This is a genomic window from Cytobacillus sp. GQ23, from assembly GCF_059758675.1.
The window spans coordinates 1-42,832 of sequence record NZ_JCAXER010000038.1 but is presented as its reverse complement, the minus strand read 5'-3'; the positions used below and the strand labels follow the sequence as shown (position 1 = coordinate 42,832).

Here is a 42,832-nt window from a genome sequence, read left to right as displayed (position 1 = left end):
GCGCCTTAAATGATAGGCGCTTTTTTCTATAGCTATCAGTTTCATATGGAACGCGCATAGATTTCGACACGCACTAAAGGAATGAAAGCGCTACAAACCCTAGAATCGCCGACCATGCCACGCCAAACCCAAAGTCCAGCATTCAAGTGTATCAGTACTTTTGGACACAGAAAATGAGCTGACTCATCACTGAGCCAGCTCTTTATTTCTATTTGATTATGTGCCAGATCCATTTCAGGAGCCGCTCGAGCCTTGAGTGCCGCTGCCAGTGCCGTTTCCGTCAGTGTCAGTGCCTCCAGCACCCGTTCCGGTTTCTTCTCCGGTATCGCCATCACCGGTACCGTCACCTTCACCGCCACCATCACCGTTTTCTTCACCATCTCCGGAACCATTTCCGGAGCCTTCACCATTTCCATTTTCATTTCCATTTTCATTTCCATTTCCAGAACCGTCGCCATCCTGGTTTCCGTCCTGGCCATCTTCACCATTTTGCCCTTCCTGGCCTTCCTGTTCTTCTTCGCCAGTTCCATCCTGCTCTTCACCTTCAGTTTCATCTTCTTCGATGATGCTTGAGTCAGGAACTTGTACTTTTACAGAAGCAGGGTCACTTTGCTGATCACCTTTAAATGCTGTTACTTTAAAGGTATACACAGCTCCTGGCTGAGGGTTGGCAATTTTTAAGCCTTTATCCGCAGTAACGCTAAGCTGCTGATCTCCGCCTTCATTTACGGATACAGTTACTTCAAATTGTGTGCCTTCTGCGTCTTCAGGGTAATTCCACGATAATGAGATCTCATTTGCCTCCTGGTCAAAGTTCGCTGACAGGCCAGAAGGGGAGTCCAGTTTATCAAATTTCTGTGACACTTGTGTAGGAGCATTGCCCTTTACAGCATACTCATAAATGATTTGTTCCTTAGGCGTGAACTGGCTTGCCAATTTGGCAGGATTGCTGCCTTTCTCAATGGCTACCTTCTCTACAGAGTTCGGTACCTTGAAATCTTCTGTTTCCTTTCCTTCTGATACATGCGCCATTAAGCTGCTGAAAAGCTTTTGCGCAATTTTTTGCTCATCGCCTGCCGGTATATAACTTTTTCTATCCTGATAGCCAGTCCAGACAGCTGCTGTATAGTTAGTTGTATAGCCAGCGAACCAGGCATCAGGCACGGAGCCTTGAGGTATACCATATGTTTGTTCTTCGTCAGCGGTGTAGTTTGTAGTTCCTGTTTTTCCTGCTACAGGCAAGCCTGGAACATCAGCCAGACGGCCAGTTCCGTAAGAGGATTTAACAGCACTTTTGAGCATGTCACTGATCATAAATGCTGTATAGTCCTTCATGACTACTTCAGATTCAGGTTTTAAATCAAGCTTCGTGCCGTCACGCATTTCAATTTGCTTGATGGCATGCGGTTCAGTGTAGAAGCCATTGTTTCCAAATGCACTGTATGCACCGGCTACCTGAAGAGAAGAAACCTCAAAAGCGCCGATAGAATAGGACTCATACATCTCTTCCATTGGTATTCCTAATTTTTTGGTGAATTCCAATGATTTATCTGTTCCAACTTCCTGAAGTGTTTTTAAAGCCGGAATGTTGCGTGAGCGGGCAAGGGCCTCGCGCATTGACATAGGGCCCATATGTTTTCCATCCCAGTTATTGATTTTTGTGCCTCCGGAATATGTGTGAGGCTCATCAACAATGGTCTGGTAAGTTCCCCATTTTAGATATTCGATTGCTGGTCCGTAATCGACAATTGGTTTAAAGGTCGAACCGGCATGTCTTTTTTGGTCCACGGCAAAGTTAAAGCCGCGTTTTACTTCCTGATTGCGTCCTCCGCCGATTGCTCTGATTTCCCCCGTTTTTGTATCAAGAAGGGTAATTCCCGCCTGAAACTTCTCATCAGGATAGGCTACTGCTGCATCCGTATTTAAAATGTTTTCAACATGCTTTTGTGCATCCGGATCCAGAGTCGTATAAATTTTCAGCCCATCGGAATATGGATTAAGATCCGGGTATTTTTTTTCAACTTCATCCAAAACAACATCGATGAAAGAATCATATTTAGATTCATTTGTTTCTCTATTTTCTTCAGCCACAAGGGTAGATTCCACAGGAACCTTTTTCGCTGCTTCCATTTCTTCTTTTGAAATGAAACCATGCTGATTCATCAAGGAAAGAACAATATTTCTCCGTTTCTCCGCTTTGTCAGGATGCTTAAACGGATTATAATTGTTAGGGCTTTGCGGCATGCCAGCTAAGAGGGCAGCTTCATGGAGCTCCAGCTCGCTAAGTTCCTTGCCAAAGAAGATTTTTGATGCCGTTAAAACACCATGCCCTTCAGACATATAAATCTTGTTCACATACATTTCGAAGATTTCCTGTTTTGTATACTTGCGTTCAAGCTGGAAGGCAAGCCAGGCTTCCTGGGCCTTTCTGCTAAGGGTTTTTTCATTATTCAGGAAGGAGTTTTTTACTACCTGCTGAGTAATCGTACTTGCCCCTTCAGAACCAAATCCTCGGGTAACGTTGGCAATTACTGCTCCGCCCAATCGAATTAAGTCCATTCCGTTATGTTTGTAAAAGCGGACATCCTCAGTTGCCAAAAAGGCTTCTTCCACAAGTTTTGGTATATCTTCATAAGCGACGTAATCACGGTTTTCCGAGCCTACATCAGTAATGAATTCGCCCTCCATATCGTAGATCTGAGAAGATATTGGATCTTTAAGCAATTTTTCATCAAGTTTAGGTGTATCTTTCACCATAAAAGCAAAAGCGCCTGCTCCTAAAATCATTCCAGCAATACCAAGGGCAATCAATATAAGGAAAATGCGTTTAAAAGTGCCTGAACCTTTTTTCTTACCCTTATTTTTAGGCTTCGATTGCTGTCTTCGGCGCTCCTCCCTTGTCTGATATTTTTCTGTCATATCTATGTTCATCCTTTCTAACAATGGAACTTTAAATTAATTATTTAAGGGTATAAAGATAATCTATTATCTTAATATAGTCAATTCTGGGCTGAAATCCAAGCGGAATGTAATGACCATTCTTTTCAATTTCATCCTTGGTGATTGACTTTCTTCCCCCACTCTTCATCCTCTCCCAGTATGTGAGTAAATGAAGGGCCTCTAACAGGTAAACCTCTTCGGTAGCCGAGAAGCGGAGGAGAACAAAGCAAATTCCTTGCTGGGCTAATACTTGCTCCATGTGTTTTACCTGGTGCTCATGAAAATTCTTTAAAGGGAAGGAGGTTGTATTCTGGGTTTCTTTTGCTTCAAAATCAATATATCTTCCTTTATAGACACCGTTATAATCAGTTGTTGATGCTTGTTTGAAATATGCTTCTTTAATGACTGCTGCACTTCTTTTTGGATAATCGACCTGTACAATTTGAACAGGAGTGGGCTTTTTATGAATAGTTGCTATTCCATGTTCCAAATAGAATTCATTGGTTTCATTTATATCTTCCTCCAGTGTCATTCCGCGATTGCTGTATGTCCATTTCTTCTCTGGAGTTAGTTTTTTGGCACTATTAGCAGGCGGGGTATATCTCCTGCCATTTGGATAGTGGAAATTCATGCATTCACCTCGTTTTCAGCTACTCCCTATGATAACAAAAGTAAGCGTGATTTGGTTGAATAAAAAGTTCTAAATAACAAAGTATATAGGAAACTCCAGTTAAGTATTATTCCGGTTTTACCTAAATGCCTGCAGGCCAAATTATAGAACATTCATTTTATGAGGTGAATTGCGGTGTTTCTTTCTGGGAAATTTCTGTACAGTCATGAAAAAAAGGAACAGGCAATAAAGGATCATATTATGAAAATGACAGCAAAATATAACCTGGACAATATCTCCAGAACGGAAGCTTATTTTCAGTTTTATCAAAAACATCCTGAAATACGCTGGGCATTCCTGGCCTCCATGGTGTCCCGAAATGCCGGCTGGAATATGTGCGATCTTGAAGGGAGCTGTTTTCCTAAATTAATAGGAAAGAAATTCAGGGATATGCTTTATATAACATATGAAAGGGCTAATTGGCTGATTTTTCAAGATGCATTTCCCCAGCTGCTTCTCTATCATTATTCGACGAAACTAAATAGGCCAATGTTTCACTTATTAAAAACTTTTCATGTATCGGCGTTTATGGGGCAGGAGTGGCTTCATTTCTGGAGAAACAGAAATAAAAAGAGATTAATGATTTCACTGATTATCAACGAACAAAATGTCATCCAAGAGCCTGTAATGGAGCATTCTATTTATAAAAATAAAGTTTTTCATACATTGCTCTTTTCCTTTCAGGATTATCTTCATTTTAGTTCTGTCATCTTCCCTACCTGTAAAGGGGAATTATACGGTGCGAGTGTTAATGGTTTCCGCTCGGTCTCTAAAAGAATTGACCTTGGAAAAAGGCTGGCAGAAATATTATTTGACACAAATTATTATGAGGACGTGTATGAATTTGCATCACGCACAATTCATACTGGGTCAAGGTATGATTATGAGAAATACTTTAAGGGAAAAAAACGGAGAACTACCCCTTTCTTACGCTGTACATACCCGATAATCACTCATCACATACATCAATTTCCTGATTGGTCTGTCAATAAACGCATAAAAAGGAAATGGGCATCAGAATCGGTTGTCATTAAACATCCCGTCCATATTACAAAATGGTATTTGCATAAACAGGACCAGCTTCAAACTGCTGCCAAGCTGGGAAAAATATTTCGCTCCATTTGTTAGGAGAAAATAAATGCAAAAAAAAGCAAGGGATCCCTTGCTTTTTCATGTTATGTTGAAGGGCGGTCAGGACCTTCAAGCTTCTTATTGCCATAGCCAGTTTTTGTTTCTTCCAGCTTTTTGGGCTGTACATTATTTTGTTTTTCTTGTTTTCTTGCCATAACATAACACCTCCGTTCATTAGTTTGTTCAATGATGTTATTTTCATTCTTCGGAGGCTGTCGAAACCTTGCCGCTGCCATGCAAATAAGTACTTTCTTTGGCGAATCCCTTCTAGTTTTGTCATGCATGAAGGATACCTTAGGGGAAAATAGAATTTATGTAGGCACAAAGCAAATTTTCACTGTATCCTTCATTATTCATGGCAGAAAGCAAGGAGAAAATGAAATCGGGAGGTTTTTTGAATGCAGGGAAAAACGGTAGAAAAAGAAGAATTGCTGGCCATGCTTTCAGACATATACGATCAGCTTGAAGAGCTTGAAAATGTACTGGAGTCTAATTTGTCTGGACTCCGCCAGGATTGGTATTATGAACAGTCAGAAAATATAGAGGCTTGTGAAAGCAGGCTGGAAGCAATCGAAGAAGATATGACGGTAATCATGTCTGAGGCAGAAAATATAGAAAGTGCAAAAAGATCAGCACGCATGAAGCTTGAACTCGGTTTCTAAGTGGATTAGAATAGCAGTATCCTTCAGCAGCTAAATTGATTGGCTGCTTTTATTTTAAGGCTGTTTTTCCAGAAGTTAGTTGCTTTTTCATAACCTAGTTTAATTTGCTGAGTTGATCTTCGCTGTGGGCACCTGATCCTCGAAGATGCTGACGCATTCCTCCCCGCGGGTTCGCTGCAATCAACGGGCAGAATTCATAAACAAAAAAACAATCGTTTAGAAAAAAGACTATTTTTAATAAAGTGTATAAACTGAAGGTAGATAACTATTTAGCTTCAGGCGCCTTCCGCTTATCTAAATGGAGTTGATTCCCGTGGTACAAGAAAATTCCCTGCTGCGTATGACAGAAATGCTGCTTGAATATGTGGAGATCTCAGACAGCAGGTATAAAAAGGTTAAGGAGACAGGCAAGAAGGGTGATTTTTATAATGAAGTCAAACCTTTTGCTGATGAGGTTAAATCCATAAATGACAGATGGAAAGAAGAAGCCCGGAAGTGGATTAGCATCCATAAACCGCGGAATCTATATTCTCAGCAAATCGATTCTGCTGCTGAACATATTGAAATGGTTTCCATTCAGTCGTTTTTTCCTGACGCAAGCAGAACCAGATTTATTAATTATGTTAATTCAGCCGTGTATGTATTAAAGCAGCTGATAATATTACTAAGAGAAGAAAAAAAGGGAACCTGAACGAGGTTCCCTTTTTTCATTGAATACTATGCATTTACTGAATCCTGGAGGGTGTTATCTTTGTAGCTTTCCGGAACGGCCGCTCCTTGAGCTTCAAGCTCACGAACGAGATTTCGATAATCTGTACTGGAAATTTCATTATGGATATAGGCTTTTTTTGCAAAATCCAATAATTCATTAACATTTTCAGGAGTATACTCCCGCAGCTGATGAAACTTCTTTTGTAGTTCGTGAACATTCATGATATTGCCTCCTCTAAAAATAGATTCGCGGAGAAATTTCTTCCCCGCATTCAGGTAAATGAAAATAGCGGACAAGAAACAATTTGTTTTTTATATCCTAACATATAATTTTATTTTTCATCGTTTTTAAAAAAATCAAACTTCCGACATTATTCTTCATAGTTAGACAAAAGTGGGAAGCGCTTCCTTTTTTGCCCCTATTTAACTTCTTTCACGTTCTGGGCATTTCATTCATATATTATATTGGTGATAATAAGGAGGGAATTGCCTGATATTATTGCTAATATACTTATCTTTTTGAATGGGGAGGATGTTTGCCCATGTTTGGCCGAGTAATGAATAAAACGAGTCATGTGCAGCCATACGGCCATTTAAACCCAAATGTATACGTTCATCCATTTTATATGGGGACCAATGACCAATATTATATGAGGCAGCAGCCAGTGCAGAATTATAACCATGCTGCCGGACAGTATAATTCTTATTATTCGCCATTTAATATGGAGTACCAGCACCCGCAGCAATTGGCAGGAATGCAGCAAAGTTATCCGCATCAGGCCTATCCGCAGCAACATTTTGATCCTGCATATTACTCACATACAGGTTCAAAGAATGCAGGAATATTTCAAAACCCGTTAGAATCTGAAGATTATTATGGACATCAGCCAAGCAAGCCGGCTGCTCCGCAAATGCCATATATGAATCCATACCCAAAGCAATCCTTCATCCAAAAACAGCCATCCGGCGTGCAAAGCATTATGAATTCATTTAAAGCCCAGGATGGCTCGCTTGATATCAACAAAATGGTGGACACAGCAGGACAGATGATGTCTGCGGTCACACAGGTATCATCTATGGTTAAAGGGATTGGCGGAATATTCAAATCTTAAGTGATCAAGGCCGGATTGGCCTTTTTTTTATGCTTTGAAAAAATCAGACTTGAAAAAAGATTAAATATATTTAAAAATAGAATAGCCGGTCTATTTTTAGACTCCAATAATATAGGCAATATTATCTATGATAATTTAATTGTATGATTGACAAAATTTAGATAAGAGTGAAAAAATAGAAAAATGACTTAAAGTCATAACAAGGGGGGGTACTATGTTTCGTGCTGTGCAGCAAATACTTATCATATTTGCATTAATTTTATTTCTTGCAGCTTTGCCAAAAATTATATCTGTTGATCCATCGAGCGGGAGTCTAAATTGGAGCTTTGACACTCTGCCGCAGATTTATGGAGATTTTATATCTGAAATAAGCGAGGGAAGCCTTGGTACCTATCAGCTTGGACTGCAGACCCGTCCTATAGCTGGGGACATTGCTGATAACTTTTTTACTAGTCTGCTGATTGTATTGATAGCAGTAAATGCTTCCTTAATTATAAGTATGATTTTTGGAGTGTTTATAAGCCGCTTCAGGCTCACTAAGCTTTTTGGGGCATTCTTGAATATGCTTGCAGCCATACCCGACTTTATCATTATTGTGGTTTCTATGATTCTTGCCGTAAAAATATATAAAATAACGGGAATCAGAGTAATTTCTCTCAGACCGGATGGAGGAGCTCTCAACACCTGGTTTCCCACAGTGCTGGCAGCGATAGCTCCGACGCTATATTTATTTAAGCTTGTCTCGGTTAAATATTATCAGACAAGCGGTGAGGATTATATTAAGACTGCTGTTGCTAAAGGGATGGGATTGAATTACATAAATTTTCAGCATGTCTTTAAAAATTTAGAACCATTTATCAAATCTGAGCTGGTAAAAGTAATTTCACTTGCCATTGGCAATCTTTTTATTATTGAGCATATTATGAATGTTTCCGGCATAACAAAATTTATTTTTCAGAGCAATGGGGTTCAGCCGATTGCAATCGGCTTGTTTGCAATGCTTTTGATTTCTTTAATTGTCTATATTTCTAACAGACTTATATTCTATCTGTTCAAACGGGGTTTTATCTATGAATAAGCTGCTAAAAATAAATTACTCGTTAATAATAGGAATTCTTTTGGTTTCCTGCTTGCTTTTTTTCAGCATATTCGGGCCTATCATTGCACCCCATTCATTAACTTCAGCCTTGGAAACACAATATACAGACGGAAAGGTTCTGGCACCGCCTCTGGAGCCGTTTGAATCATCCTCCTATCCGCTGGGCACCGATAAATGGGGATATGATATTTTATCCATGATGTTATATGGTTTAAGATACACTGTTTTTATTGCAGCTGCAGTAACAGCTATAAAAATGGTTTTTGGATCAATTATCGGTTTGTATGCGGGCACCTTGAAAAGAACGCCAGGCTGGCTGATTGCTTTCGAAAATGCATGGAGCTATGTTCCGCTTTTTCTGATCCTGTATTTTTTTCTTGCGCCAATAAGCTTCAACAGTCATCTTGAACAAAATGTGTTAATTATCTATTTTATTGTCATTGCATCAGTCATCAGCATTCCAAGCATTGTGTCTTCTGTAAGGCTTAAAACGTCTCAGTTATATAAGTCCGTTTATATAGAAGCTGCAAAAGCTCTGGGGGCCGGAAAACACCGACTACTCTGGAAGCATATTTTTCCCCAGTTAAAGGAAACGTTCCTTGTTATGTTCATACTTGAAATTGTGTACGTAATCGCCCTTATGGGACAGCTGGCACTTTTAAATATCTTTGTCGGCGGAACTATTGTGAGATATGACCCCATCATCTATCTATCGGCAACAAAGGAGCTGGCGGGGCTTGTTGGTCAGGCGAGATTAAATATTTATGGCAACACCCATATATTGATTGTGCCATTAGCGATCCTTTTACTTACAACTGTGTCCTTCAGTCTGCTGGCAAATGGACTGAAGAATCGATTTCAATCAAACTATCAGCGTACACCATGGATTAAGACTGGGCACGAGCCATTAGTTCAGCCTGCCAGAAAACAATTTGGCCGAAAAAAGAAATTCTGGTCATTTTCTGGCCCTAAGGCTGCTTTTACGGCATTGGTTATTGCTTTCGCAGGTGCAGGTGTCTATGTTGTGGCTGCGAAGGAATCTAATGTAGGTGTTAAAAGCGGCAGCAGGGCAGATTATCAAATTGATCTGGAAATGAATGGCGAAGGATATTTCAATGCTAGTGCAAATATCCAGATAAAAAATCAATCAGATAAAGAATGGAATGAGCTTGTTTTTTACTTCATTCCAAACGTTTTTAAAAAGGGACATACATTTGATTCCGTTGAAGGAACGTCTGAAGCAGAAATAAAAAAGGTAACAGTGAATGGGCAAAAAGCATCTTTTAAACTGAATGGAGATACACTAAAAATAAATTTAACACCTGATATGAAAGATAAAAGCAGACATAAGGTACAGATACAATATGGATTTACAGTCCCTGAGAGAGGCAGCCGCTTTTCAAAAGCAGGCACCAACTATTATCTTGCTCAGTGGTACCCAATGGCTGCAGTTTATCAAAAAGGCAAGTGGAACAAAGAGCCTTATATGGAGGGACTGGAAACATTCCATACAGGCTATTCTGATTTCAAAGTTTCCTATAAGCTGCCCAAAGGGTATTCTCTGGCTTCCACAGCAGAAAAAGATCCGGCAAAAGGAAAGAATGAAGGAACAGTTAAAGCCAAAAGGGTCAGGGATTTCTTCATTGCTGTTATGAAGGATATGAAAGTTTATGAAACGGAAGCGAAGGACGGTGTGAAGGTCAGACTCTTTTCAAGGAGCAATCATGATAAAAACCCGGAAGCATCGTTAACACTGGCCAAAAAGGCATTATCTTTTTATCAGGATAATATTGGAGATTATCCGCATAAGCAGCTTGACATTGTTTTGGATGAAGGGGAATTTATGGAGTATCCCGGTATTGTAACCATAAACCCCCATATTAATGATAAAAGGTTTTATGATATCTCAATTGTCCATGAAATCGCTCATCAATATTTTTATGGAGCAGTGGCCAATGACCCATACAACAGTGCATGGATTGATGAAGGAATCACAGAATTCGCCACCTCTATGTACTTTTATGCAGATCAAAATCAAAATGAAAGTCAGGCATTTGGGATCTCCCATAATCGGATGAAGGCAATCGAGGAAGCTGGTCTGGGAAGGCAATATTCAAATGTGCCGCTTAATGAGGTAAAACATACAGGATATATTTATGGCCAGCCTGCTCTGGAAATTTTAAAAATGATCCAGGAAAAGTATACTCTGAAAGGGGAATCCCCTAAGGAAGTGGGGATGCAGTTTCTGTCCGATTATTATCAAAAGTTCCGCTATAAAGAGGTCGATACAAAGGAGTTCATATCCTTCACAAAAGATTATTTCAGTGTTCCGACCGGCTATTTCAATAATTGGATTGATACGTCTAAGCTGAATAGTTAATAAGCCATCTTAAAACAAAAACAAGCAGGTAATAATACTGCTTGTTTTTGTTTATCCAGATTCTATAAAACTAGAAATGCAGGCATAATCAGTTCTCATCAATCAGGATTCTTTTTCCCTGCTGCTTAGGTACAGTAATCTGCAAAAGGCCATTTTGGTAAACAGCTTTTACCTTTTTTTCATTAACTGGCTGTGGAAGCGCTATGGTTCTGCTGGAACGCTGCATGCTTTGCTGTCTGCGAAAAATTTTATTTTTTTCATCTTCTTCCGTTATCATCTCAGCCGATTTAACTGAAATGGTTATATAATTGTCCAGGATATCAATCTGTATTTGCTCTTTATTTATTCCTGGAAGTTCAGCACTAATGATATGTTCCTTATCAGTTTCAGCAACATTAACATGGAAGGAAGAAGAAGTCGGGAATGGATTTTTAAAAAATTCATCCATTGTCTGCAGAAATCCTCTGCCGGGTTTTTCATGGAAAAACTGATTCATTGATTTTATCAAATCCCCAAATGGTTCATTCCGTTCCTTTTTCTTTGGATCCTCCATATTCCTTCATCCCCTTTCAAACAGGATTTTTCAACTTATTCTATGCCGCCCATTGGGTGGATGTTCCTGTGGCAGAATCAAGGAAAAAGAAAAAGCCGCAGAGTGCGGCCTTTAAAATATTGTCTCTAATAGCTGATCAGGGATTATGATTAAATGTCCATCCTGGTCTGTTTTGATTAACATTTCTTTTTTCATTTTGGTTAAAGTCCTGCTGACCGTTTCCCTTGTGGTGCCAATCATATTGGCAAGGTCTTTATTGGTAAAGTCCCCTTTTAATACAAAGCTGCCGTTTTCAAGCTTTTCTCCATGCATTTTGGCCAGCCGGATAAGCAATTTAATGATTTGCTCATAAGTATTGTTTAATATTTGCGATTCCAGCCTCTCCTGAAGGTCGACAATTTTCTCGCCCAGAACCTTAAATACTTTTATGCATAATTCAGGATTCTCAATAAGCACCTTTTCAAATTGCGAAATAGGCACAACCACAAGCTGAGCGTTTTCCAGCACTTCGGAAAAAGCCGGGTACCCGCCTTTTCTGAAGAATCCCACATGAGGGAACATCTCTCCTTTTGTTAAAATGGCAACAATCTGTTCCTTCCCATTAATATCACTTCTATAAATCTTAACTCTGCCGTTGTTAATGAAATATACATTATCAAGCGGTTCGTCCTGCAGAAAAACATGACTTCCTTTTTTCCATTCCCGTGATATGGATATCTCAACTACCTTATCCAGTTCTTCGCTGTTCAGCTCTTTAAAAAGAGAGAACTGGGAAAGAACATCCTTAATTTCTGCTGCTTTCATAATCCACCTCTTGCTTCTGTCCTATTAAGCTTATTGTAACAAAAAACATACATCACTTTATAATTAGAGTAGCTTGTTTTCCTAATCCAGGCTGAGATATTTAAATATATCGGACCTTCCTGGTGAAAAATGATTTTAATCCCTCGGCAAACATATTAAAGGTTAAAATGGCATAGGTCATTGCAAATGCTGAGAAAAATGGAATCCAAATAGGGCCTCTTATATCCTCAAAGGCTTTAATCATCATCATTGGCCAGGAAATGGAATTATTGACCAATTGCCAATCTCCCGTCATAGATTGAACAAAATCCTGCGAAATAAAAATGCCGACAAATCCTAATTGTCCCAGCAGAAACATGACTTTTCCAAGATCAGTAACCATATATACAAGTAGCTTACTATACAGAAAAGGCAGATAGTATATCCGAAAAAGCCTGTAAGGTGAAGCTCCGGCAGCAATCCCTCCATATATATACTCTTTAGAGGAGATCTGATCAAATTCCAGTTTTATCATTTCAGCAGCACGGGGCATTTCTGCCAAAGCAATAATCATGAGCAGGATTAAAGGGCGATTCTCACTCAGCAATAATGGCGGCAGCATGGCAAGAAGCATGACTATGATAATGGTTGGAATATATGACAGCAGTCCATTCAGCCATTTAAGAAAGAGGTGTGTACCCATCCATTTTTTGTGTGAAAGGAAGGAAATCGGAATGGCCAATACATATCGAAGGACAGTAATACAGGCAACCATCAATATGGTTTCTTTTGCCCCCAGGATAAGCAGACTGAGCAGATCCCTGCCGCTTTTGTCCGTTCCGAATAGATAATCCCCTGATGGCGGATAAGGCGGAATAACTGGCTTTTTTTCCTCATTTAGGATATATGTAATTGTTGTTAATTCCCGGTCAACAAAAGGAAGATATGGCCCTGCAAACATAATTAGCAGCAGTAGCAGCAGCAAAAAGGATCCCAAGCAAAATAAAGTATGTTTCCTAATCCATTTAATAAGCCACATTTCCATCACACCCTTTCCTTTTGTACGAGCCATAATCTAGCTGTCTGCGAAAAGATGATGGTAATGAACATGATAATGAGAAAGGGAAGCATCAGGGACAATGCCTTCATTTCATCATTAGCTGAAATGCTGAATAGCAGCTCCTTGCCTGCCCCATTATAGCCTGCCAGCTTTTCAATGATGGGCAGACTGGATAGGATATAAAGCATTACCAGCTGTGCCTGGTTCATAATGGGAGACAGGCAATTCCAGAGCATGTGAACAAGTGCTCTAAAGTCGCCAAGTCCTTTTGCATAAGCAGTGCGCACATACTCTTCTCCCATTTCATTTTCAAGAGCTGACACCGTAAAACGGGACATGTGCAGGAATGGAAACACTGATAAGGAAATCAGCGGCAGCAGGAAACTATACCAATTTTCATGTCCATAAAGTTTAAAGTGCGGCAGTCCATATTGCATCATCAGAATGAAAAGATACTGAATGGCAATGAACAGAAAAAAATCGGGTATGGAAGAAAACATCCAGGATAGGAAACTCTGCAGCTTACCGGTAAATTTACCTCTTCTGTAAAATTGGACAGCACCCATCAATGTTCCAAGCAGCATGCTGACCAGGAAAGCAGGCATAACAATTTTTAAGCTGCGGGCCACGAATATTCCTGCTTCTTCACTAACTGGAAGTCCGCTACGCGATTCACCGAATCCTTTATCAGTCAAAATGTGACTCGTGAAATTTTCTATACTTTCAAGGTATAATTCAAAGCTGAAAGGATAATCAGCTTCAATATGAAAGCTCGAAAAGACAGTTACTTCCTTTTCCCTTGGAAGTAGAAGAATCAGGATAAATCCAATAACGATTAACACTAATACACTTATTGACTTCAATAGACTGTGGAGCAATACTTCACCTCATCTGAGAAAAAATGGATATATAATATTCTCTTATAATTAGAACTTTCAGTCAATTAAACTGTAAATCTGGTACAGTAAAAACTAGCTTAGCAGAAATTCCTCCATAAAAAGTTAATAGAAATTAAGAGTTTGCTCTGTTAGAACGAACGTTTATTCGGTAGAATAGGAATATGAGGTGAAATAGATGAAAGTGCGAAAAAATTTGCCTGAAATCATGAAACAGCTTATATCTGAAAAGCAATATAAAGAAAACATTGTTCATTGGCATACAATAGAAGAAAAAGAGGCTAAGACTGCCAGCCTTCCGGAAAACATTCATCCATCTTTAAAGGATGCACTGCAAAAAAGGGGCATTTCAAGGCTCTATACACATCAAAAAACATCTTATCAGACAGCCATGAATGGGGACAGTCTGGTAGCTGTTACTCCAACGGCTTCTGGAAAAACGCTGTGCTACAACCTTCCTGTCCTGCAGACGATCGTGAATGATCCTGATGCAAGAGCACTATATATGTTTCCGACAAAAGCATTGGCTCAGGACCAAAAAAGTGAAATCAATGAAATCATCCAGGAATCCGGATTGAATATCAATTCCTATACATATGACGGCGATACACCGGCAAATATCCGGCAAAAGGTACGCAGGGCTGGGCATGTAGTCATTACAAATCCGGACATGCTTCACTCGGCCATATTGCCTCATCATACAAAGTGGGTATCTTTGTTTGAGAATTTAAAGTATGTGGTCATAGATGAACTTCATATTTACAGAGGGGTATTTGGAAGCCATGTAGCAAATGTCATTCGCCGTCTTAGACGAATTTGCCGTTTTTATGGCAGCGACCCCATTTTTATCTGTACATCTGCAACGATAGCCAATCCATTGGAGCTGGCAGAAAAGCTTACAGAAAAGCCGATGAAGCTCGTGGATAATAATGGAGCCCCGAGCGGGAAAAAACATTTTGTATTTTATAATCCCCCAATTGTCAATAAACCGCTGAATATCAGGAGAAGTGCAACTCTCGAAGCGAGAAAGCTCGCAGGTGAACTTCTGAAAAATAAAATCCAGACCATTGTATTTGCAAGAAGCAGGGTCAGAGTTGAAATCCTGCTGACTTACCTGCAGGAGCTTGTTAAACATAAACTGGGACCTAAAGCGATAAGGGGTTATAGAGGCGGTTATTTGCCAACCCAGAGACGGGAAATTGAAAAAGGCCTGCGTTCCGGGGACATTTATGGAGTTGTCAGCACAAATGCCCTTGAACTGGGTGTGGACATCGGACAGCTGCAGGTTTGTGTTATGACCGGATACCCAGGTACCATTGCCAGCTCATGGCAGCAGGCTGGACGTGCAGGCAGAAGGCATGGTGAATCGCTTGTTATTATGGTGGCAAGCTCCAGTCCGCTTGATCAATATGTTATACAAAATCCTGATTACTTTTTTAATAAAAGTCCTGAAACAGCCAGGATTAATCCGGATAACCTTATTATTCTGGTCGATCATATCAAGTGTGCAGCCTATGAACTCCCCTTTAATGCCGGGGAACGTTTTGGCACTTTTGAAACTGAAGAGGTATTGGAATACCTCGCCGAAGAAAGAGTGCTCCACCAGAACGGAGATAGATTTTATTGGATGAAAGATTCATTTCCTGCCCACAACATAAGTCTGCGTTCAGCATCTCAGGAAAATGTTATTATTATTGATCAATCAGATATTGCGAATGTAAAAGTAATTGGTGAAATGGACCGCTTTTCCGCTATGACCCTCCTGCATGATGAGGCAATTTATCTTCATCAGGGAACCCAGTTTCAGGTGGAATTGCTTGATTGGGAAGAGAAGAAAGCATTTGTCCGGGAAGTGGATGTAGACTATTTTACCGATGCTAATCTCGCAGTAGAGCTTAAGGTGCTTGAGCAGGATAAAATCAGAGCATCCGCCATTGGAGAGATTGGATATGGAGATGTCAGTGTTGTAGCGATGGCAACAATATTTAAAAAAATTAAGTTCGAAACACATGAAAATATCGGATCCGGTCCAATAACACTTCCTGAGGAAGAACTCCATACAAGCTCAACCTGGCTTTCATTTAACAAAGAATCATTAAATTATAAACAGGACCGGCTTGAACAGGGACTCATTGGCACAGCTCACGCACTTAAGCATATTGTACCCCTATTTGTTATGTGTGATCCTCAGGACGTCCATGTAGTTCCGCAAGTGAAAGCTGCCCATAATGAAAAGCCGACGATCTTTTTTTATGACAGATATCCTGGCGGTGTAGGGTTAAGTGAGAAAATTTTCGGGGGAATAGAACATATCATGCACGAAACGATGGAAATGGTCAGCAGATGTGCATGTGATCATGGCTGTCCTTCATGCATTGGAACAGATACCTCATCAGAAACGGCAAAAAAAGACGTACTCAGGATCCTCGGCTCTTTTAAAAATGGTGTTAATAGCGCAGGTGATAGTATTGTCCATTAAAAACAAGCTGAACAGGCTTAAGGGCCATCTTGGAACAGCTAACGATAAACAGTCTTCGGCCGGCCAAAAACCTGAGAATAAGGCTGATGTCCCTTTTAAAGAAGTGTGGGCTAATGAAGGTGTTTATCCGTTTTATTTTGAAGACTCATACTGTCTTGTAAGGGAAAAAGAATACTGCCTTGATCATAGACATGGAATCTATTCCTTCGGGGAATTTACAGAGGCTGTGGATGCCTGGAATTCTTCCAGCCTCAGGCATCCGCTGTCTGCTTCCGGTCACAGGCCGGAAAATCTTTTCTTTTTTGATACAGAGACAACAGGCTTGGGCGGAGGGACTGGAAATACAATATTCCTGCTTGGCCAAGCCAGTCTTCAGGGTACCAAAATAAAGCTGAAACAGCATATTCTTCCTCATCCTGGTGCTGAGATACCCTTATATAAAAGTTTTCTGGAAGGCATTGATTATACAACAATGGTCACTTACAACGGGAAAGCTTTCGACTGGCCGCAGGTTAAAACGAGACATATTCTGCTGAGGGAGCATGTTCCCAAATTGCCGCCATTTGGACATTTTGATTTATATCATGCTGCAAGGAGAATGTGGAAGCATAAACTTGAAAGAATAAAGCTTGCTGCAGTTGAAAAAGATGTTCTGGGGATTGAAAGAAAAGACGATATTCCAGGCTTTCTGGCACCCATGATTTATTTTGATTTTATTGAAAGAAAAGATCCGGAAGGCATGCTTGGAATCATAAAGCATAATGAAATGGATATACTGTCCCTGATCAGTCTGTATACACATCTATCTTTCCAGATATTGCAGATGGATGAAAGACAGACTTCCCGCGAGGTTTATGAAGTGGGGAGATGGTTTTCAACACTGGGTGACTCTTCACAGGCAGCAAATGCCTTTAGTAAAATATCTGCAGGAGAGTCTTCTGAAGCTCTTAATGCCAGATTTGCATTGGCTTTTGAGTATAAGAAACATAAAAATTGGGATGAGGCTGCGAAATTATGGAAGGATATTGCTGAAAAAGGCTTGCTTAAAATGAGGGTAATATCTTGTATTGAACTGGCCAAGATCTATGAGCATCGAATAAAGGATATTGGCCAGGCTTTAATATATTCGAAAAAAGCGTTAAACCTGCTTGATGAAGATGACGGATCGGAAAAGCTGAAACTAAAACAGGAAGATTTGCACCGGCGGATTGTACGGCTTGAACAGAAATTTAATCGAACTTAAATTTCCTTGTAACATAATTTTAATATACCAGACAAAAAAATCCACTATTTCCTAGTTGTATGTACTTCTTGTTACAGGTAAAATTATAACTTGTGTGGTACTTTTTTAGGAATTTTATATATAGTGGGGCTGGTAAAATGTATAAAGCAATCTTATTTTTATTCTTCCTTGTAATTTTCACTACTGCAATCGTTTTCTCCAATTTAAAAGACAGTTTCTACAGCATGCTCTAAGGCTAGTACCTATAAAATAGGTGTTTTAATTAGTACAAGATTGCTCTTTCCAACATAGGTTGTTAATGTAAAAACAATTTCGAAAGGGGATCTTTACATGTATTGCAGACCAAGACCTTCGCAGGTGATGCCTGCTGTTGTACATCCTACAAAATGCTGTGTAACTCATTCGTTCCAGAACATCGTGGTTCCACACGTTCATCCAACACACCATACTCATGTGAACCATATTAACTATGAGAATCAGCATTCATTCCCGCAAACGCAGTCAAATGTTAACCAGGTAACACAATCAAATGTGAATATGGGACCAAGACCAGGCGTAGCAGGTGCATATAGCCCAGGAATGGGTCCAGGAATGGGAATGGGTCCAGGATATGGCGGACCAGGCACTGGCGTAGCTGGCGCTTCAACTGGAAATGGTCCGAAACAGGGGCCAAGTTTTTCTGGCAGATAATAAAACAAGGGCTTAATGCCCTTGTTTTATTTATATATATGCAAGCTTTCCAGCCAAGATTTATATAAGGAGTTTTGCAATTGACAAAAGTAGCAGTTATTTCAGGGTACAAGCCTTTTGAGGTAGGAATATTTAAAAACGATGACCCTGCTGTCAGCTATATCAAAACCGCAATCAAAAAAAGCCTGCTTTCTTTGCTGGATGACGGTCTTGAGTGGGTAATCATCAGCGGGCAGCTCGGTGCGGAACTCTGGGCAGCAGAGGTTGTTTTTGATCTTCAGCTCGAAGGTTATGAGGACCTGAGGCTTGCAGTCATTACACCTTTTTTAGATCAGGAAGCTTCCTGGAAGGATGCCAATAAAGAATGGTATGAAACTATATTGGCTCAGGCAGATTATGTTGATTCAGTAACAAAAAAACCTTATGAAAGCCCGCAGCAATTCAGATTAAAAAATCATTTTTTAGTCAGTAAAAGTGATGTGCTTCTGTTATTTTATGATATGGAAAATGAGGGAAGACCTAAATATCTGTATGAAACCGCAAAAAAATATCAGGAAGAAAATGAATATGACATTAGACTAATCACCTTTTATGATTTACAATTGATTGTAGAAGAGGAACAGCTCTCTCAGAGAGACACATTTGAATAATGCTCAGATAAATTGACAAATGTACATATCTCTGGAAAAATAGTATTAATTATGATTGGCGATATACTGAGGTGAGTGTCGTGCTATCCGATAAAATCAAATTAACAGCAAAAGATATTTTGGAAAAAGAGTTTAAGACAGCTATGAGAGGCTACAAGCCTGAAGATGTTGATAAGTTTTTAGATCAGGTCATCAAAGATTACGAAGCATTCCATCAGGAAATTGAAGATCTTCAGCAGGAAAATATGAAGTTAAAAAAACAGGTTGAGGAAGCTTCACGCAGACCTGCTGCACAAACGGCAGGAACAACCAACTTTGACATCCTGAAAAGATTATCAAATCTGGAGAAACATGTTTTTGGCAGTAAATTGTATGATTGACAGAATTTATTAGACTTTCCAGTTTTAAACCATTGCTATTCCATCACAGATTACATATAATATTCTTTGTGATCATTAATAGCGTTCGGGTAATCGCTGCAATATATCTTATATTGTAGAGGAAAGTCCATGCTCGCACAGGCTGAGATGCCTGTAGTGTTCGTGCCTAGCGAATTCATAAGCTAGGGCAGTCGGAGCTTGCTCTGGCTGACGGCAGGGAAAATGCCTAAGTCCTTCGGGATATGGCGTGAATACCTTGAAAGTGCCACAGTGACGTAGCCTTTTCAGAAATGAAAAGGGTGGAACGAGGTAAACCCCGCGAGCGAGAAACCCAAATGATGGTAGGGGCACTTTCCCTGAGGAAATGAACAACGGGAAGGACAGGCAGATGCCTGTAGATAGATGATTACCACCTGAGTACGAGACATTTGTCGCTTGCAGTACTACGGTACAAAACATGGCTTACAGAACGTTATTAGTGAGACAGTATGAGCGTTATAAATTCAAGCTCTCCTTTTTAGGGGGAGCTTTTTTACTTTGCTCGAGGCTTGCAAATAATAATGAAAACTAAGGCATTCATTGCGGGCAATCATATAAACAGATATACTTTATGTGTTGATTACTATGTTCAATTAGGGAATACATAATAGAAATAAGAATTAGGTTAGGGTGAAAATATGTCTAAATACGATTTAATCGCTACTACGGCCATGGGCCTTGAGGCGCTAGCTGCCAAAGAAGTGCGCGACCTTGGATATGAATGTGAAGTTGAAAATGGCAGGATAACATTTAAAGGTGATGAAGCTGCAATTGTCCGTTCTAATTTATGGCTGAGGACAGCTGATCGGGTTCGCATAAAAGTGGGAGAATTTAAAGCAACAAGCTTTGATGAGCTTTTTGAAAAAACCAAAGCGCTGCCCTGGGAAAGGTATATGCCTGAAAACGCCGAATTCCCGGTATCAGGGAAGTCTGTAAAGTCCAAGCTTTTTTCTGTTTCCGATTGTCAGGCGATTGTGAAGAAAGCAATCGTGGAACGAATGCGAACAAAGTATAACAAAACAGGCTGGCTAGAAGAAAATGGGCCGCTATTCAAAATTGAAGTTGCTCTTCATAAGGATGTGGCCCTGCTGACGATCGATGCCAGCGGAAGCGGCCTCCATAAACGGGGATATCGTGCAGGGCAGGGGGAAGCCCCGCTGAAGGAAACACTTGCAGCTGCATTGGTTATGCTGACAAATTGGAACCCTGATAAGGCATTTGCAGATCCTTTCTGCGGATCCGGCACTATCCCGATAGAAGCCGCATTAATTGGCCAGAATATTGCACCCGGTTTTAATCGTGAATTCATTTCGGAAGGATGGTCCTGGATTCCCGAAAAAGTCTGGGAAGATGCAAGAAATGAAGCTGAAGACTTGGCAAACTATGATCAGCCACTCGATATCACAGGTGCTGACATTGATCACAGGATGGTTAAAATAGCTGAAGAAAATGCTTTCGAAGCTGGATTAGGTGATTTGATCAACTTCAAACAAATGCAAGTCCGTGATTTTACAACAACAAAGGAATATGGTGTCATTGTAGGGAATCCTCCATACGGGGAACGCCTTGGCGAGAAGGCTGCGGTACAGCGAATGTATGCTGAAATGGGAAGGGCATTTGCTCCTCTCGACACGTGGTCGATTTACATCCTGACTTCAGACGAGGAATTTGAAACTCACTATGGAAGAAAAGCGACTAAAAAACGAAAACTCTTCAATGGTTTTATTCGTACGGACTACTACCAGTACTGGGGAAAAAGACCTCCGAGAAATAATTAGCAGCAAATGCATAAAAGCCCCTGAAACTGTATAGAATATTTATATCTGATTCTTTTTCAGGAGGGGTGGCAATGAAACATTCCAGCATTGATTTTAATAAAATTTCTCAGGCTCTGAATGGAACACTTGAAGCAATACAGGGTGACGGTGATTCATCAAGAGAGGCACTGGAGAGTATTAGAAACGCACAGGACGAACTTCAGCAGGCATTGTCATTTTCTATGTCGCGTGTAAACTAATCGTTCATTTATGAGCAGGGGCTGGCTTATAGCACCCCTGTTTTTTTGATGAATTTGCAGGTTTGGCGTTATATCTTGACAGTTACAGTATTTGAGATAAAATTATATGATGTTCATTTGATTATTAACAGCTCATATATGAAATAATGATAGAACTGAATTCAAAGCGTCTGGTTAATAGGCGCTTTAACTTTTTATTTACGGAGGGGTAGCATGTCAAACCGGATGCCTTTTGCCGTATCCAAGAGCGAATCTTTTTATGAAAAGCTAAGTGAGTGGATCGGAGATGTTTTTTACGATATATTGCCTGAAGCAGGTTTTGAAATTCGGGATGAACAAATATTTATGGCCTTTCAGCTGGAGAAGGCATTTAAAGACAAAAGTGTTATATTTGCTGAGGCAGGTGTAGGGACTGGGAAAACGCTTGTATATCTTTTATATGCAATCAGTTATGCAAGGTACATAAATAAACCTGCTATTATCGCCTGTGCGGATGAGACTTTAATCGAACAGCTTGTGAAAAAGGAAGGGGATATTGCCAAGCTTGAGAAAGCATTGGGATTAAATATTGATGTCAGACTGGCAAAATCACGTGATCAGTACCTATGCCTAAATAAGCTGGACAAGCTCGTAGCAAATGATGTTCATGAACATTATAATCGCATTTTTGATGATCTTCCGGATTTTGTTCAAACAGGCTCATCCATGCAAAAATTTGAAAGATATGGTGACCGGAAAGAATATCCTGAATTGCCGGACGAGCATTGGAGCAATGTTTCATGGGATTCACTCCAGGACTGCTTCACTTGTGAGAAGCGGCATCGGTGCGGTCAAACTCTTCATAGGGAATATTACCGGAGCTCAAAAGATCTAATCATTTGTTCACACGATTTTTACATGGAGCATATCTGGACCAAAGAATCAAGAAAACGGGAAGGGCAGCTCCCTTTGCTTCCTGAGAGCTCTTGTGTGGTTTTTGATGAAGGCCATTTGCTGGAATATGCATCCCAAAAGGCATTGACATATCGTTTTTCTGAGCAGATTCTGGAATCCATCTTAACAAGACTCATGGCGAATGATGTACGTGAAAAAACATTAAATATCATAGAAGATGCTATTTACCAGAATGAGCATTTCTTTCTGACACTTTCCATGTCTGCCTCGGGTGACGCTGGTTCTGACAAGAACACTATTGAGAAAACTGCAGATGTAATGAGAGAAGGGCGTAAACTGCAGGACTTAATCAATACACTTGAGGAAGAATTAGTATTTGAAAGTGAAATGTATGTAATAAATGAATATGACTTAAAAATTGTTGAAGAATATCTTGAGCAAATCTCTTATTCACTTTCATTGTTCTTGAAGGAATTAAAAGGCATCACCTGGTTTGAAAACAACAATGGGGAAAGAACCCTGGTTATCATGCCAAGAATGGTTGAAGATATTATGAGGGAGGATGTATTCTCCCAAAAGAAGCCGTTTGTTTTCTCTTCTGCAACATTGTCTCAGAATAAATCCTTTGATTATATGGCAAAAAGTCTGGGAGTAGATGATTATTTATCTTTTACTGTAGATTCACCGTTCGACTATGAAGAAAATATGGTCATTCGCATCCCGGAATTTGCAGAAGGATCAGATACAGCGAAAATGGAATACATTCTTGAACAAGTTAAGGCAACAGAAGGAAGGGCTTTAGTATTATTCAACAGTACTACGGAGCTGGCAGAATTCAAAACCTTTGTTTCCGGGAAAATAAATGTGCCGGTCTTTTTTGAGGGAGATGCTGAAATAAGCAGTCTCGTTTCCAATTTCCAAAATGATGAGCATTCAGTTCTATGCTCTGTACATTTATGGGAAGGTCTTGATATACCGGGCAGATCTCTGGAGAATGTGCTTATTTATGGTCTCCCATTCCCTCCGCACGATCCGGTTTTTACAGCCAAACGGGAAGGTTCGGCCGATCCTTTCAAAGAAGTGGATCTTCCTTATATGATCCTGAGGTTAAGGCAGGGTATTGGAAGATTAATTAGAACACATGAAGACAAAGGGACCGTTCATATTTTGATGAATAATAATGAACATCCTGAAGTGCTCGAAATGATAAAAAAGGTTCTGCCTGCAGAGCCCGTAATAAGCTGAACTATGGCAGTGCCCAACAGGGCGCTGCCTTCCTTTTAACCTCTTAACAGCTGATTTGCTTCGGGAGACATGTGAGCAGGAGTCCAGGCTGGTTCCCAGACAAGGTTAACCTCTACATCTGAAAATAGCTCCAGATCTTCAATGCAATACTTTACTCCACTGACTATACTGTCATGAAGCGGACAGCCCGGTGTTGTAAGAGTCATGGTAATAACTGCCTTTTCATTGTCGGGCAAATCAATGTCATAAATAAGTCCCAAATCAACCACGTTTATATTCAATTCAGGATCTATAACTCTTTTCAGGCTGCTGAGAACTAATTCTTTTCGATTCATGTTCATTCCCCCTATTGTTTTAATACTGTGATAATCAAAAAACAGAATACTAAGCTGGCTCCAGCCGTTAAAATCTGGCCGGATAGGAATAGAGCAAGCTGTTCAAATACAATGGAGGCTGTCACACTAAGTATACCGAGAATGAAAGCGGAAAGAACCGGGATGGATGCCTTGTCATTCATCATATCTCTGAGAGAAGGGACACTCCGTTTCCCGATCTCTTTACTGTATTTCCATGTCCACCATAAGAATGGCACTATTTTAAATAGGTAACCGAGAATGCTCAAAGCTACCCAAAGCATAAGGTAAGCAAATACAAGATACCCAATTGCAGTTTGAAAGCTTCCAATTAGAGCGCTTATTAATGCTCCCAGGTGGATAGCCAGTCCTGCAGGTATGGCAAGAAGAGCAAACCGGAATGAATAATCAAGCTTCTTCTTAACTCTTTTCCGCAGAATATGCAGCATGTGCCAGGTAAAGAATGCAAAACCGCCTGCCAGGATCATCAATGCAATAGTTAAAAGTGAATTATTCCCGATGAAAAAAGAGATAATTGCAGCTGCAAGCCCTGCTGCATAAATTATTAATACATATTTGGCAGGTTTCATGCTGTAGCCATGGGACAAAGAAAACATGGGGACCATTTTATATGAGAATCCAAAAATCAGAAGTGTAAACCAGCCTGCAGTTCCGAGAAGTATGTGGCTTTTAAAAACTGCTTGATATAGGTCAGAAAAAAATCCGGTTTTCATGCTTAAGACCATAAGCATTCCAAATAGAATAGCAGATAGCAGGCTAATCAGTGCAGTTCCTACGAAAAAAGTGAGTATATTGTGCTTTGCCTGCTGCCTTAAAGTCATGAACATTTGCAGAAGAAACATTAAAATACCTGTTAATGTAATGAGCCCGGGCAGCATTGCACCCGCCGGATTATGAAATAAGCTATGAGCAAAATATAATATCCCAAAGGCAGTCACAGTAAACTGTGTAAATCCAAAACGTTCATTCCATATAGGGGTGAGAAAGGCCACTGGTACGAGCTGATACATGGCTCCCATGGCTGTCATCAGCGCCCAGCCCAATATAAACAAATGAGCCGCTGACCAGATGGCGGGTATGCGGAAATGGCTGTTAATAATAGATTCCCCTTGAAAAAGAATGAGCCCCATGGATCCTATTAAACAGAGCAAGCTGAAAAGTATAAATGAAAAGGGCAGTTTGATATTGGTCTCATTTTTGGTATTGGCCAGCAATGGGATCACCTGCTTATTTGTGTATTTCTATTAAAAAGCTTCCGTCTTCCTGTTCGATAGTTACATATCTGCAGCCCATTTCATCCAGCCTTTCATAAAGAAACATGGGTCGTCTGTCATTAATAATGGATAATGTTTCTCCTGAGGGCAGATCTTCAAGAGCAGCGAGTGTTCTCATCATCGGCTGAGGCGGTTCCAGCCCGCGGTTATCCAATTTCATTTTGAAGCACCTCTCTTCGTAAAGGTCACTTTCCAGTGCTTCTTTTCAATTTCCTCAGCTTTATATTCGAACCCTTTTGCCTTTAAGACCCCAAAAAGAGGGACAGGCTTAAATGGGGCATGAAGGATAAAAACATCATCAATATCAACTTCAGCTATTGCCAACGTGATTTTTTCAAACGGCTCCAATTTATTTTTTAAATCCTCTCTTACATCAAGTTCAATAACTTTATTTTTCATTCTGATCACTCCTTCAATCGGCTGGTGGATTAATTTAATGGCCAATAACTGAAATTTTTCTGCAGTGAGAATCGTTATTGATTACTTTGAGTTTAACACCGGGATCTTTTGAAATAAGTGACATATATCATATTGCGAAATACATTTTCACAAATTAAGTGGAACAAAAAGAATCCGCAGAGGTTTACTCTGCGGATTCTTTTTGTTCTTCGATACATTCAAAACAGATGGTTTCATTTTTTTCATTATGGACTCCGTTGAAGAATCCATCAAGACAGTACAGGTCTTTGCCGCAAACAGTGCAGCTGCCTACTAATTCTTTCATTTTCAGTCACTCCCGCTTTTTAATAGTTGGGGGTTTCTTTTTTTGGAATATATGGACATGCCGCATACCGTAAAAAATAATATGGCTGCAGCGATTAAAAAACCTGTTTCAAATGTTACTTTCAAGAAGCCTAATATGGTGGAACCAGCTACCACACCTAAAGAAAAAAAGGCATAGAAGAGGCCGAATGCCTTTCCTCTTGTTTTTTCTGTCGTATGATTGGCTATAAGGGCATTGATGGATGGGAATAAAAGAGCAAACCCGGTGCCGTAAAGAACCATGCATATAAACATGAATCCAAGAGAAGATGCTGAACTTAACAGGACTAATGCAATTGCAATAATCAGCATTCCGGAAAGCATGCTATTGTGATGCTTATACTTATCAAATATTTTATTAATGGGCAGCAGAAAAATAAGAATTGCCGTTATTCCGAAAGTGCTTAATAAAATTCCGCTGTACATCGCCTCAATCTGCAGGGCTTCTACCTGAAGGGGAAGAAGGTAGGCAAGTGTCCCTTGAGCAAACATGAGAGAAAAGGCTCCTAAATAGCTTGCTGTAAGCATAGGATTCTTAAATAGTGGAAGCATTTTTTCATGAGAGCTCTCTTTTTTTACATTTACCATATTTCCTGCCGGCAGAAACACAAAGGCAAGGACTGCGCTAGTGATCATTGTAGCTGCAATAATTAAAAAGACCCAGTTGATGCTGTAATTGGAAGCAATCACTGCCCCGAATGCGGGGCCTATAATGGCTGAACATCCGACAGCTGCGCCTGATACAGCCATTTTTTTACCTTGTTTGCCTGATTTTCCGAGGTTTGAAATGACTGTAAAAGCCGCAGGGACCAGGAAGCCCCCAAATAATCCGTGAAGAAATCTTACAGTAATTAATTGCAGGGGAGAATCAGCAAATGTATACAGGACTAAAATGAATCCGGTTAGGGATAAACCGGATACCAAAACCCTTTTTGCTCCTCTTTTATCTATCCAATAGCCGGCTAATATATTGCCAATCATATTCGAGAAGGAATAAAGCCCAACAATCATTCCCGCAAATGCTGGTGATGGATTAAATGTCATGGCAAAGGGGCTCATGATGGGAAGCTGAGAAAATGTATCAATAAATGCTGCAATAATGATAAAGTAAATCAAATATTTCATGCTATCTCTCTTTCCGGTTAGTTCACTTACCATCATTATAACTCTTTGCCAGCCAGGTGAAAAAGAAAAACAGCCCAAGAGCAGCAGGAGAATAAGATTATTGAGACTGCCTTTTCAGAAAAATATGATAAAATGATACTGTAATAGATACAAAGGGGGAAAATTTATGGCAGAATCACTAAAACAGACAGAACTGCAATTCCTTGAGTATGTCAAAAAAATGACAGCATATAATGAAGCGATCGGGCTGATGTATTGGGATATGCGGACCGGCGCACCCAGGCAGGGTATGGAACAGCGCTCGGAAGTAATTGGAATGATCTCTTCAGAAGTGTTCAGAATGTCAACTTCTGAGGAAATGGCAGCATACATAGCAAAACTTTCAGGCCAGGAAAACCTTGCTGAAATAACATTAAAGACACTGGAAGAATGCAAGAAGGATTATGACCGCAATAAAAAAATTCCTGCAGAGGAATATACTGAATATGTCATTCTGCAATCCAAGGCTGAAAACATTTGGGAAGATGCAAAGGCACGCTCAGATTTTGAAACGTTCCAGCCATATTTGGAAAAGCTTGTTGAGATGAATAAGAGATTCATTTCTTATTGGGGATACGAGGGAAACAAATATAATACTCTGCTGGATATGTATGAACCTGGTGTCACCGTTGAAACGCTAGATAAAGTGTTCGGGCAGCTGAGGGAAAAAATTGTGCCGCTTGTTCAGCAAATTTCTGAATCACAAAATAAACCTGACACAAGCTTTTTATTCAAACATTTTACAAAGGACAAACAGCGGGAGTTCAGTCTTAAAATTCTTGATCAAATGGGATATAACTTTAAAGCGGGACGTCTCGATGAAACCGTTCATCCTTTTGCAACAGGATTAAATCCTGGTGATGTCCGAGTGACAACAAAGTATGATGAAACTGATTTCCGGACAGCGGTATTTGGGACGATTCATGAAGGCGGGCATGCTCTTTATGAACAAAATATTTCTCCTGATCTGGTTGGAACGCCGTTATGCTCTGGAACATCAATGGGAATTCATGAATCACAATCATTATTTTATGAAAACTTTGTCGGAAGACATTTTTCTTTCTGGAAAAAGAATTATGACCTCCTTAAAGAACATGGAAGCGGTCAATTTGATGATGTATCAATAGATGCTTTTTACCGTGCAATTAATGAATCAAAGCCATCATTAATCCGTATTGAAGCAGACGAATTAACGTATCCGCTTCATATCATCATACGTTATGAAATTGAAAAAGGCTTGTTTAACGATGAAATTGAAGTTAAAGACCTTCCAGCTATTTGGAATGAAAAATATGAACAATACCTGGGAGTAAAGCCAGAAAATAACGGAGAAGGCGTTCTGCAGGATGTTCACTGGGCAGGGGGAAGCTTCGGTTATTTCCCTTCATATGCCTTGGGATATATGTATGCAGCTCAGCTGAAAAACAGCATGTTAAAGGACTTGCCAAACTTTGATGAATTACTTGAATCAGGCAATTTGCTGCCAGTTAAAGAGTGGTTTAACAAAAATGTGCACCAGTTTGGCAAAATGAAAAAACCGCTTGAAATCTTAAATGAGGTAACAGGGGAAGGCCTGAATGCACAGCATTTAATTGACTATCTGTATGATAAGTACGGTAAAGTGTATCAGCTGAAATAATTGCTCAATCATAAAATTAGCAGGGGGGTGGCTTCAGCCATCCTCTTACTTCATGGAGAGAAATAATGAAGAAACTACTTCCATTCCTAATGATTGCATTTGGAGCAAGTCTATGGGGCATAATTGCTGTATTTGTAAAAGGGCTAGGGGAATATGGATTCTCAGCTATGGAAATTGTCGCTGTGAGAGTTTTATTTGCGGCCATATTTCTCATGCTTTTCGGGATTATGCGTTTCCGAAACTGTTTTAAACTGGAATCTGTCTCTGACATCCAATTTTTTGCCGGGACCGGAATATTGAGCATCGTCTTTTTTAATTATTGTTATTTCACTGCAATGAACCAAATCAGTATTTCCCTGGCAGTCGTTCTGCTTTACACAGCTCCGGCTTTTGTGACTGTATTATCTTACCTGTTTCTAAAGGAAGGGATCGATCTAAGAAAGATTGCAGCTGTAGCAGGCACCATTGTGGGCTGCATTTTAGTTGCCGGATTATCAGCGGGCAGCAGTGAAATTACTCTCGTTGGAATTTTGACGGGATTAGGTGCAGGGTTTGGCTATGCACTTTATACAATTTTCGGGAAATTTGCTTTAAGAAAATATCAGCCCTTTACTGTAACGCTTTATACATTCGTTATTGCTTCTGTATTTATGATCCCGGTCACAAAGCTATGGACAAAAGCCTCAGTCTTCTTGAACATTGAGGTTTTGCTGCTTAGTATTGGTTTGGGGTTTGTGCCTACGGTCCTCGCCTATTTTGTGTACACATGGGGACTGGAAAAAACAGATGGGAGCAAAGCAGCTGTTATTGCTACAGTTGAACCAGTTGTGGCTATGCTTTTAGGTGTGACGCTTTTCGGAGAAAATCTAGGTGCAGTGCAGATTGCCGGTGCAGTGCTGATTCTCAGCTCAGTTATTATTGTGAATTTGCCTGCAAGAAGAAAGAAATCAGGAATGGCGGCTGACTCCAGCGGGCCCGGACATTAATACACTCCGATCCAACTGGAGCGGAGTGTTTTTTATCAGCGGGTATGAAAGTTTGAACTATAATACTGTCTAGCTTCTGCGCCTTACTCCTGGAAGAGCCGGGGCAAGCCTTTCCTTTTACCAAAGCTTATACCCTTTAGCTCCTGGAGGTGCATTTTGTATTAAGTCTATAAACGGGATAGTGTAGGCAAATAGAATAAGAACAACTGTAATTCCGAGCCAAAGCTTCCAGTTTTCGAATACCATCGGCGCTTTTTCAGCTTCATCAGCTGCTTCTCCGACAGGGAACTCCTGCTCGCCCTTTGGTGCGAAGAATGCAAGGTTGATAAAGATATAGATCATTAAAATAATGCCAATGAATAGTATAGATCCGCCGATTGCCTGTGCGACCTGGTAGGGAATCCATTCTGCTGCTTGTGCTGCTCCGCCATATTCAGAGTAGGACGAACGGCGCGGCGCTCCCAGAAGGCCTGCAGCATGCATGGCGCCAGACATGAAAGTCATGCCGATTGCCCAGATAACTGCCTGGATGATTCCTAATTTATTCATTGCTTTGGTTAATGTTCTTCCTGTCAGATGAGGAATCAGCCAGTAAGAAACCCCAAAAAATGTAAGTACTACAGATGTTGCTACTGTTAAGTGAAAGTGGCCGGTTACCCAAATGGTGTTATGAACAACCTGGTTCATCTGGTGAGAGGCGTTGACGATCCCGCCTGCACCCGCAGGAATAAAGGCAATCATCCCAATGAACGGCACGGCAAATCGTGCATCTCCCCAAGGAAGTTTCTTAACCCAGCCGAATAACCCTGTAGCCCCTTTTGAACGGCCAAAGCTTTCGAAAGTAGCAAACAAAGAAAATGCAGTCATTAAAGATGGAATGACAACAAGGAATGTCAGAATTACCTGCAGGAATTTCCATGCCGGGTCAATGCCTGGCTCCATTAATTGATGGTGAAATCCGACAGGGATGGAGAACAGCAGGAATAATATAAAAGACAAACGTGCTAATGAGTCAGAGAAAACCTTTCCGCCGATGACTTTTGGAATTACAACATACCAGGCCATATAAGCCGGCAATAGCCAGAAGTATACAAGCGGATGTCCGAAATACCAGAATAGAGTTCGGCTGACTCCAATATTTACCGTTTCAACAAATCCCAATGACCAAGGAAGCAGCTGGAAAAGAACTGTAGCTGCTACACCGATTGTCGCTACAATCCACATCATTGTGTTGACCAGCGACATGAAGGTTAATAATGGACTTGGTTTACCGGGATTTTTCCTCCGCCATTCTGCATACTTCATAATGATTGATGCCCCGTCAATCCAGCTTCCCACTATAACAAGTGTTAATCCGATATAATACAAAGCATGTGCTTGAAGAGGAGCATAGAAAGTATATAGAACTGTTGCTTCATTCAGCAGGATCATAACAGCTGCAAGAACAGTTCCCGCCGTCATCAGCCAGAAACCGGTCCAGCCGGCAATACGCTGTTTTTTCGTAAAGGCCCCTGATGTTTTGCTTGTTGCAGCGATCTGGAATCCCATTATAAAAAAGGTAGTAAGTACAAGTCCGAGGACAACACCATGAACCGTGAGAATCTGGTAATATCCGATGCCTGCAGGAAGCTCGAATTTACCGGAGCGGACCAAAGTCTGCAATAAACCGGCTAAGCCGCCTATTGCTAAGGCAGTAAAGGCAACGAAAAAGTGGGCCATTGCCAATTTTCCGTCACGTGGGTCAACTTTTAATTTTGCTGAAGGATTAAACATTATTCCACCACCTTAATTTTAGAAGACATCATGTGGTGACCAACACCGCAGTATTCATTACATACAATCAGGTATTCGCCTTTTTTATCAAAGGTTGTAACATGTTCACTGATATAGCCTGGTTCAAGCATCATGTTGATGTTTGATCCCGCAACTTCAAAACCGTGGACGACGTCTTTGGTTGTAGCGATAATTTTCACTTTAGCGCCATATGGAACCTCCACTTCGGCTGGGCTATAGGAAAAAGCAGATGCTACGTATACCAATTCGTAATCCCAATCTTTTCCTTCTGCCTTTTTCAATCCAGGCTCATTAAATGGAACGGTAGAATCGACTTTTTCAGGATCAATGGTAGCCAAACAGCTCGGGGGCTGATTACCCAGGTAAAATGCGCTCACTCCCAGAACTGTTAGAAAAACAAGCAGCGATCCGATTCCAAAAATGAGCCAGGCCTTTTCAAACTTATGCATATGCATGGCTTTTTCCCCTTTCTAACTTTAAAAGCGGCTGATAAATAATAAATAAACGCCTACCCATGTCATTACAAGGAAGAATCCTAATAAGAAAACGGAAGCTAACGTTCCCTTTAAGGAGGAGCGATCCTCTATTTCAGTTTTTGTTTTGCGGCTGAGTTCCGTTTTCGCCATTTTCCTTCACTCCTTTCGAAAATTGGAAAAAGTAAATGATTACACTTTCATAATACAAAACATTTAGGGAGATTCTAGATGATTTTAGTGAGTTCACAAATTGTTCATTCGTAACTTAAACACTATGATAATGGTGAAAAATTGATATTTAAGTGATTTAAATCACAAAACACATCTGTAATTTGTGAAAAAAATGTGAAGGTTTAATTGAGCTTAAAAAGGACAGTGAATTATTCTTAATGAATGTAAAGAAAAGGGTGAATTATCTGATTAACGAACGTTATTTTTGGTAATATCTTGTTTAGTTCGTATTTGGGTAAATTTTTGATTGAAGTATTAGTAGATGGTGTTATAATGTTAATAAATTAATAACATTCACTCATATAATCGCGAGGATATGGCTCGCAAGTTTCTACCGGGGTACCGTAAATAATCCGACTATGAGTGAGCAATGTACAGGACGCTATATGCCATCCTTGTTTGCCTGCAGCTTAAATCATTAGCCTGAAGGCCATTGCTTCACTCATTTTTATGTTGTGAATGCGATGGGCTTCAGGCTTTTTATTTGGCTGAAATGAGTAATTGAAGGCTATCTATCATAGAGGAGGATGCAAAATGGATATGCTTATTGAAAAAATAAAGCGCGAAGGGATCGTTTTATCGCCGACAGTTTTAAAGGTGGATTCTTTTCTGAACCACCAGATAGATCCACAGCTTATGTTTGAAGTCGGCAAAGAATTTGCAGATAGATACTCAAGAAGCGGGATTACAAAAATATTGACTATCGAATCTTCGGGGATTGCGCCAGCTGTAATGGCGGGGCTCGAGTTAAATGTCCCAGTAGTATTTGCGAGGAAAAGAAAATCTCTTACACTGGTAAATGACCTGATTACAGCCCCAGTCTATTCGTTCACTAAGGAAGAAACAAGTGAAATCTCTGTTTCAAAGAAATATCTCTCAGAAGAAGATAATGTTCTTATAATCGATGATTTTCTAGCGAATGGACAGGCGGCATTAGGTCTTGCAGAAATAGCTGAAAAAGCGGGATCATCGATTGCAGGGATTGGCATCGTTATCGAAAAAGGCTTTCAAAATGGCGGAAAGCTGCTGAGGGAAAAGGGATTCCGGGTTGATTCCCTGGCAATTATTGAGTCACTTGAAGGCGGAATAATCAGCTTTGAAAAATCAGCGAAGAAAATGGAGGAATCAATGCGATGAATCAGAATCCGGTTAAAATTGCTTCCCTTGGAATTCAGCATGTCCTTGCTATGTATGCAGGCGCAGTAATTGTGCCATTGATTGTAGGAGGAGCACTGGGATTAACAGGGGAGCAGCTTACCTATCTTGTTTCAATTGATATTTTTATGTGCGGTATTGCAACGCTTCTTCAAGTATGGCGCAGCAGATTTTTTGGGATTGGTCTTCCAGTTGTTCTTGGCTGCACATTTACGGCTGTAGGACCAATGATTGCGATTGGCGGTCAGTATGGAATACCGGCAATCTATGGTTCAATACTGGTTTCCGGCATTTTTGTTGTAGCTGTTTCAAAATATTTTGGAAAACTGGTGAAATTTTTTCCTCCAGTGGTAACAGGGTCGGTCGTTACCATTATTGGAATTACGCTAATTCCTGTTGCAATGAACAACATGGCTGGAGGACAGGGAAGCCCTGACTTTGGTTCCATGACAAACATCTCATTGGCTTTCGGAACCTTGCTGTTCATCATTATTCTTTTCCGATTCTTCAAAGGCTTTATTCGTGCCATTGCCATTTTGCTTGGTCTGGCGGCCGGCACTATTACAGCGTTTTTTATGGGAATGGTAGATTTCTCAGCAGTTGGAGAAGCTTCCTGGTTTCATATGCCATCACCTTTTTATTTCGGCATGCCGACATTTGAGGTGACAGCCATCCTGACAATGATTCTAGTAGCAATGGTCAGTTTAGTAGAATCTACGGGCGTATATTTTGCCCTGGGAGATATTTGTGAAGAAAAACTGGAAGAAAAAGATTTGTCAAATGGGTATCGTGCCGAAGGGCTTGCTATTATCCTTGGTGCTGTCTTTAATGCTTTTCCATATACAACCTATTCTCAAAACGTAGGACTTCTTCAGCTGTCAGGCGTAAAAACAAAGAATGTCATCTATACAGCAGGAGCTTTTCTTGTACTGCTTGGGCTGGTTCCGAAAATCGGTGCATTGACGACGATAATTCCAACACCGGTATTAGGAGGCGCAATGGTGGCTATGTTCGGTATGGTAGTAGCTTATGGAATAAAAATGCTCAGCAAAGTGGAGTTCTCCTCGCAGGAAAATTTATTGATCATTGCCTGCTCTGTCGGGATGGGGCTTGGAGTAACAGCTGTTCCTGAATTATTCGCGCAGATGCCTTCAAGTGTGCGTATACTGACAGATAACGGGATCGTGGCAGGGAGTGTGACAGCTATTCTATTAAATATCGTATTCAATGTTGTTAAGGGAAAAAAAGCAGTTCAACATGCATCTTTTGCAGAGCAAAAGGCTTCATAATTCTGTTTTGCGGCAATCACAATAATTTTGGAAAACAATATAATAATCTATCGGTATTTTACATTTTCGAAGCGATTGTTTCTCGCACGAAAGAGAGTGGAATGTGGTGGAGAAATATTATTGTGATAATTGCCGGCTTTTATATAATAAAGAAGAGGTTTGTTCTGCTTGCGGTATCCTTGTTACGAAAAGAATATATATAGAAGTTCAAAAGCATCATAAAAATAATAATGGATTAAATGCATCAGAATAACTGGCTCAATCGCCGGCAGCGCTCCATGGTGGACGCAGCACGAAAACGATAATTGGAAAAGTTTTAGTAATGCTATTCACTTTGTTATTCATTTATAATTAAGATGCACAACAACTCCTTCAAAACACATTGCTTCCTCCTATTGGAGGGAGCTTTTTTTTGTTCTTGAAACATAAATTGCTTTTATTTGGAAAAATTAACAGAAAGCAAATGAAGGAGAGTCACGTATGCCAGCAATTGTATCTGTTGCAGAAGCAATACCTGAACATGTACTGACACAGGATCAGGTTATGGATTTTGCCAGGGATTTATTTTCCGATTCTTTTAAGGATATTGAACGTCTATTAAAAGCTTTCCAGAACGGCCAAATTGAGAAGCGGCACTTTGTAAAGGATCTGGAATGGTTCAAAACAGATAAAACATTTGAAGAGCGAAACAATGCATATATTGAACAGGCTATTGTACTGGGAACAAAGGCTGTAAAGTCTTGTCTGGAAAACAGCATATTCCTGAACAGGAGTCTTCCATACGATGAAATTGATGCAATTTTTACTATATCAAGTTCAGGAATTGCCACTCCGAGCATTGAAGCAAGAATTATGAATGAGCTTCCATTTTCTGAACATGCGAAACGAATTCCTATATGGGGACTGGGTTGTGCCGGCGGCGCATCAGGCCTTTCAAGAGCCTATGAATACTGCCTGGCTTTCCCGAAAGCAAAGGTACTGGTGTTAACGATCGAATTATGCAGTTTGACCTTTCAGCGCAATGACCGGTCAAAGAGCAATCTTATCGGGACGTCTCTTTTTGCTGACGGTGCTGCATGTGCACTTATAACTGGAGATGAGGTGCTTAGAGATTTTCAAAAGCTGTCATCCATTCCGAGAATTGTGGGAACCCAATCGACAACCATGCGAAATTCTCTGGATGTAATGGGTTGGGAAGTGAAGAATGACGGTTTATATGTGGTTTTCTCAAAGGATATACCATCCATAATACAGGGATGGCTGAAGCCTAATGTAACTGAATTTCTAAGAAGCAAAGAGATGGAGATGGAAGAGATAAACCATTTTGTTGCCCATCCGGGAGGTAAAAAAGTGATTGATGCTTATCAGAAAGCGCTGCAAATCAATCCTGGTATGACAGAAACTTCACTTGATGTATTAAAGGAGTTCGGCAATATGTCATCTGCAACAATCCTATACGTACTCAAAAGGTTTATGGAGATCGGCAGTCAGGGAGATACCGGGCTTGCAACTGCACTCGGACCGGGGTTCAGCTCGGAATTGCTGCTGCTGGAATGGGGGTGAATATATGCTGTTCATAATTTTAATTAGTATTATCATGTTGCAGAGGGGGGCAGAGCTTGCTTTAGCCCGCCGTAATGAAAAGTGGATGAAAGGCATTGGCGCACTGGAATTTGGCCAGAGGCATTATCGGTGGATTGTTGCGGTTCATGCGTCCTTTTTTGTCTGCTATCTGCTGGAAGTTATCATCTTTAAAAAAAATCTGTCGCCATTTTGGCCCATACTGCTGACTCTGTTCTTCCTTACCCAGACGGTGAGGATATGGGCACTTCATTCTTTAGGGAGATATTGGAATACAAAAATCATTGTCCTTCCGGGAGCTGAAGTAGTCAGAAGAGGGCCATACCGGTTTATAAAGCATCCGAACTACGCCATTGTAGCTGCGGAATTTCTTGTGATTCCTTTAATGTTTCAGGCTTATATAACAGCTGCTGTATTTACTCTGCTAAATATAGCGGTTTTGTCGGTCAGAATACCAGCCGAAGAAAAAGCACTGAAGGAATTGACAGAATACGAAGAAACATTTTTGCGGTTAAGGTCTTGCTTAAATAGAGATATTAAAAAAGTTTGATAATTTAAAAACCCCTATTGAAAATGATTATCGTTCGTGATAAACTTTTAATTGAATTTGAAAATTATTCTCAATATCATTCCCAACAGGAAGGTGTTGCTACATATGACAATTCTATTTGTTGCTGGCACAATCGCTGCCTATTCACTTGTTATGAAACATGTATTAAATAACGTTGCTAAACCACATACAAGATAATAGTATTCTTTTGGAACCAGGCAGACGCCTGGTTTTTGTTTTTTCGATTGGAGAAAATACAAGCAAATGAACATAGGATAAAATCATAAATTGAGTTCAGCTGAGAAATATTAGAAAAATCAAAGAATAACCGTCCTATATAGGAAAATAATCGAAAATCATATAGAATAGGAAGTAAATTAAAGTTACAAGGGGATTAATGGAAATGGCTGACACGATTTTGCAACCAGGATTGCAGCAGACTGAAATAATGAACAGAATAACTGCTATATATACATTCGCCCAGAGAAATGGGGATAGCCAGACAGCTAAAAGAGCGAAAGATCTCATAATTAAGCTAAAAGACCAGGAATTTGCTATTGCTTTTTGCGGACATTTTTCTGCGGGAAAATCGAGTATGATTAACAAGCTTGCCGGAGAGGATCTCCTTCCGTCATCGCCGATTCCAACCAGTGCTAACCTGGTGAAAGTAAAATCAGGTGATGAAGATTATGCCAAAGTTATTTTTAAGGAAGGAAAGCCAAGGCTTTATCCTGCTCCGTATGATTACGGTCAGGTAAAATCCTATTGCAAGGATGGCGATTCCATTCAATCCATCGAAATAAGCCATTCAGCAACCAGGTTGCCTAATAAGGCAGTAATTATGGATACACCTGGTATTGACTCTACAGATGACGCGCATAGAATTGCTACTGAATCTGCTCTTCATTTGGCTGACCTTATTTTTTACGTAATGGATTATAATCATGTCCAGTCGGAATTAAATTTTCTTTTTACAAAAGAGCTTACCGCTGCTGGAAAAGAGGTTTATCTTGTCATCAATCAAATTGATAAACATCGTGATGAAGAACTCAGCTTTGACCAGTTTAAAGATAGCGTAAAGGAATCATTTGCATCCTGGGGAGTAAAGCCAGCCCGGATCTTTTACACCACGTTAAGAGACGAAAATCACCAGGCAAATGAATTTAAAGATCTTCAGAACTTTGTCAACAGCAGCATAGATAACCGTGAAGAGCTTTTGCCCCAATCTATATTTAATTCTTTAAAGAAGTTAACAGATGATCATCTGGCATTTTTAGAAGAATCCCATGCAGCTGAAAAGGATAAATGGGAAGGAAAATTGGCTGAGCTGAATCAGGATGAACGGTATCAGCTCGAAAGCAGGCTGCAAGAGTTAGAGAGTCAGCTTAATAAGCTGAAATCTTCCATACATGAAGCAGATATTGAGTTAACTGGAAAGATTGATGAGATTTTAAAAAACGCTTACTTAATGCCTTTCCAGACGAGGGAACTGGCTGAATCTTACCTAGAGTCGTGCCAGCCTTCCTTTAAAATTGGCTTATTTTTCAGCAGACAGAAAACGGAGCAGGAACGGTCCTTGCGGCTTGAGCGCTTTTATCAGGACTTCTCAGAAAAGGTAAAGTCTCAGCTGGAGTGGCATATAAAAGAGCTGTTTTTACATCAGTTCAAGCAGCATAATATCCATCATTCAGAAATTCTGGCACAAGTACAAAGCTTCAAGCTTTCTTTTGAACCGGATCTTCTAGCTGAAACGGTAAAATCCGGTGCCATGGTTTCAGGAGATTATGTTCTACAGTATACAAACGACACCGCAGAGGCAGTAAAGAGAATTGCCAAAAAGAGTGCTGCTTTCTTGAAGGATGCACTTCTGGAAGCGCTTGAGGAAAATAACCGCGTCGATCAAACTGAACTGGCCAATGAAATTCGCGAGCTTTCTTCTTATGCTGATGCACTGAGTGCGATTAAAACCCTTAATGACAAAATTAAGAAGGCATCTGAAGAGATGAATGTCTATCTAACAGGTGACTTTGGTCATGATGAATTTCAAGAGCAAACCAGAATACTTGCTTTAGAAGATGTCGAGGAAGCAGAAGTTATTTTCATGCATGAAGATAAAATGGAGAAGGAAAAGGTGCTTAATAAGCCTGAAAAATCAGCGGAAGAAGAGTCGGCAGGGGAAACGGTTCCAGCAGTTTCTGTTCAGCCTGTAATTGAAAAGCTTCAATTCACCGCGAAGGCCGTAAAAGAAGTTCCAGGTTTCAGAAAGCTTGCAGCTGATTTGGCAGATCAAGCTTCAAGGCTTGAGAGCAAAGAATTCACCGTAGCCCTCTTTGGTGCATTTAGTGCAGGTAAGTCCTCCTTTGCCAATGCATTAATCGGGAATAAACTGCTTCCGGTTTCGCCAAATCCGACCACAGCTGCAATCAACAAAATTAAACCTGTTACGGCAGAAAATGAGCATGGAACCGTTCAAGTAAAAGTAAAGGACTCACAGACTCTCTTAAATGATATCAATTATTCATTGAAGGTCTTTGATTATTCTGCAGAAAACTTCGGAGATGCTGCTGAAGCTATTAAGAAAATCACTGGGGAAGGCCAGGATTTTGATGCGAATGAAAAGACACACTTTGCATTTTTGAATGCATTTATGAAAGGCTTTGATTTCTTCGCAGATCGGCTTGGAAAAGTCATAAAAGCTGATTTGGAGGAGTTTAGGGACTATGTTGCCAATGAAGAAAAATCATGCTTTGTTGAAACGATTGAAGTTTATTTTGACTGTGAACTGACAAGGCAGGGAATTACCCTGGTTGACACACCTGGGGCAGATTCGATTAATGCGAGGCATACCGGGGTCGCATTTGAATATATAAAAAACTCGGATGCAATCCTTTTTGTCACTTATTATAATCATGCCTTCTCAAAAGCCGATAGAGAGTTCCTTATCCAGCTGGGGAGGGTAAAGGATACCTTCTCCCTTGATAAGATGTTCTTTATCGTTAATGCCATTGACCTTGCCAATAATGAGGAAGAAAAAGAATCTGTCCTCCAGTACGTTGAAGAACAGCTGGTGCAATACGGAATCCGCCGCCCGCATCTATCCGGTATCTCAAGCCTCCAAGCTTTGGAAGAGAAGCTGGATAGCAGCAAAGAAGAAGTGTCCAATATCAGTTCCTTTGAAAAAAGCTTTTATTCCTTTATTAATCAGGACCTGCTGAATATTTCAATCTCATCTGCAGAAACAGAGTGGAAGCGCCTATTAGCACAGCTCAGGTCATATATTTCTTCTTCCCAGGAAGATAAGGAAGTCAGGTTTGAAAAGCTGAAACAGATTGAAGAAGAGCATCAAAAGATTACTGATATTATCCGCGGGCAAAAATCAGAACTGCTGTCCCAAAGGCTTGAACAAGAAACGGATGAGCTTGTATTTTACATTAAGCAAAGAGTATTTCTGCGTTTCTATGACTTTGTTAAAGAGACCTTCAACCCCTCAGTTCTGAAGGATGACGGCAGGAATTTAAAGAAAATGCTTAAGATGGCGCTTGATGAATTCCTTGCAAGTTTTGGATTTGATTTTGCTCAGGAGCTTCGCGCAACGACATTAAGGCTTGAATCCTATATCTCCAAGCTGATTGGCCAGCAGCAGGAGACTATTGCAAAGAGAGCCGCAAATGTGAACAGTGATTTGTCTTTTAGCACCTTTGAGCCGTTAAAAATGGAAAGTATTGAATTTGATTCAGCATTTTCCAATGAAGACCCTAATCAATTTAAAAAAGCTTTATCCTACTTTAAAAATCCAAAATCATTTTTTGAAAAGAATGAACGCAAACAATTAGCGGATGAGCTAGAGAAGAATCTGCAGGAACCTGCAGAACGCTATCTGCAGGCTGAGAGCAGCAGACTGAAATTCCATTACAGCAGCCAGCTCATGACTGAATTTGAGCGGATGCTCAATTTGCTGATTGAACAGAACAACGAATATTATGAAGGAATTGCCGCTGCTTTAAAAGATGATTTCCCAATTGATGAGCTGAAAGAAATTGAGAGGAAGATTTCACAGTACGCATAAAAGGTATTGAAAGGTTGCTGCTTTCTTATGGATAAATGGCTTTCCGCTGCTGAAGAAAAATACAATATTGACATCCTTTTTGCATGTGAAGCAGGAAGCAGGGCCTGGGGGACAGATGAAGCGGATTCAGATTATGATATCCGCTTCATTTTCAAACATAGGAATCTGAAAGCATACCTTTCCCTTGAACGCACAATAGAAGTTATTAATACAGATGCCCCCTATGATGCTCACGGCTGGGATGTCTTTAAAGCATTTGATCTTATGCAAAAATCCAATCCGAGTTTATTCGAATGGGCTTACTCGCCTATTATATACAAGGATATGAAAGGCTTTTCCGAAAGGCTGAGGAGTTTTGCAGAAGAAGAATATTCAAGATTTAAGTTGTTTCAGCATTACATTCAGCTGTTTTCCCGCAATCTTGGTGAAGCGATGAAAAAAGATGATTTTACGTTAAAAAAACAAAAGCTGCTGATTCAGGCAGTAAGGGCCTGCCTCATTTCAAAGCAGCTGCTTAAGCAAACCAATGTAAAAGGGGATTTTTTATATACTGGCCTCTTTAGCCTAAAAGAAGAGGATGATTTTACTCGCTTTTATCGCACCCTGGTGCATGCAAAACAAAGCGGGAGGGTAATCCAGAAACTTTTAGCAAAGCAAATGGCTGAGAAATTGGTATCAGAAAGGGATCTGCTCTATGCAGCAGCTGACTCAATCCCTAAAGGAAAAAGCAGGGTATCCGGACTGAATGAATGGCTCTGGGAACTGCTGAATGTTTAGAATACTTTCGGGGAAGAAAAGGGAGAGAAATGGAGAAAAATTCTTTTCATGCATGTGCAACCTGCGTAAACTTCCAGCCTGAAAAACGTAAAGACGGAATGGTTTATTTTTGCAGCAGACTGGGCTATGAAACGAAGCCTGACTATCAATTTAATTGCTGGACACCTAAGGAACATATAAAACGCCTGATGGAAAAGAGGAAAGGGGAAAACCTTACATGAAGTATCTAGCAGAAAAGGAATGGGTATTATCAAAAATGGATGATCCCAAAATCCGAATTGCTGACTGCCGCTTTAAACTAGGTTCGCCTGATGTAGGGCGCAGCTTATATGAACATAATCATATTCCCAATGCCGTGTATTTTGATCTGGAGAAAGATTTGTCAGGTACGGTAAGGGAACACGGAGGCCGGCACCCCCTGCCAGATCCAGCTCAATTAAAAAATGTCCTTGAGCAAGCCGGAATCAGCAGAGATACAACAGTTATCGCCTATGACGGCGGTGAAGGGGCCTTTGCAGCAAGGTTCTGGTGGCTGCTCAGGTATTTAGGGCATGAGAATGTTTTTGTATTGAATGGAGGATTCAAGGAATGGACAGAAAGCGATTATCCTCTATCTAAAGAAGTTCCAAGCATTGAGAGAGCTGATTTTAAAATTGAACTGCAGCCTGATATAGTTGCCTCGTACGACGAAGTTAAAAGCGCAGCAGGAAATCAGGACAGTGCTGTATTAATTGACTCGAGAGAGGAAAAGAGATACCTGGGGCAGGAGGAGCCGATTGATAAGAAAGCGGGCCATATTCCGGGGGCAGTCAATAAAGTTTGGCTTGAGGCATATAGAAATGGGAGATTTAAAGATGCAGGTGAACAGGAAATACGATTTTCGGAGATTGATAAAGACAAACCCATAATCGTTTATTGCGGCTCAGGTGTAACAGCAGCACCTAATTATCTAGCTTTAAAGGAAGCGGGTTATAAAAATGTTAAATTATATGCCGGAAGCTTCAGTGATTGGATCTCTTATGACAGCAATAATATAGAGACTGTCGAAAAATAGTGAAATCCCTTTAAAAAAAGGGATTT

40 protein-coding genes, 1 other RNA gene and 1 riboswitch are annotated in these 42,832 nt (G+C 40.3%); of the genes, 25 read left to right on the top strand and 16 right to left on the bottom strand.

The window, feature by feature from the left end; all coding sequences use genetic code 11:
- Positions 1 to 234: 234 nt before the first annotated feature.
- The gene (locus AC6CHU_RS23680; protein ID WP_251283626.1) at positions 235 to 2,919 is read right to left on the bottom strand and encodes a PBP1A family penicillin-binding protein; all 2,685 of its coding nucleotides are present in this window, start codon (positions 2,917 to 2,919) and stop codon (positions 235 to 237) included.
- Positions 2,920 to 2,959: 40 nt separating this feature from the next.
- Positions 2,960 to 3,571: a Holliday junction resolvase RecU gene (gene recU / locus AC6CHU_RS23675; RefSeq protein WP_159864249.1), complete on the bottom strand. Its 612-nt coding sequence runs from the start codon at positions 3,569 to 3,571 to the stop codon at positions 2,960 to 2,962.
- Positions 3,572 to 3,745: 174 nt separating this feature from the next.
- Between recU and AC6CHU_RS23670 the strand changes: the two genes are divergently transcribed.
- From AC6CHU_RS23670 to AC6CHU_RS23660, 3 genes are all read left to right on the top strand, one after another.
- Entirely contained in the window at positions 3,746 to 4,738 is a 993-nt protein-coding gene (locus AC6CHU_RS23670) for a DUF2515 domain-containing protein (protein ID WP_159864246.1), read from the top strand.
- 401 nt (positions 4,739 to 5,139) lie between these two features.
- Positions 5,140 to 5,403, top strand: a complete 264-nt coding sequence (locus AC6CHU_RS23665) for a hypothetical protein (protein WP_159864243.1) — start codon at positions 5,140 to 5,142, stop codon at positions 5,401 to 5,403.
- A gap of 313 nt (positions 5,404 to 5,716) precedes the next feature.
- Complete coding sequence (locus tag AC6CHU_RS23660) at positions 5,717 to 6,094, top strand: YppE family protein (RefSeq protein WP_251283624.1); 378 nt, start codon at positions 5,717 to 5,719, stop codon at positions 6,092 to 6,094.
- A gap of 26 nt (positions 6,095 to 6,120) precedes the next feature.
- Here the strand turns inward: AC6CHU_RS23660 and AC6CHU_RS23655 are convergent, their stop codons facing one another.
- Complete coding sequence (locus AC6CHU_RS23655; RefSeq protein ID WP_159864237.1) at positions 6,121 to 6,336, bottom strand: YppF family protein; 216 nt, start codon at positions 6,334 to 6,336, stop codon at positions 6,121 to 6,123.
- A gap of 335 nt (positions 6,337 to 6,671) precedes the next feature.
- Between AC6CHU_RS23655 and AC6CHU_RS23650 the strand changes: the two genes are divergently transcribed.
- The 3 genes from AC6CHU_RS23650 to AC6CHU_RS23640 all read left to right on the top strand — a co-directional run bounded on the left by AC6CHU_RS23650 (position 6,672) and on the right by AC6CHU_RS23640 (position 10,705).
- Positions 6,672 to 7,226 (top strand): YppG family protein, encoded by a 555-nt coding sequence (locus tag AC6CHU_RS23650; protein WP_251283622.1) that lies wholly within the window; start codon positions 6,672 to 6,674, stop codon positions 7,224 to 7,226.
- 214 nt (positions 7,227 to 7,440) lie between these two features.
- Positions 7,441 to 8,304, top strand: a complete 864-nt coding sequence (locus AC6CHU_RS23645; RefSeq protein ID WP_251283621.1) for an ABC transporter permease subunit — start codon at positions 7,441 to 7,443, stop codon at positions 8,302 to 8,304.
- Positions 8,297 to 10,705 (top strand): ABC transporter permease subunit, encoded by a 2,409-nt coding sequence (locus AC6CHU_RS23640; protein WP_498122939.1) that lies wholly within the window; start codon positions 8,297 to 8,299, stop codon positions 10,703 to 10,705. The genes AC6CHU_RS23645 and AC6CHU_RS23640 overlap by 8 nt, the downstream gene beginning before the upstream one ends.
- 88 nt (positions 10,706 to 10,793) lie before the next feature.
- Here the strand turns inward: AC6CHU_RS23640 and AC6CHU_RS23635 are convergent, their stop codons facing one another.
- From AC6CHU_RS23635 to AC6CHU_RS23620, 4 genes are all read right to left on the bottom strand, one after another.
- Positions 10,794 to 11,258, bottom strand: coding sequence for an Hsp20 family protein (locus AC6CHU_RS23635; protein WP_159864225.1), 465 nt, complete (start codon positions 11,256 to 11,258; stop codon positions 10,794 to 10,796).
- Positions 11,259 to 11,369: 111 nt separating this feature from the next.
- Positions 11,370 to 12,062 (bottom strand): Crp/Fnr family transcriptional regulator, encoded by a 693-nt coding sequence (locus AC6CHU_RS23630; RefSeq protein ID WP_159864222.1) that lies wholly within the window; start codon positions 12,060 to 12,062, stop codon positions 11,370 to 11,372.
- A gap of 100 nt (positions 12,063 to 12,162) precedes the next feature.
- Complete coding sequence (locus AC6CHU_RS23625; RefSeq protein WP_498122937.1) at positions 12,163 to 13,026, bottom strand: peptide ABC transporter permease; 864 nt, start codon at positions 13,024 to 13,026, stop codon at positions 12,163 to 12,165.
- A 59-nt stretch (positions 13,027 to 13,085) separates the two neighbouring features.
- The gene (locus tag AC6CHU_RS23620; protein ID WP_251283618.1) at positions 13,086 to 13,964 is read right to left on the bottom strand and encodes an ABC transporter permease subunit; all 879 of its coding nucleotides are present in this window, start codon (positions 13,962 to 13,964) and stop codon (positions 13,086 to 13,088) included.
- Positions 13,965 to 14,175: 211 nt separating this feature from the next.
- On the opposite strand from AC6CHU_RS23620, the gene AC6CHU_RS23615 reads away from it, so the two are divergent.
- The 9 genes from AC6CHU_RS23615 to AC6CHU_RS23575 all read left to right on the top strand — a co-directional run bounded on the left by AC6CHU_RS23615 (position 14,176) and on the right by AC6CHU_RS23575 (position 23,634).
- A complete protein-coding gene (locus AC6CHU_RS23615) occupies positions 14,176 to 16,476 on the top strand; it encodes a DEAD/DEAH box helicase (RefSeq protein ID WP_159864213.1) in 2,301 nt (766 codons plus the stop codon).
- Positions 16,466 to 17,719, top strand: coding sequence for a ribonuclease H-like domain-containing protein (locus tag AC6CHU_RS23610; protein WP_498122936.1), 1,254 nt, complete (start codon positions 16,466 to 16,468; stop codon positions 17,717 to 17,719). The genes AC6CHU_RS23615 and AC6CHU_RS23610 overlap by 11 nt, the downstream gene beginning before the upstream one ends.
- Positions 17,720 to 18,049: 330 nt before the next feature.
- Positions 18,050 to 18,409 (top strand): CotD family spore coat protein, encoded by a 360-nt coding sequence (locus AC6CHU_RS23605; RefSeq protein ID WP_498122934.1) that lies wholly within the window; start codon positions 18,050 to 18,052, stop codon positions 18,407 to 18,409.
- Between the two features lie 80 nt (positions 18,410 to 18,489).
- Positions 18,490 to 19,059 carry an SLOG family protein gene (locus tag AC6CHU_RS23600; protein ID WP_498122933.1) on the top strand — a complete coding sequence of 190 codons (570 nt, stop codon included), beginning with the start codon at positions 18,490 to 18,492 and terminating at the stop codon, positions 19,057 to 19,059.
- An 80-nt stretch (positions 19,060 to 19,139) separates the two neighbouring features.
- A complete protein-coding gene (gpsB, locus tag AC6CHU_RS23595; RefSeq protein WP_159864435.1) occupies positions 19,140 to 19,439 on the top strand; it encodes a cell division regulator GpsB in 300 nt (99 codons plus the stop codon).
- A gap of 81 nt (positions 19,440 to 19,520) precedes the next feature.
- Positions 19,521 to 19,909, top strand: an RNA gene (rnpB, locus tag AC6CHU_RS23590) — RNase P RNA component class B.
- A 207-nt stretch (positions 19,910 to 20,116) separates the two neighbouring features.
- A complete protein-coding gene (locus AC6CHU_RS23585) occupies positions 20,117 to 21,256 on the top strand; it encodes a THUMP domain-containing class I SAM-dependent RNA methyltransferase (RefSeq protein ID WP_498122932.1) in 1,140 nt (379 codons plus the stop codon).
- 71 nt (positions 21,257 to 21,327) lie between these two features.
- Positions 21,328 to 21,495 carry a hypothetical protein gene (locus AC6CHU_RS23580; protein WP_201306526.1) on the top strand — a complete coding sequence of 56 codons (168 nt, stop codon included), beginning with the start codon at positions 21,328 to 21,330 and terminating at the stop codon, positions 21,493 to 21,495.
- A gap of 213 nt (positions 21,496 to 21,708) precedes the next feature.
- Positions 21,709 to 23,634 (top strand): ATP-dependent DNA helicase, encoded by a 1,926-nt coding sequence (locus AC6CHU_RS23575; RefSeq protein WP_498122931.1) that lies wholly within the window; start codon positions 21,709 to 21,711, stop codon positions 23,632 to 23,634.
- A 35-nt stretch (positions 23,635 to 23,669) separates the two neighbouring features.
- Here the strand turns inward: AC6CHU_RS23575 and AC6CHU_RS23570 are convergent, their stop codons facing one another.
- From AC6CHU_RS23570 to AC6CHU_RS23545, 6 genes are all read right to left on the bottom strand, one after another.
- On the bottom strand, positions 23,670 to 23,969 hold the full coding sequence (locus AC6CHU_RS23570) for a metal-sulfur cluster assembly factor (protein WP_159864196.1): 300 nt from the start codon (positions 23,967 to 23,969) through the stop codon (positions 23,670 to 23,672).
- Between the two features lie 11 nt (positions 23,970 to 23,980).
- Positions 23,981 to 25,231 (bottom strand): hypothetical protein, encoded by a 1,251-nt coding sequence (locus tag AC6CHU_RS23565; protein ID WP_251283614.1) that lies wholly within the window; start codon positions 25,229 to 25,231, stop codon positions 23,981 to 23,983.
- Between the two features lie 4 nt (positions 25,232 to 25,235).
- Positions 25,236 to 25,442, bottom strand: coding sequence for a DUF2249 domain-containing protein (locus AC6CHU_RS23560; RefSeq protein ID WP_159864190.1), 207 nt, complete (start codon positions 25,440 to 25,442; stop codon positions 25,236 to 25,238).
- Positions 25,439 to 25,681: a DUF2249 domain-containing protein gene (locus AC6CHU_RS23555; RefSeq protein ID WP_159864187.1), complete on the bottom strand. Its 243-nt coding sequence runs from the start codon at positions 25,679 to 25,681 to the stop codon at positions 25,439 to 25,441. The genes AC6CHU_RS23560 and AC6CHU_RS23555 overlap by 4 nt, the downstream gene beginning before the upstream one ends.
- Positions 25,682 to 25,865: 184 nt before the next feature.
- Complete coding sequence (locus AC6CHU_RS23550) at positions 25,866 to 26,006, bottom strand: hypothetical protein (protein ID WP_201306525.1); 141 nt, start codon at positions 26,004 to 26,006, stop codon at positions 25,866 to 25,868.
- Positions 26,007 to 26,008: 2 nt separating this feature from the next.
- Complete coding sequence (locus AC6CHU_RS23545; protein WP_159864184.1) at positions 26,009 to 27,169, bottom strand: MFS transporter; 1,161 nt, start codon at positions 27,167 to 27,169, stop codon at positions 26,009 to 26,011.
- A gap of 166 nt (positions 27,170 to 27,335) precedes the next feature.
- Between AC6CHU_RS23545 and AC6CHU_RS23540 the strand changes: the two genes are divergently transcribed.
- Both AC6CHU_RS23540 and AC6CHU_RS23535 read left to right on the top strand, forming a co-directional pair.
- Positions 27,336 to 28,847: a carboxypeptidase M32 gene (locus AC6CHU_RS23540; RefSeq protein WP_159864181.1), complete on the top strand. Its 1,512-nt coding sequence runs from the start codon at positions 27,336 to 27,338 to the stop codon at positions 28,845 to 28,847.
- Between the two features lie 65 nt (positions 28,848 to 28,912).
- Complete coding sequence (locus AC6CHU_RS23535; protein WP_159864178.1) at positions 28,913 to 29,833, top strand: DMT family transporter; 921 nt, start codon at positions 28,913 to 28,915, stop codon at positions 29,831 to 29,833.
- Positions 29,834 to 29,950: 117 nt separating this feature from the next.
- Here AC6CHU_RS23535 and AC6CHU_RS23530 read toward each other — a convergent pair whose 3' ends face one another.
- Genes AC6CHU_RS23530 through AC6CHU_RS23520 form a run of 3 tightly spaced genes read right to left on the bottom strand, consistent with a single transcriptional unit; the run spans position 29,951 to position 32,253 of the window.
- Positions 29,951 to 31,606, bottom strand: a complete 1,656-nt coding sequence (locus tag AC6CHU_RS23530) for a b(o/a)3-type cytochrome-c oxidase subunit 1 (protein WP_159864175.1) — start codon at positions 31,604 to 31,606, stop codon at positions 29,951 to 29,953.
- Positions 31,606 to 32,082 (bottom strand): cytochrome c oxidase subunit II, encoded by a 477-nt coding sequence (locus AC6CHU_RS23525; protein WP_159864172.1) that lies wholly within the window; start codon positions 32,080 to 32,082, stop codon positions 31,606 to 31,608. The genes AC6CHU_RS23530 and AC6CHU_RS23525 overlap by 1 nt, the downstream gene beginning before the upstream one ends.
- A gap of 21 nt (positions 32,083 to 32,103) precedes the next feature.
- Positions 32,104 to 32,253 carry a cytochrome c oxidase subunit 2A gene (locus AC6CHU_RS23520; protein ID WP_159864169.1) on the bottom strand — a complete coding sequence of 50 codons (150 nt, stop codon included), beginning with the start codon at positions 32,251 to 32,253 and terminating at the stop codon, positions 32,104 to 32,106.
- Positions 32,254 to 32,612: 359 nt separating this feature from the next.
- Positions 32,613 to 32,714, top strand: a riboswitch (purine riboswitch).
- A gap of 154 nt (positions 32,715 to 32,868) precedes the next feature.
- Here AC6CHU_RS23520 and AC6CHU_RS23515 point away from each other — a divergent pair.
- The 8 genes from AC6CHU_RS23515 (at position 32,869) to AC6CHU_RS23480 (ending at position 42,806) form a co-directional block, all read left to right on the top strand.
- Positions 32,869 to 33,471, top strand: a complete 603-nt coding sequence (locus AC6CHU_RS23515; RefSeq protein WP_159864166.1) for a xanthine phosphoribosyltransferase — start codon at positions 32,869 to 32,871, stop codon at positions 33,469 to 33,471.
- Positions 33,468 to 34,778 carry a nucleobase:cation symporter-2 family protein gene (locus AC6CHU_RS23510; protein WP_159864163.1) on the top strand — a complete coding sequence of 437 codons (1,311 nt, stop codon included), beginning with the start codon at positions 33,468 to 33,470 and terminating at the stop codon, positions 34,776 to 34,778. Before AC6CHU_RS23515 ends, AC6CHU_RS23510 begins: the two co-directional genes overlap by 4 nt.
- Positions 34,779 to 35,258: 480 nt before the next feature.
- Positions 35,259 to 36,341 carry a type III polyketide synthase gene (locus AC6CHU_RS23505; protein WP_159864160.1) on the top strand — a complete coding sequence of 361 codons (1,083 nt, stop codon included), beginning with the start codon at positions 35,259 to 35,261 and terminating at the stop codon, positions 36,339 to 36,341.
- 4 nt (positions 36,342 to 36,345) lie between these two features.
- Entirely contained in the window at positions 36,346 to 36,909 is a 564-nt protein-coding gene (locus AC6CHU_RS23500; protein ID WP_498122927.1) for an isoprenylcysteine carboxyl methyltransferase family protein, read from the top strand.
- A gap of 403 nt (positions 36,910 to 37,312) precedes the next feature.
- The gene (locus AC6CHU_RS23495; RefSeq protein WP_201306524.1) at positions 37,313 to 40,975 is read left to right on the top strand and encodes a dynamin family protein; all 3,663 of its coding nucleotides are present in this window, start codon (positions 37,313 to 37,315) and stop codon (positions 40,973 to 40,975) included.
- 27 nt (positions 40,976 to 41,002) lie between these two features.
- Positions 41,003 to 41,752 (top strand): nucleotidyltransferase domain-containing protein, encoded by a 750-nt coding sequence (locus AC6CHU_RS23490; RefSeq protein ID WP_159864151.1) that lies wholly within the window; start codon positions 41,003 to 41,005, stop codon positions 41,750 to 41,752.
- 29 nt (positions 41,753 to 41,781) lie between these two features.
- Positions 41,782 to 41,973 carry a hypothetical protein gene (locus AC6CHU_RS23485; protein ID WP_159864148.1) on the top strand — a complete coding sequence of 64 codons (192 nt, stop codon included), beginning with the start codon at positions 41,782 to 41,784 and terminating at the stop codon, positions 41,971 to 41,973.
- Positions 41,970 to 42,806, top strand: a complete 837-nt coding sequence (locus AC6CHU_RS23480) for a sulfurtransferase (protein WP_159864145.1) — start codon at positions 41,970 to 41,972, stop codon at positions 42,804 to 42,806. The genes AC6CHU_RS23485 and AC6CHU_RS23480 overlap by 4 nt, the downstream gene beginning before the upstream one ends.
- The last annotated feature ends 26 nt before the right edge of the window (positions 42,807 to 42,832 follow it).

Bases quoted from the DNA above. Each gene is read 5' to 3' on its own strand.
- AC6CHU_RS23495 (WP_201306524.1), top strand. From the start codon at position 37,313: ATGGCTGACACGATTTTGCAACCAGGATTGCAGCAGACTGAAATAATG.
- AC6CHU_RS23560 (WP_159864190.1), bottom strand. From the start codon at position 25,442: ATGAAATTGGATAACCGCGGGCTGGAACCGCCTCAGCCGATGATGAGA.
- AC6CHU_RS23520 (WP_159864169.1), bottom strand. From the start codon at position 32,253: ATGGCGAAAACGGAACTCAGCCGCAAAACAAAAACTGAAATAGAGGAT.
- AC6CHU_RS23645 (WP_251283621.1), top strand. From the start codon at position 7,441: ATGTTTCGTGCTGTGCAGCAAATACTTATCATATTTGCATTAATTTTA.
- AC6CHU_RS23570 (WP_159864196.1), bottom strand. From the start codon at position 23,969: ATGAATCGAAAAGAATTAGTTCTCAGCAGCCTGAAAAGAGTTATAGAT.
- AC6CHU_RS23605 (WP_498122934.1), top strand. From the start codon at position 18,050: ATGTATTGCAGACCAAGACCTTCGCAGGTGATGCCTGCTGTTGTACAT.
- AC6CHU_RS23680 (WP_251283626.1), bottom strand. From the start codon at position 2,919: ATGACAGAAAAATATCAGACAAGGGAGGAGCGCCGAAGACAGCAATCG.
- AC6CHU_RS23545 (WP_159864184.1), bottom strand. From the start codon at position 27,169: ATGAAATATTTGATTTACTTTATCATTATTGCAGCATTTATTGATACA.
- AC6CHU_RS23640 (WP_498122939.1), top strand. From the start codon at position 8,297: ATGAATAAGCTGCTAAAAATAAATTACTCGTTAATAATAGGAATTCTT.
- AC6CHU_RS23555 (WP_159864187.1), bottom strand. From the start codon at position 25,681: ATGAAAAATAAAGTTATTGAACTTGATGTAAGAGAGGATTTAAAAAAT.
- AC6CHU_RS23585 (WP_498122932.1), top strand. From the start codon at position 20,117: ATGTCTAAATACGATTTAATCGCTACTACGGCCATGGGCCTTGAGGCG.
- AC6CHU_RS23665 (WP_159864243.1), top strand. From the start codon at position 5,140: ATGCAGGGAAAAACGGTAGAAAAAGAAGAATTGCTGGCCATGCTTTCA.
- AC6CHU_RS23525 (WP_159864172.1), bottom strand. From the start codon at position 32,082: ATGCATATGCATAAGTTTGAAAAGGCCTGGCTCATTTTTGGAATCGGA.
- recU (WP_159864249.1), bottom strand. From the start codon at position 3,571: ATGAATTTCCACTATCCAAATGGCAGGAGATATACCCCGCCTGCTAAT.
- AC6CHU_RS23540 (WP_159864181.1), top strand. From the start codon at position 27,336: ATGGCAGAATCACTAAAACAGACAGAACTGCAATTCCTTGAGTATGTC.
- AC6CHU_RS23615 (WP_159864213.1), top strand. From the start codon at position 14,176: ATGAAAGTGCGAAAAAATTTGCCTGAAATCATGAAACAGCTTATATCT.
- AC6CHU_RS23530 (WP_159864175.1), bottom strand. From the start codon at position 31,606: ATGTTTAATCCTTCAGCAAAATTAAAAGTTGACCCACGTGACGGAAAA.
- AC6CHU_RS23505 (WP_159864160.1), top strand. From the start codon at position 35,259: ATGCCAGCAATTGTATCTGTTGCAGAAGCAATACCTGAACATGTACTG.
- AC6CHU_RS23635 (WP_159864225.1), bottom strand. From the start codon at position 11,258: ATGGAGGATCCAAAGAAAAAGGAACGGAATGAACCATTTGGGGATTTG.
- AC6CHU_RS23575 (WP_498122931.1), top strand. From the start codon at position 21,709: ATGTCAAACCGGATGCCTTTTGCCGTATCCAAGAGCGAATCTTTTTAT.
- AC6CHU_RS23535 (WP_159864178.1), top strand. From the start codon at position 28,913: ATGAAGAAACTACTTCCATTCCTAATGATTGCATTTGGAGCAAGTCTA.
- AC6CHU_RS23510 (WP_159864163.1), top strand. From the start codon at position 33,468: ATGAATCAGAATCCGGTTAAAATTGCTTCCCTTGGAATTCAGCATGTC.
- AC6CHU_RS23500 (WP_498122927.1), top strand. From the start codon at position 36,346: ATGCTGTTCATAATTTTAATTAGTATTATCATGTTGCAGAGGGGGGCA.
- AC6CHU_RS23515 (WP_159864166.1), top strand. From the start codon at position 32,869: ATGGATATGCTTATTGAAAAAATAAAGCGCGAAGGGATCGTTTTATCG.
- AC6CHU_RS23630 (WP_159864222.1), bottom strand. From the start codon at position 12,062: ATGAAAGCAGCAGAAATTAAGGATGTTCTTTCCCAGTTCTCTCTTTTT.
- AC6CHU_RS23485 (WP_159864148.1), top strand. From the start codon at position 41,782: ATGGAGAAAAATTCTTTTCATGCATGTGCAACCTGCGTAAACTTCCAG.
- AC6CHU_RS23480 (WP_159864145.1), top strand. From the start codon at position 41,970: ATGAAGTATCTAGCAGAAAAGGAATGGGTATTATCAAAAATGGATGAT.
- AC6CHU_RS23550 (WP_201306525.1), bottom strand. From the start codon at position 26,006: ATGAAAGAATTAGTAGGCAGCTGCACTGTTTGCGGCAAAGACCTGTAC.
- AC6CHU_RS23650 (WP_251283622.1), top strand. From the start codon at position 6,672: ATGAATAAAACGAGTCATGTGCAGCCATACGGCCATTTAAACCCAAAT.
- AC6CHU_RS23580 (WP_201306526.1), top strand. From the start codon at position 21,328: ATGAAACATTCCAGCATTGATTTTAATAAAATTTCTCAGGCTCTGAAT.
- AC6CHU_RS23490 (WP_159864151.1), top strand. From the start codon at position 41,003: ATGGATAAATGGCTTTCCGCTGCTGAAGAAAAATACAATATTGACATC.
- AC6CHU_RS23655 (WP_159864237.1), bottom strand. From the start codon at position 6,336: ATGAATGTTCACGAACTACAAAAGAAGTTTCATCAGCTGCGGGAGTAT.